Consider the following 57,671-nt stretch of genomic DNA (forward strand, 5'->3'; position numbering starts at 1 on the left):
GTCAACGGAAAAGTAGAAATAGGTTTTGTAGTATATGGTGATGCAGAGGCTCACTGTTGGGTAGACGATGTTTCATTTGTGAATGCTCAAAATTAAACGTAACAATAGAATAAAATAATTTTAAAATATTATATGAGATATTTTTTTCAGGGTTTAACATTATTAATCTTTAGTACAACTGTTATTGCGTGCGGTAGCAATACAAAATATAAGGCAACTACCGCTGGTTTTGAAATTTATAAGGATCAAAATAAAGCAGCAATTTTATACGATTCTAAAGGAGATGATTTAGATTCTATAGTAGCTTATCTTTTGTCTGATGATATTTTTAAGGTGACGGGATATCAACCAAAAGTACATACAGATTATAAAAATGTAGAAGGGAATGTAATTGTTATTGGATCGCTTCAATCAGAACTGATGGCCGCGTTTATCAATAAAAAAACAATCAATACTCCCTTTATAAATCAGTCAGAAAGTTATTTGTATAAAACAGTAGAAAATCCTTCTAAAAAAATAAAAAAAGCTTTTATAATTGCGGGTACCGATGCTAGAGGAACTGCTTTTGGAGTGTTCGATTTATCTAAAAAAATAGGAGTTTCTCCATGGAATTGGTGGGCTGATGTTCCTGCAAAAAAAAGTAACAAATTGGTTTTAAATCAGCCTGAGTTCTATAGTAAAGAGCCTTCTGTATCTTATAGAGGGATTTTTATTAACGATGAAGATTGGGGATTACAACCTTGGGCAAAATACAACTATGAACCAGAAACAGGAGATATAGGACCTAAAACCTATGCCAAAGTTTTTGAACTTTTATTACGTTTAAAAGCCAATACCATTTGGCCAGCCATGCATCCAAGTACCAAGGCATTTTTCCACTATCCTGGGAATAGAAAAATGGCAGAGTTGTATCATATTGCTTTAGGGTCTTCACATGCAGAGCCAATGTTACGTAATAATGTTGATGAATGGGATGAACATAAAAATGGTCGTTTTAACTATAAAACCAATAAAGAAAATGTTTTTAAGTACTGGGAAGATAGGGTAAAAGAAGCCAAAGATATTGATGGTGTTTATACTATTGGAATGCGTGGGGTGCACGATAGTGGTATGGAAGGTGTTAAGTCTAAAGACGAAGCTGTAGCAGTGTTAACAAATGTGATTACAGACCAAAGAGCAATGTTAAAAAAACACATCAATCCAGATGTAACAAAGGTTCCTCAAGCTTTTACTGTGTACAAAGAAGTGTTGGATTTGTACAAAAATGGATTAGAAGTTCCCGAAGATATTACCTTGGTTTGGACGGACGATAATTACGGATATATTAGATCTTTAAGTAATGAAGAAGAACAAAAACGTGTTGGTGGAGGTGGTGTGTATTACCATGCATCTTATTGGGGGAGACCTCATGATTATTTATGGCTAAGTAGTACCAATCCGTATTTAATTCACGAAGAAATGATGAAAGCCTACGAGTTAAATAACAAAGAAATTTGGATTCTAAACGTAGGAGATATCAAGCCAGCGGAATACAATATGCAGCTGTTTATGGATATGGCTTATGATGCTGAAAGTTTTAAAAACCCTTTAGCTGTAAAAAAACATCAAGAATCTTTTTTTAATGAAAATTTTAATGAAGAATTAGGAACTGAAATGGCAGATATCAAACAAAAATATTATCAATTAGCTTTTGAAAGAAAACCTGAGTTTATGGGATGGAGTCAAACAGAAAAAACGACCCCTATTTATAAAACAGACTATAATGCACTAAGCAATGGAGATGAGATTCAACAACGTATTGATGCTTATATTTCTTTAGAAAAACGAGTGGATTTGGTTGAAGAAAAGTTGCCAGAAGAAATGAAAAGTGCTTTTTTTCAATTGGTAGCTTATCCGGTAAAAGGAGCAGTGAATATGAATAAAAAGTTTATGTACAAAGACAAAGCTTTAACGTATGCAGTGCAATCAAGAAAAAGTGCTTATCAATATAAAAAAATGGCAAATCAATCTTATCAAAATATAGTAGTGCTTACCAAAAAATACAATACCATTTCTAATGGAAAATGGAATGGAATGATGGATATGAAGCCAAGGAGATTACCCGTATACGACAATCCTGAAATAGATCTTTCTACAATAAATGATAAAGCCTTGGTGGGGATTTCTGTAGAAGATACCTTAACTGTTAAAGGAGTTGATTATTTACCTACTTTTTATGCAAATGACAAAGCGACTTATTTTGTAGATGTTTTCTTAAAGAATGCTAATCATGCAGATTGGAGTATTAATCAATTACCAAAATGGTTACGTGCAAGTCAGAAAACAGGAGTTTTAAATGATCAAAAAACTGAAGATCGTATTTTGTTTTCAATAAACTGGGGAGCTTGGAAACAAGCAGGAAGTCCAAAGAATGGAGAAATAAAAATAGAGGTAGGAGAATTGAGTAAAAATATTAAGTTACTGGTGTCTGATAGTTATCAAAATATATCATCATCTGGTATTGTAGAGAAAAATAATTTGGCTTTGGTGTATGCAGAAAACTTTGTTGCTAATAATTCATCAAGCGATCAATCATGGAAGGTCTCTAAAGGATTAGGTCATAGTCAAGCTGTAGTACAAGTTTCTCTATTAGAAAAAACATCGAACTCTAAGTTAGAAAATGGAGCTGTTTTAACATATGAATTTTTTACAGAAACGATTACAGATGATGCTACTTTGCAGTTGGTGGCAATTCCAACACATCCTTTAACTACTGATGGAAAAGTACGTATTGGGGTACAATGGAATGATGAACCAGTTAAAATAGTAGATTTTAAAACTTACGGAAGAAGTTCTGAATGGAAACAAAACGTATTGAGAAATAAAGCTAGAAAAAATTTAAACGTCTCTTTAAAAAAGAAAGGAAAACAGACTTTAAAAATTTATGCTATTGATACAGGGGTATTGTTAGATTATATGATGTTAAATACTAAAGAATCTAAATTTCCATATCATTTAGGAGCAGAAACGATTATAAGTCGATAAAAAAATCAAAATAAAAAGCTATATAAGCATTAGCAAATTGTAAATATTCTATCTTGTTTATTAATACTTTCTGATAGTGGTTTTATTAACTATAGGTATAATTTAAAAAATATTAAAAATGATATTTTTCACGAAACTAAAGAAGGAAGACCAATTACGAAAGTAGCATAGGATAATGATTTAAATTACTAGGTAAAACAAGAAAAATAGCACTTGGAAAACCATTACCATTCAAAACATTCCTGTTAAAGGAGGGAAGGTAGAAATTGGTTTTTTAGTTGATGGAAAAGCCAATGCAAACGCTCAAATAGATGATGTGTCTTTGGTGAGAAGTATTCATGATTAATTAAAAATTATTCAAATAAAACACCTTATTCTCAACAATGTGTTTTTTTATATTGCATTGGAGACATGCCCATTTGTTTTTTAAATACTCTAGAGAAATAATAAGGATCTTGAATTCCTACTTCTCTGCAAATTTCTTTAATGTTAAAATTGGTGAAATTTAAGTATTCACAGGATTTTTCAACTTTTAGTCGAATAAAATGCTGAATGGGAGAATGACCTGTTTTTTGTTTAAACAATTCAGTATATCTAGAAACCGAAAGGCTTGATTGTTTTGCTAGTTGTTCTATGTTTAAGGTTTGGTTTAAGTGTTCTTTCATAAAAAGAATAGAACGTTCTATTCGGTCTTGAATATTGTTGTCTAAAGTATTTTTATAACATAGAGAACTTAACAAATCAATCAGTTTAAAATGAGTTAATTCTACTTTTTCATCGGTCAAATCACTTTCTAATAATTTGATTATTTTTTTTAAGGTTTTAATTCTGCTTTCGTCAAAAGCAATATTTATAGCAGTTTCTTTGTTTTCTGCAAAACGATGATAAAACGTTGGAGCATAGGTTCCTGTAAAATGAATCCAATAAATACTCCAAGCTTCTTTTAAATCACTTCCGTATTGATGACCAATATTTTTAGGGATTATAAATCCAGTATTAGAGCTTAATACTATTGTTTTATGATTTATTTTAATCCACCCTTTACCTTCTAAACAATAGATGAAAATATATTCATTTATTCCATTTTTTCTAGCTCTATTATGGTGTTTTGCATAAGGAAAATAACCTATGGCAGTTGGGAAAAGGTTTCGATAAAAAGGACTGTTTTCTATTCTATTCTTTTGATCACGAGGTAAAATCATAAAAGATTGACCTAAAAAACCTTCTTTAATTTTAGGAGTCGTTATATTGTTCATGATAGAGTAGTATTTTTGGACTAAATTAATATATAGTAGTAATATAATCCATTCTTTTGTGATTATCCTCCATTTTTTATGTCTAATACTAAAAGTATATTTGTATTTATCTGTAATAAAGCAGTTTTATTTTTGATAAATATTAAATAAATCAATAATGGTTTTATGAAAAATATAAAATTTAACAAGCGCTATATTTTGTCAATTTCTATGGTCTCGGCTATGGGAGGTTTGCTTTTTGGTTATGATTGGGTGGTGATTGGTGGAGCGAAACCTTTTTATGAGCGTTTTTTTGATATTGCCAACTCAGCCAATTTACAAGCATGGGCCATGAGTTCTGCTTTGATAGGGTGTATTTTAGGAGCTGTTATTTCAGGAGTTATTAGCGATAAACTAGGTAGAAAACGTCCTTTATTATTAGCGGCTTTGTTATTTACCATTTCAGCTTTCGGAACAGGTATATCGGAGACTTATGAAATTTTTATTGTTTATAGAGTGATTGGTGGTTTGGGAATAGGATTGGCATCAGCCTTATCCCCCATGTATATTGCCGAAGTTTCTCCATCAGAGTTTAGAGGAAGATTTGTTTCTTTAAACCAAATGACGATTGTGATTGGAATATTAGCCGCTCAGGTAGTTAATATCCTTATTGCAGAAGAGGTTCCTGTAGCAGCAACGGATGAGTTTATTCGTAATTCTTGGAATGGAACTACAGGGTGGAGATGGATGTTTTGGGCAGAATTAATTCCAGCTATTGCTTTTTTTGTTTTTACCTTTTTTGTCCCTGAAAGTCCACGTTGGTTAATGAAAGTTGGTCAAAAAGAAAAAGCTTATCCAACTTTAAATAAAATTGGAGGAGAGGCTTATGCAAAAATAGAAATGGCAAACATTCAGGCAACTTTAAATGATGTTGCAGAAAAAGTTGATTTTAAAGCGTTGTTTCATCCTAAATACAGAATGGTGTTGGTGGTAGGAATTGTGTTGGCTATTTTTCAACAATGGTGTGGTATTAATATCATTTTTAATTATGCCGATGAAATCTTTACAGCAGCGGGTTATGGAGTAAGTGATACCCTTTTTAATATTGTGATTACAGGAAGTGTAAACTTAGTATTTACTTTGGTAGCGATGTTTACGGTTGATAAATGGGGGCGTAAAAAATTAATGATTTTAGGTTCTTTAGGATTGGCTATCACCTATCTTCTTTTAGGAAGTGCTTTTTATTTTGAGTTAAAAGGAGTTGCTGTATTGTCTTTAGTTGTGATTGGTATTGGTGTTTATGCTATGTCTTTAGCTCCTATTACTTGGGTGATTTTATCAGAAATATTTCCGAATAGAATTAGAGGTGCGGCCATGGCTGTTGCTACTTTTTCTTTATGGATTGCATGCTTTGTGCTTACTTATACTTTCCCGCTTTTAAATAAAGGATTTGGGGCAGCTGGTACTTTTTGGGTGTATGCAATGATCTGTTTGTTTGGATTTTTATTTATCCGTAAAAATCTTCCAGAGACCAAAGGGAAAAGTTTAGAAGAAATAGAAAAAGAATTGGTTAAATAGTTATCGTTAGAATTTAGTTTTTAAATAAATAAAAAGATGAGTGTTAAAGCTTGGCAAGAGGATGTAATTATTCCTACATATGAAATAGGATCGGCAGAAAAGAATCCTATTTTTCTCGAGAAAAGAGTCTATCAAGGAAGTAGTGGTGTGGTGTATCCATATCCTGTGGTAGAAAAGATTGAAGATGAAAAGCAAGACAAAGTTTACAAAGCTGTATATATTGAAAATGAATATATAAAAGTGATGATTTTACCTGAGCTTGGAGGAAGGGTTCAAATGGCTTATGATAAAATAAAAGAACGTCATTTTATTTATTATAATCAAGTCATTAAACCTGCTTTGGTAGGACTTACAGGACCTTGGATTTCTGGAGGAATAGAATTCAACTGGCCACAACACCATCGCCCTAGTACTTTTTTACCTGTAGACCATACCATTGAGAATAATGAAGATGGAAGTATTACGGTTTGGGTAAGTGAAAACGAAAAAATGTTTCATCAAAAAGGGATGGCAGGATTTACGTTACGTCCTGGAAAAGCTTATTTAGAAATTAAAGGAAAGTTATACAATCCAACGCCAGTCCCTCAAACGTTTTTATGGTGGGCAAATCCAGCGGTTGCTGTAAATGAACATTATCAATCTGTATTTCCACCAGATGTACATGCGGTATTTGATCATGGAAAAAGAGATGTTTCAACCTTTCCAATTGCCACAGGAACTTATTATAAAGTAGATTATTCAGAAGGCGTAGATATTTCAAATTATAAAAACATTCCTGTTCCTACTTCTTACATGGCTATCAATTCAGAATTTAATTTTGTAGGAGGTTATGAAAATGATACACAAGCGGGTGTGTTACATGTTGCCAATCATCACATCTCACCAGGAAAAAAACAATGGACTTGGGGAAATGGTGATTTTGGAAAAGCATGGGATAGAAATTTAACAGATGAAGATGGTCCATATATAGAGTTAATGGCGGGTGTTTATACCGACAATCAACCAGACTTTACGTGGATGCAACCTTATGAAGAAAAAACATTTACTCAATATTTCTTACCATACCGTGAATTAGGAGTCGTAAAAAATGCCTCACAAGATGTATTGTTAAACATCCATAAAAAAAATGATAAAGCCATTGTACAGGTATTTGTAACTTCATTACAAAAAAATGCCAAGGTCGTTTTAGAAGGATATTTCGATGAGGTTTTGGATTTAAGTCCTGAACAAGTTTATGAAAGAGAAGTTTCTGTAGGTGATGTTGAGGTCATCAATTTGGTGTTATCTGTTTATGCAGAAAATGGAAGAAAGTTATTAAGCATTAAAGCAGAGGAACAAGAAGGAAAAGAAACGCCTGAAGCAGCCAAAGCAGCTTTTTCTCCAGAAGAAACCGAGACTTGTGAACAATTGTATTTAACAGGGTTGCATTTAGAGCAATATCGCCATGCCACTTATAATGCGACTGATTACTATTTAGAAGCTTTAAAACGCGATCCTTCTGATGTTAGAAATAACAATGCCATGGGGCTTTGGTTGTTGCGTAGAGGAAAGTTTGTAGAAGCTGAAACGTATTTTAAAGAAGCCATTAAAACCCAATTACAACGCAATCCAAATCCATATGATGGAGAACCACATTACAATTTAGGATTGTCTTTACAATACCAAGGAAAACATAAAGAAGCGTATGATGCTTTTTATAAATCTTGTTGGAATGCTGCCATGCAAGATGCGGGTTACTTTGGATGTGCTCAAATTTCATGTGTCCATAACAATTTAACTGAAGCTTTGTACGAAGTAGACAAATCTTTGATTCGTAACTGGCACAACCATAAAGCGAGAACTTTAAAAGCAGCTATTTTAAGAAAATTAGGAAGAGAACAAGAAGCGTTGACTTTAATCAATGATTCTTTAAAAATAGACTTGTTCAACTTTGGATGTAGATTTGAATCTTATTTAATCACAAAAGAGAATAGTGATTTAAAAGAAATGCACCAAGTAATGCGAGGAGAAATCCACAATTATGAAGTGGTTGCCTTAGATTATATTGCTGCAGGAATGTATGATGAAGCTGTTTTGTTATTAGAAGCTGGAACAAAAGTTTGTGCAACCACTCCAATGACTTATTACTACATGGGATGGGCATTAAGTTTGGCAAACAAAGATAGTAAAGCTGTATTTGAATTGGCGGCTGCTCATGCTCCAGAATATTGTTTTCCAAACCGTTTAGAAGCTATTTTAGCTTTAGAAGTCGCTCAAAAAATAAATACAAATGATGCCAAAGCTCCTTATTATTTAGGAAACCTGTGGTATGACAAACGTCAGTACCAAGAAGCCATTGCTTGTTGGGAAAAATCGGTAAGTATTGATGCTACGTTTCCAACGGTGCATAGAAATTTATCATTGGCTTATTTTAATAAATTACAACAAGAGGAAAAAGCTTTGGCTACTTTAGAAAAAGCTTTTGAATTGGATACCACAGATGCACGAATTCTCATGGAATTAGATCAGTTGTATAAGCGTTTGTGCAAACCTTTTTCAGAAAGATTAGCTTTTTTAGAAAAACACATAGACTTGGTATTGCAACGTGATGATGTGTATTTAGAATATGCTACCTTGTGTAATCAATCGAGAAAATATATCAAAGCTATTGAGTTGATTGATCAAAGAATTTTTCATCCATGGGAAGGAGGAGAAGGGAAAGTACCTACACAATATCAAATAGCAAGGGTAGAGTTGGCAAAACAATTTTTAGTTGGTAACAACGAATCTCAGGCAATTGATTTATTGAAACAATGTTTGGTATATCCTCATCATTTAGGAGAGGGTAAATTATCAGGAGCACAAGAAAATGATTTCCATTATTGGTTAGGGTGTGCTTATGAAAAATTAGGAGAATTAGAAAAAGCTCATCATTTTTGGGAATTAGCCAAAGATGGAGATACAGAACCTGCAGCTGCTATTTTTTATAACGATCAAAAACCAGATAAAATATTTTATCAAGGATTGGCTTTGCTTAAATTAAATAGAAAAGAAGAAGCTACAAAACGTTTTAAGGCACTGATTGCTTTTGGAGAAAAGCATATAGATGAAATCATTAAATTAGATTATTTTGCGGTATCCCTGCCAGATTTATTGATTTGGGATGATGATTTAACCTTCCGTAATAAAATCCACTGTCACTACATGTTGGGGCTTGGTTTTTATGGATTGGGAGATATTGATAATGCTAAAAAACATTTAGTAAAAGCTCAGGAAATGGATATCAACCATCAAGGAGTGCAGGTGCATTTAGAGATGATGAATATTTACCAAGACATTAAATAATATTAAAAAAGCTAATTTTATGGAGATCAATAAAAAGCAGTTTGTATCCATTTTAGCCATGTTTTTACTGGTATTTAATCAGATTAAATCACATGCACAAAATCATTATAAGATTGATGTATCAAAAGTAAAAACAGATGTTTTACGAGGTCATTTAGATTTAGGAGGTCATAATTCTAAAGGAGATACTATCAGTGTCAATAGTTTTTATTTAGAACATAATAAAGAACCTTTTATTCCGGTTATTGGAGAATTTCATTACAGTCGTTATCCACATCAATATTGGGAGGAAGAGCTAAAAAAAATGAAAGCCGGTGGAATTACGGTTGTAGCCACTTATGTTTTTTGGAATTTGCACGAGTTTAAAGAAGGTGTTTTTAATTGGAAAGATGATTATGATGTAAGAACTTTTACAGAATTATGTGCTAAAAATGGTTTGCAAGTTATTATGCGCATAGGTCCTTTTGCTCATGGGGAAATGCGTAATGGAGGCCTTCCAGATTGGTTATATGGTCGTCCTATAGATGTAAGAAGTAACGATCAAACGTATTTGTATTATGTCAATCGTTTCTATCAAGAAATTGGAAAACAGTTAAAAGGATTGATGTTTAAAGATGGAGGTCCAATTGTTGGGGTTCAAATTGAAAATGAATATCAACATTCTTCAGCACCATGGGCTTTTACTTATACAAATGCCCCAAAAGAAAGAACGGCTGCCAGACGTGATCGTAAAATTGTACAAGACGGTGTTGGAGTAAATGACAAGGGAAATGAGTTTGCCAATGTAGGTAAAGATCATATGAAAACACTTAAAAAGTTGGCTATAGATGCAGGATTAATCGCTCCTATTTATACCGCTACAGGTTGGGGATATGCTACTATTATAGAAAAAGGTTCCATTCCAGTCATGGCTGGTTACGCCTATCCGTTCTGGACTTCAGGGAACAAACCCTCTTCCTTTTATTTGTTTAAATATTTACAGCAAAAACCCGATTATTCTCCTGTGAGTTATGATGTTAATTTGTATCCTTCTATGGCGGCAGAATTAGGAACAGGGATGGCAGTGACTTACGACCGTAGACCTAGAGTGCCAGGAGAAAGTTTTTTACCCTTAATGGTACGTACCGTAGGAAGTGGAACCAATGGACTTGGATTTTATATGTATCACGGAGGAACTACTCCTTCTGTTGGTAATTATTTTATGTCAGAAGGTTCTGGATTAAACAATAAATCGTACGATTATCAAGCACCTATTGGTGAATTTGGAAAGGTAACAAGTGGTTTTTATTCCTTAAAATTAATCAACTATTTTTTACAATCTTATGGGAATGAATTAGCACCACTATATCCTGTTTTACCTGAAACAAATGATGATATTACCCCTGAAAACACCAAAACTTTACGCTATGTTGTTCGAGGAGATGGAACCAAAGGTTATTTGTTTATGCATAATTTTCAGGATCATTTAGAAACTAATGATTTAGAGGATCTCAATATTACAATTAACACAAAAAAAGGAGCAGTGAAATTTCCAGCAGAAGGAACTTTTACCTTGAAATCTGGAAGTTCCGCGATTTTTCCTTTTCATGTTGATTATGATGGCGTGCCTATTGAAATGGCAACGCTTCAACCTTATTATCATTTTGTAAATAATGACAAGCCTTATCACATGATGGTTGCTGTGGATGGTATTGTTCCAGAAATGCATATCAAAGGAAAAGTAAATGTAAAAGGGAAAGGAATAAAAACGTTGAGGAAAAATGGAAACACGGTTGTTGTTTGTAAAGAAAATAGCATTAGCGAATTTCAAGTAAATGGTGTTTCATTTTTAGTGTTACCCCAAAAAGAAGCGTTAAAAATGTATGTTGTAGGAACGGAAAATCACAAACAAATTATTTTTAGCAACGCTGTGGTTTTAGATGATGATAAACAAATCTCATTCATTAGTAATGATAAAGAAGAAATAGATTTTACGGTGTATCCTGCTGTGGATAAGATAAACTACACAAGGAAAATTAAATGCTATAAAATCTGTCATTCCTCATAGTCGTTCTTGGCGAGTTACGGTTCCTAAAATAACACCAGCTATTCATTTAATAAAAACAGACGATAGTCACTTTGTATTAAAATCATCCCCAATAGATTTATCAAGCATTAATGATGTATTTATCACTTTTGATTATCGTGGAGATAGAGGAATTTGTATGATGAATGGAGAATTGCAAACGGACGATTTGTACACAAGTAAACCTTGGACCATAGGATTGAAAAAATATCAAGAAGCTCTAAAAACAAATGACATGTATTTTTATTTTATGCCGATGTATAAAGATGCTTCTTATTTAAGTTATTTAGACAAAAATGTAATTCCTGATTTTACCAATAAGAAAAGTTTTTTAGAAATTAAAGAACCAAAAATATCAGTAGAATATAAGGTTAAAGTAACCTTACATTAATCATAATTCTAATCATTTATTCCACAAATAATTAGGAGTGAATTAAAACATAAAAACAAAAAGATAACATGATAAAAAAGTACTTGTATTTCTGTTTTTTATTCATCACTATTTTTACGTTAAGTAGTTTTAAAGAAGGAAATGAAATTGACTTAAAAGGAACTTGGCGTTTTGAAATAGATAGAAATGACGAAGGAATTTTAGCCGAGTGGTTTAAAAGAGATTTAAAAGAAATTGTAAAATTACCGGGTTCTATGGCTAAGAACTTAAAAGGTGATGATATTACGTTAAGTACGAATTGGACAGGTACTATTTATGATAGTTCTTTTTATTTTAGAGCAAGTCTAGAAAAATATCGTCAACCCGATAATATTCATATTCCCTTTTGGCTAACACCAGTCAAACATTATGTGGGAGCTGCTTGGTATCAAAAAGAGGTAATTATTCCTGAAAATTGGAAAGGCAAACATGTTATTTTACATTTAGAAAGAACTCATATAGAAACTAGAGTTTGGATTAATGACAAAGAAGTAGGTTTGCAAAATTCTTTGGTAGCCCCTCATGAATATGATTTAAGCACCTTTTTAAAACCAGGAAAACAAAGAATTACCATTAGGGTTGACAACAGAGATAAAGTAAATGTAGGACCAGATTCTCATAGTATTAGCGATCACACACAAGGAAATTGGAATGGGATTATTGGTAAAATTGCTTTGGAATCTTTTGCCCCAGTATATTTAGAAGATTTGCAAGTGTATCCTGATGTTAAAAACAAAAAGGCAAAGATTGTTGTTCATGTTCACAATACATCAGATCAAAATTTTAAAGGGAAAATATGTCTACAGGCCAAAAGTTTTAATTCTGAAAAATCTGATAAAACAAAAGAAATTAGTACAAAAGTAATCTTGTCTAAAAACGAGGATAAAACTGTAAGTATAGAACTTCCTTTTGGAAAAGAAATGTTGACTTGGGATGAGTTTGATCCTGCTTTGTATCGTTTAGAAGTATCATTGATTTCTAAAAAAGTAAAACAAAGTAAAGAGGTAACTTTTGGAATGCGAGAATTTACTATCAAAGGAAATCAGTTTTTAATCAATGGAACTCCTGTTTTTTTAAGAGGAACTTTAAATAATTGTGAGTTTCCATTAACAGGATACCCTGCCACAACGGTTGATGCTTGGAAAAAAATATTTAATCAAGCGAAAAATTTTGGGTTGAACCATGTTCGTTTTCACTCTTGGTGTCCGCCAGAAGCGGCTTTTATAGCAGCAGATTTGGTTGGTATTTATTTACAACCAGAAGGGCCTACTTGGACCAATCACGGGCCTAAGTTAGGAAGAGGTCAGCCTATAGATCAATATATTTATGATGAGACTTTAAGAATGAATAAGTTCTATGGGAATTATGCTTCTTTTGTGATGTTATCAGCTGGAAATGAACCTTCGGGGAATCAGGTTTCTTACTTAAATAAGTTTGTCGATTTTTGGAAAGAAAAAGACAGCAGACATATATATACAGGAATGTCTGTTGGGGGTAGTTGGCCAGTAGTGCCTAATGCAGAATTTCAAGTTCGTGGTGGAGTAAGAGGTGTAAATTGGAAAAGTCACAGACCCGAAACGGTAGAAGATTTTAGCAAAGGAATTGCTCCTTTTACAGTTCCGTTTGTAGCTCATGAAGTTGGTCAGTATTGTGTGTTTCCAAATTTTGATGAAATCAAGAAATATACAGGAGTTTATAAAGCCAAAAATTTTGAAATGTTTCAACAAGATTTGATAGATCATCATATGGGAGATCAGGCAAAAGACTTTTTAAACGCTTCAGGAAAATTACAAGTGTTGAGTTATAAAACTGATATAGAAAAAATGTTAAGAACCCCAGGTTATGCTGGTTTTCAATTGTTAGGTTTGCAAGATTTTCCAGGACAAGGTTCTGCCATTATAGGGGTTTTAGATGCTTTTTGGGATGAAAAAGGATATGTGTCCGCAAAGGAGTATTCAAGATTTTGTAACCAAACCGTTCCTTTGGCAGAAATCCCAAAGTTTGTTTATCAAAATAATGAAACCTTTGAAGCTACTGTTGAGTTGTTCCACTCAGGAAAAGCTCCTTTAGAAAATGCCGTTATTGACTGGACGATTAAAAATGAAACAGGACAAATTTTAAAGTCTAGTCAGTTTGATGCTAAAACTTATGTTAATAGAAACGGAATGTATGTTGGTGCCTTAAAGTTTCCATTAGAAGACATTCAAAAAGCTTCAAAGCTAAATTTAGAAGTCAGTGTTCAAGGAACCAATTTTGTAAATGATTGGGATTTTTGGGTATATCCAACAGCAAAACAAAAGACAGTTTCTACGGTGTATTATACTACAAGCTTAGATGCAAAAGCTAAAGAAATTTTAGCAAAAGGAGGAAACGTATTTTTAAATGCTTCGGGTAAAGTAATAAAAGGAAAAGAAGTACAAATGTACTTTCAACCAGTTTTTTGGAATACTTCATGGTTTAAAATGAGACCGCCACACGTTACAGGAATGTTGATTCAGGAAGATAGTCCTGCTTTTAGAGATTTTCCTACAAGTTATCACAGTGATTTACAATGGTGGGAAATTCAGAATAGAGCTCAGGTGATGAATCTTGAAGATTTTCCATCAGATTTTCGTCCATTAATTCAGCCTATAGATACTTGGTTTATGAACAGAAGATTGGCTTTGGTTTTTGAAGCCAAAGTTGGGAATGGAAAAATAATGGTTTCTAGTGCTGATATTTCTTCAGAAGTAAAAAATAAACCAGCTTCTTTACAGTTGTATCGATCATTAATCAAATACATGGATTCTGATAAATTTCAACCCAAACATGAATTGCCTATAGAAACCATAGAAGAAGTGTTTAAGTCACCATCAAAAGAACTGTTTGATACTTTTACCAAAGACAGTCCCGATGAATTGAAACCGAATTCCAATCAAAATAAATAAAGATTTTTTCAATAATATATTTGATCCGTTTTGTGATAAAGGTTGATATGTATTTAGAAAATATGATAAGTCTTTTATATACTACTATTTATAATATTGTTGCATAAAAAAGATACTATCAAAATATAAATCAGATATAGATTGTCATTTGTTATCAAGCGTTTGGATTACAACATTAAAAAATTACTAAGCCATCATAATTAGTAAAATTTTAATATCGATAAATTGGTTTGTTTAAGAGGTTAGTTTTAAAATTGGTATATCTTTCCTTTATACGGACTTTGTAAAGTCTTGAGTTTTTATAACTCAAGACTTTTGTGTTTAATGATAGTTAAATTATTATGGAAATAAGTTTTGTTATTTTCGTTAAAAAAAATAATATGCATTACCTGTTTTGTCATAGTAGCAAAAAACAACTATTTACTATAGTTGTTTTTATAATGATGCATGTTTTGTTACTTCAAAAAACAACTGCACAAAATTTATTTTTTGAAAAAGTTACAGGACAAGAAATTAGCCCTATTACTGCTATACACGGTATTGCCAAAGATTCTGTAGGATATATTTGGTTTGGAAGTTGGAATGGGGTGTATAGGTATGATGGGAAAACATTTGACCTGTATTATTATAAACCTAATGATAGTACTTCTATTCCAAACAATAGAATTAGAAATATTATTTCTGATAAAAATGACGGGCTTTGGTTTTTAACCTTCGATAGAAAATATGTAAAGTTTAACTATCAATTAAATAATTTTACGACCGTAGAAGATGCATTTGTTCCTAATATAATTAAAACACAATTAAGCTATGGTAATAATAAAATAAATAGAGATAAAGTTGTTAATGGTAAGGTCTACTATTTATCTTCTCATTTATTTACTTCAAAAGAAATCAAATCAGGAAAAGAACATCAATATTTAGCAGATATTCGTCAATCAGGTAGCTTGTTAGATGATTATATTTCTTCTTTTTATATAGATGATGAAAACATCATTTGGTTAGGAGCTAGAAATGGAGATATTTACAAAGCAAATCCTCATAGAAATCCATTTAACCTACATTACACCTATAGACCTAATACAGAAAAATCAAAATTAATAACGGTTAGAACCATTCTTAAAGTAAAAAATAAAACCTGGTTAGGAACTGATGAGGGAATTTTGATTTATGATAAAGAAGGAAATCTAGATTTAAACAATCCTTTTTATCAAGCTAAAAGTCAAACAAAATTTGTTCGTACCCTTTTTAAGGATCAGCAGGATGGAATTTGGATAGGGGGCGTAAATGGTTTAGAATACTATAATAAAACAAGCAATAAAATAGAACCAATATTTAATAGAGCGCTATATCCAGATAAAGAAAAACCTTTTTCTGTGTATGCAATGGTATCTATAGAAAAAAATGCATTGTGGATTGGTTTGTATGATGGAATTGCTCGAGTTGACTTAAAAAGCAAAGAGATTCTATTTTATGATTTTGAAAAAGAAATTAGAAATCACAGTGTTACAGACATTTTATTTTTAGATCAACAGCACTTATTGTTGGCAACAGAAGGGAACGGAATTATTCCCGTTAAATTAAATGAAAAACAAAAGGCTTTTGTTGATGAAGAATTACAGTCAAAAGGAATTAATGTTAGTGTACCTGCTAAAATAATTTACACACTTTATAAAGATAAAAAAGGTTTTTTATGGGCTGGAACCAGTGATGGTTTATATAAGTTAAATTTAAAAGATAAGTCCATTAAAACGGAAGAGATTAAGTTGCAATACGAAACTAAAGGAACCTATATTTCATCTATTACAGATGATGAATTGGGAAATATATGGATTGCTCATAAAGATGGTATTTCAATGATTGATATTTTGACAGATAAAGTGGTAAACTATCAAAAAGAAGATCAGTTTGGTTCTTGGAGTTTTTGGGAAAGAGCCATGTATAAAGACACCTTAGGTCAGCAGATTTATTTTGGAGCTAAAAATGGCTATGTTTCTTTTCAACCCAATAAAATAAAGGCTGTTGTAGATAGTAACAATAAGATCATTTTAAAAAAACTGTTTGTTGGGAATGAAGAGGTTTTTCCTAAGGCTGAAATTGAGGGAAATGCAATTTTATCAAAAGCTCTGTCTCAAACAAAATCTATAGAATTGTCTCATGACAATAAAAGTTTTAGCATAGAATTTACATCCTTAAATTTTAAAAATTCTTCCAAAGAAGTTTTTGATTGTCAGTTAGAAGGATATGATGATGATTGGATTAAAACAACGAGTAATAAAGTTTCTTATAATAAAATTGCTCCAGGAAGATATAAACTGAAAGTAAAATTGGCATCTTCTATTAATGCACCCATCACCCTTTTAAAAATTAATATTTTAGCACCTTGGTATGCTACAGTATGGGCAAAAGTCATATTTATTGTGTTCATAATAATTGTTTTAATGCTAGTTTTTAGAGAGATTTTATACAGAGATCGTTTAAAAAATGAAATTAAATTAGAGCGTTTAAATAGAAAACAGCAAGCTGAATTGAACAAAGAAAAGTTGGCTTTTTTCACTAGTGTGTCTCACGAATTAAAAACTCCTTTGACCTTAATTTCAGGTCCTTTAAAAAAATTACAAGAAGCGGAGTTGAGTAATGAGGATAAAAAAGTGTATTTGTCTATTGTTAATAGAAATGTACAAAATTTGTCTAGACTGATTAATCAAATATTAGATTTTAGAAAATCTGAAAAAGGAAAATTAAAAGTTAATAATACGCTTTGTGATTTCAAAAAATTAATAGAGGATTGTTGTGATTCTTTTAAGTTAATTGCTCATCAAAGAAAAATTAAGTTTCATGTAGAGATTACGGAGCATTTTTTACATTGTTATGTAGATATAGAAAAAGCAGAACAAATTATCATGAATATTTTATCAAACGCTTTTAAATATACTCCCGATGGAGGTAGTGTTTTGTTTACAGTAAAATTAAATGAGGAGCAATCTGCTATAAAAATAAAAATAAAAGATACCGGTATTGGTATTGATGCTTTGTCTATTACAAAAATATTTAAACCTTTTAACAATGTAGGAGCAAGACCTTTTCATGGAAATTCTTCGGGCATAGGACTATCTTTAACCAAGAATCTTCTAGATATTTTAGGGGGAAGCTTAGAATTAGATAGCAAACCTGATCAAGGGACTTTAGTTGCTATTGAATTGCCTTTTGTAAAAGGGGAAGAAGTTGATTCAGAAAATAAAAGGATAGGTTTTAATGTTAAAAAAGAGAGCAAGGAACAAAATAAGGGGGATTATAAACCAACCATTCTTATTGTAGAAGACAATGCCGATGTACAAACTTATATAAGTAAGGAATTAGAAAGTCAATTTACTTTACTGCAAGAATATGATGGGAAAAAGGGATTGACTTCTGCTGTTGAACACATTCCAGATTTAATTGTTTCGGATGTAATGATGCCTATTATGGAAGGTGTAGATATGTGTAAACATCTTAAGTTAAATCAAAACACCTCACATATTCCTGTTATTTTATTAACGGCTAAAGATTCTGATGAAAATCAAATTCAAGGATATCAACATGGGGCAGAAGCTTATATTACTAAGCCATTCAGTATAGATGTTTTAAAAGCACAAATAAAAAGTATTTTAGAGAACAGAAGAATATTACAAAAGCAGTTAGCCAGTATAAAATCAGTAAATGTGTTACAAAAAGATTTACCAGATTTAGATCATGTTTTTATAGAAAAAATTATAGGTTTTGTAACCAAAGAAATTAAGAATCCCGAATTTAATCCCGAAAAGTTAGCTGCATACATGGGGATTAGTCAAAGTCAACTTTACAGAAAATTAAAAGCAGTTAGTGGTAGTACAGTTCACGAATTTATGACACGAGTTAAAATGGATCATGCAGAAAAATTGTTGATAGAAGGAAATTTAAATATATCACAAATTGCTTATGAAACTGGGTTTAGTGAACCTTCAAATTTTTCTCGTACCTTTTCAAAGTATTATGGTGTTAGTCCGTCTAAGTACTTAAAAATGAGGGGTTAGTTTTAGAACTGTGTGTTTGTCAAATCTTGTCATTTTTGTTTTTTGAATGAATATGATAGGTATTGACATTGATTGATATTATAAAAACGAATGGCTTCTATTAGTTTTGAAGAAAGAGCCATCGTGTTCACAACAAAAAATATCAATTAAATTTTTTATACATGAATTTTAAAATTATTTATTTAACTTTTTTAGGATGTATACTAACAGCTAGCAATCTTTTTTCTCAGAAAAGTACTACTGATAAGTATAATTTTAATTACGGTTGGAAACTCTATGTAGGAGAGAATGAAGAGGCTTCAAAAGTTTCTTACAATGATGAAAAGTGGTCAGACATTAACTTGCCATTTGCATGGAATCAAGAGGAGGCTTTTAAAGTAGATATTACTCAATTGTCTACAGGAATTGCTTGGTATAGAAAAACATTTCAATTGCCAGAAAACGCTACAGATAAAAAAGTATTTGTGGAGTTTGAAGGTGTTCGCCACATGGGAGAAGTATATATTAATGGAGTGTTTATTGGTAGGCATGAAAATGGAGTCATGGCTTTTGGTTTTGATTTAACTCCTTTTGTAAAACCATCTCCTCAAGAAAATGTAATTGCTGTAAAAACAGATAACAACTGGAGATACAAAGAAAAATTAACAGGTTCTGGTTACCAATGGAATGATAAAAACTTTAATGCTAATTATGGAGGAATTCCAAAAAATGCATATATACATGTAAAGCCTAAAGTATATCAAACCCTTCCTTTATATTCAACTTTAGGGACTACAGGAACTTATGTATACGCATCAGATTTTAACATTGTTGATAAAAAAGCGGTGATTCATGTTTCTTCACAAGTAAAAAATGAAACCTTAAAACCTATCAATGCACAATTAAGAGTGAAGGTACAAGATATGAAAGGGAACATAGTCGCTACTTTCTTAGGAGATCCATGCATTATGTCACCTAATGGAATGAGAGATTTAGAAGCTTCTAAAATGTTAGAAAATTTAGAGTTTTGGAGTTGGGGATATGGTTATTTGTACAATGTATATAGCGAGGTATTAATTGATGATCAGCCGGTTGATGTTGTTAAAATTCGAACAGGTTTTCGTAAAACAGCATTTAAAAATGGATTGGTTTATTTGAATGACCGAGTAATGATGATGAAAGGATATGCTCAAAGAACCAGTAATGAATGGCCATCTGTAGGAATGTCTGTACCGGCTTGGTTAAGTGATTATAGCAATCAATTGATTGTAGAAGGAAACGGAAATTTAGTAAGATGGATGCACGTAACGCCATGGAAACAAGATGTAGAGTCATGTGATAGAGTCGGATTGTTACAAGCCATGCCAGCTGGGGATGCAGAGTCTGATGTACATGGTCGTAGATGGCAACAACGTTTAGAATTAATGAGAGATGCTATTATTTACAATAGAAACAATCCAAGTATTGTATATTATGAATGTGGAAATGAAGCTATTTCTGAAGATCATATGCAAGAAATGAAAAATATACGAAATCAATATGATGCCTATGGAGGAAGAGCTATTGGAGCTAGAGAAATGTTAGATAGCGAAGTAGCAGAATATGGAGGTGAAATGTTGTACATCAACAAAAGTGCCGACATTCCTTTTTGGGCTACAGAATATAATAGAAATGAAGGTTTACGCAAATATTGGGATGAGTACACAAAACCTTTTCATAAAGAAGGTACAGGAGGTACTTATGCACACAATGTAAATGGTTCAAAAGTAAGAGATGCTAGTGCTTATAACCAAAATCAAGATGCAGCAGCAATCGAAAATGTGGTGCGTTGGTACGACTATTGGGAAATGAGACCAGGAACAGGAGAACGAGTTAGTTCTGGAGGTGTAAATATTATTTTTAGTGACACCAATACACATTACAGGGGAGCAGAAAATTATAGAAGAAGTGGAGAAGTAGATCCTATGCGTATTCCGAAAGATGGCTATTTTGCACATCAAGTAATTTGGGATGGTTGGGTTGATACAGATACTCCTAAGGCACATATTTTAGGGCACTGGAATTATGAACCAGGAGTGGTAAAAGATATGACCGTTGTTTCTACTGCAGATGAGGTTGAATTATTTGTAAACGGTAAGAGTTTAGGTAAAGGAAAACAACATAAACAATTCTTATTTACTTTTAAAAAAGTCGCTTTTAAAGCAGGAAATATAAAAGCAGTAGGGTATGATAGTAAAGGAAAACAAGTTTGTTCTACTCAAATGGCTACAGCAGGAAAACCTGAAGCGTTAAAATTAACAACCATTAAAAGATCAGAAGGAACTTTAGCAAATGGAAACGATTTGATATTGGTTCAAGTAGAGGTTGTAGATAAAGACGGAAACCGTTGTCTTACCGCTTTAAATATGATTGATTTTGATGTAAAAGGAGAAGGAACTTTTGTGGGGGGGATTGCTCAAGGATCAGATAACTACGTAGGTTCATCAACACTTCCAGTAGAATGTGGAGTGAATAGAGTATTTGTGAGAACCACAGAAAAAGCTGGAAAAATAAAAATCAAAGCGAGTTCGGATGATTTAAAAGGTGATGTAATATCAGTAGAAACAGAAAAAGCAAATATTGATAAGTTGTCTAAAGTAATTCCAGCGAATTCTTTACCCTCTTATTTAGGTAAAGGTGCTACACCAAATACTCCTTCATACAATAAAACAAGAGAAGCGCTAAAAATTATTGGGGCAAAAGCAGTTTCTAATCAAGAAGATGTTGAAAAAAGTTTTGATGATAATGAATTAACGGAATGGAGTAATAATAGTAAAGAAGCTTCTACTATTGAATATGAGTTATCAAAAGCATCAGAAATTAATCAAGTAGTTTTAAAACTAGCGGGTTGGAGAACAAGACAATACCCTGTAAGAGTCTCAGTTGATCATAAAATTGTATATGAAGGACTAACTTCACTTAGTCTAGGATATGTTACCCTAGATCTTGTTAAAACGAAAGGGAAATATATAAAAATTGAGCTAGTAGGTGAAACCAGTGATAGTGATGCTATCAACCTTGTAGAAATTACAGGAAAAGTAGATAATGCTGGTTTGGAAAAAAATAGTTCTGTAGAAAAACTTAGAATTGTAGAAGTAGAGTTTTATAAGAATTTGAATTTAACAGATAGAAGATAGTTTTAGTGATGTTTATTATGTAAGAATACCTGTCTTTAATTACTTAGTAGTTTTGGTAATTATGGGTGGATATTGTTTTTTATAATGATGTTAAAATGAACTAACTAATGACTAAATAAAAAGAGATATGATAAATAATATTTTGAGAAAAGAAAAAGTTTTATTCTTGTTTTTGAGCTTATTTGTTTCTACAATATATGCTCAAAGACCTATGGAGTACTTAGATCGTGGGGTGATAGCTTTAGAGACAAATATAGGGGTTTTTGTATCATGGAGAATGGTGGGTACAGATAGTCCAGGTGTTAAGTTTAATATTTATAAAAATGGAGAACAATTAAATGTTGGTCCTATAGATACAAAAACTAATTTTTCAGATTTTAATGGAACTTCATCTGATGAATATCAAATAGAAACCGTTGTAGCAGAGGGGCAAAATGAAATGACTCAAAAAATCAAGCCATGGCCTTACGCACCTTCTTTAGATCCAGGAAGAGATAACTTAGCAAGATTAGAAATTCCAATTCCAGCGGCTCCCGCATCAAACTTAATAGCAGGTGATATGTCTGTTGGAGATTTAGATGGAGATGGAGATTATGAACTTGTATTTCAGTGGGAAGGAGATAGAGAAGACCCTCCATACTTAGATGCCATAGATTTACAAGGAAATCATTTATGGAGAATTAGTTTAGGGGCCAATGTAATTTACAATGGAATATCTTTTTTGGTGTATGATTTTGATGGAGATGGTAAAGCAGAAGTTGCCTGTCAAACAGGTCCAGGAACCAAAGATGGTCAAGGTAATTTCTTGAGCACCGGTCCTGCAGCTACTGATGATGACTCTAAAATCTATCAAAGAATTGCTGGTAGAGTTGTTGAAGACCCTACCTATTTTACGGTATTTAATGGGCAAACTGGCGTAGAGATGGCAACAGAAGAATGGCCAGTTCCAATTGGACCATTAAGTGAGATGGAGAAAACCTGGGAAGACGATTACGGACATAGAGCGAATTCAACCAAAGGAGCTGTTTTATATGATAAGGTTAAAGGTCCAATGATGGTTTTTACACGTGGAATCTATTCAAAAATAGGTATGGGGGCTTATACTTGGAATGGAACCAACCTAAAACAAGAGTGGTTGTTTGATAGTGATGATTATCCAAGTGGTATGTATAGAGGAGAAGGAAATCATGCAGTTACCATAGCCGATGTTGATGGAGATGAATCTGATGAGTTGATGTATGGAGCGTGTGCTATAGATAATGATGGTTTAGGCTTATATGCTACAGGTAGAGGACATGGAGATTCACATGCCTTGGGAGATTTAGATCCAGATAGACCAGGGTTGGAGTATTTTCAACCACATGAAAATGGTACTTACGGACTTTCATTTAGAGATGCTGCTACGGGAGAAATTTTATGGGAGTATTTAAGTCCTTCTGATGTAGGAAGAGCATGGGCTGCAGATATTACAGAGTCAAATAAAGGTTTTGAAATTGTAGCTGTTGGAGATTTTATAGATGATGGACGAGATGATCATAGTTCTGTGTTTGATGTTAAAGGAAATTTGTTAAATCCAGACATTTATTACAATGCTTTTTATCAACCTGTTTATTTCGATGGAGACATCCAACGTGATATTAGAAATAAAACTGGAATAGATGATGCTAACAATGGAGGTAGGATTTTAACTGCTTGGTATTATGGAGCTAGTACGATACACTATACAAAACAAGATGCCAATTTGGTAGCCGATATTTTAGGAGATTGGAGAGAAGAAATCATTTTTGTAAAGTCTGATAACAGTGCTTTTGTGTTGTTTTCTTCTTGGATTCCTACCCAGCATAAAGTTTATACCTTAATGCATGATCCAGCTTATAGAATGCAAGTTGCTGCTCAGAATGTAGGATATAATCAACCAGCAAATGTTAGTTATTACTTACCTGACTATGCCTCTTATCAACCTAATATTACAACCATTAAGGCTGATAGATCTAACGATGATGATGATAAAGATGGAGTAGTGAATGCAGAAGATCAATGTCCAGAAACTCCAGATGGAGATGTAGTTGATGAAAATGGATGTACTATTTTAAATATTCCAAGTAACAATTTTACTATTGAAACAGTAAGTGAAACTTGTTTAGGAAGTAATAACGGAAAAATTGTAATAACCGCAAATGAGGCGAATGATTATGAATTGGATATCAATGGTACTACTTATGAATTTACAGAAACATTTACAGTAGAAGATTTAGTTCCTGCGGATTATGATTTTTGTATTTCTATACTTAATACTTTATTCAAGCAATGTTATTCTGTAACTATCGATGCAGGAGGAACATTAGCCATCAATTCAAAAGTGCAAGAAAATGCAATAAGCATAGATGTTGAAAATGGAACTGCACCTTATAAAATATTTGTAAATAGTAAAAAAACGTTAGAAACTTCTACATCATCATTTACATTAGCTGTAAAACAAGGAGATATAGTTGAGGTATTGACTGATAAAAACTGTGAAGGGACTGTTTCTAAAGTAATCGATTTTTATGAAATGATGACACCAACTCCAAATCCAACTCATGGTGTTTTTGAAATTATAGTACCTACAACAAAAGATGAAGTAATGATTGAGGTTTACAATTCAGTATCAAGAGTTTCGTCAAAATCTTATCCCGTTATTAACGGAAAAGTAAGATTAGATTTAGAAGGAAATACCAATGGTGTTTACTTTTTAAAAGTGTTGTTACAAAAACCAGTAGTGTTAAAAATAATAAAGCAATAAGAATATGAAAAAATACATATATATAACAATTATTAGTTTAGCATTGTTTTCTTGTGGAGGAGCAGGAGGAGATGATATAGGAGAAGAAACAGGAGGTAATAATGCACCTACAAGACCCAATATTAAAGCACCAGCAAATAATTTATTATGTATCGATAATAATATTAGATTTGAATGGAATCGATCTTCTGATCAAGAAGGAGATGCTATTAGTTATACTATTGAAATTTCAAAAGACAATCAATTTAATACGATAGAATATTCCGATAAAGTTGTAACTAGACTTGTAAATGTTACTCTAGAAAAAGGGGTAAGTTATTATTGGAGAGTAAAAGCTACGGATTCTCAAAATAATTCCAGCGAATATTCAACCACATATCAATTTTATACAGAGGGTGATGGTACTAGTAATCATTTGCCTTTTGCAGCAACTTTGGTAGGACCTAGCAATATATCGAATGTTACAGGGGCTTCTGTAACTTTAGAGTGGACAGCTAATGATGTTGATACTGAGGATCAATTAACTTATGATGTGTATTTTGGTACTTCTAGTGATGTTGATACATTGGTTTCTGAGAATCTAGAAACAAATAGTTTTAATGTTTCTCTAACCGCAGGAACTAAATATTATTGGAAAGTTGATGTAAAAGACAATCATGGTGCCAAGACTCAAGGACAAGTATGGACTTTTACAACTAATTAAATTAGACGAGTATTGTTCTAAATTTCATAAAAAATCCCTGAGTGATATTCAATTCAGGGATTTTTGTATGTATAAAGTATCGTAATTTATAGAGATATTACTTTTTAGATTTCTTTCTTTTCTTATTAATTACTCTTTCAAAAGTTAGTAATAAAGAAGGTAAGATTACTAAATTAGAAATCATGGCAAATAAAAGGGTGATTGAAACCAATCCTCCTAGAGCTTTGGTTCCTCCAAAACTAGAAATTACAAAAACTAGAAATCCAAAAAACAACACAATAGAAGTGTAGAACATGCTAATTCCAGACTCTTTAATGGCTTTGTAAACAGATTTTCGAACCTTTCCTTTACTCGCTATTAATTCTTGCCTGTATTTGGCTAAAAAGTGTATGGTGTCATCTACAGAGATTCCAAAAGCAATGCTAAATACTAAAATGGTTGAAGGTTTTAACGGAATACCTAAATAGCCCATCAATCCAGCTGTTAATACCAATGGAAATACATTTGGAATTAAGGAAATTAAGATCATTTTAGAGTTCTTGAATAATCCACCAATAAATAAAGCAATCAATACAATTGCCAAACCTAAAGAAATGATCAGATTATGGATTAAATAATTGGTTCCTTTTACAAAAACCAAAGCTTTTCCTGTCATGGTAACATCATAGCGTTCCTTCGGGAAGTTTTTATCAATAATCACTTGTAGTTCTTCTTGAATTTGTTCCATTCTTTCTGTACCAATATCTTTCATAAAAGTGGTAATACGAGCATAGCGACCTGTTTTGTCAACCATATTGGCCAAGGCATTTGTATTTCCTCCAGAATTTTGAGCATAACTTAAAATAAAGTTTTTCTCTTGTGAGGTTGGAAGTTTATAAAAATCAGGATTTCCGTTGTAAAAAGCTTGTTTGGTAAACTTTACCAGGTTGTTTACCGAAATAGGTTTTGAAAATTCAGGGATTTTAAGAATTTCTGATTCAAGTTTGTCAATACGTTTTAAGGTTGCTAAATTCATCACTCCCTTATCTTTTTTAGTATCTACTAAAATTTCAAGTGGTAAAATACCCCCAAACTCCTTCTCAAAGAATACAATGTCTTTGTAAAACTGAGTCTTTTTAGACATGTCTTCAATTAAACTACCCGATACTTTTATTTGAAAAGCACCAATAATAGCCACTGTTAATAAAATAAAAGAAACAATATATACATAAGGTTTTTTATTTCTTACAATACTCGTCATTCCTTTTACAATGGTATCCACCCACCTTTTTTCTAAATGTTTTAAGTGCTTGGGTTTAGGTAAAGGCATAAAGCTATACAGAATCGGAATTAAACAAAGGGAGATTAAAAAGATTCCCATAATGTTAATAGAAGCAATTACTCCAAACTCTTTTAGAATGGTACTTTTGGTAAATATAAAAGTAGCAAAACCAGCAGAGGTGGTTAAGTTAGTCATTAAGGTAGCATTTCCAACTTTTGTAATGACACGCTGTAAAGACTTTGCCTTGTTTCCGTGTTTATGTATTTCTTGTTGATACTTATGAATTAAAAATATGGCATTAGGAACTCCAATTACAATAATTAAAGGCGGAATTAAAGCGGTTAAAATAGAAATTTGATATCCTAATAATCCTATAAAACCAAAAGACCAAAGTACACCAATAATTACCACTGTTAAAGTAATGGCTGTGGCTCTAAGAGATCTAAAAAACAAAAAGAAAATAAGTCCTGTTACTCCTAAACCAAGTAGCACAAACATTCCCATTTCGGATTTTACACTAGCAGCATTCATACTACGAACGTAAGGCATTCCCGAAACTCTTACTTGTAAGTTATTTTCTTTATTAAATTTTTGAATCAAGGGATTAAAAGTTTCTTTAATAAAGTCAGACCTAACCTTGGTATTTACAATTTGCTTGTCTACATAAACAATGGTTTGAATTGTTCCGGTTTCTTTGTTAAATAAAAGATGATCGTAAAAAGGTAAATCATTAAATATATGTTGACTGATGCTATCTACTTCTTGTTGATTGTATTTTTTTTTGGTAAATATAGAGGTCAGTTCAAACTTTTGTGCTTCAACATTTTTCTTTAGTTCTTTGATATTACTGAAGGAGACTACCCCTTCTATTACTTCTTTATAAGCTGAAATTTTATCTGCTAAAGCAATCCAATTGTTAAATTTGTTAACATCAGTAAAAAGGGTACTGTCTTTAACAGCCAATACAATAATATTTCCTTCTTCTCCAAAAATGTTTAAGAATTTATCATATTCTATGTTTACAGAATTGTCTTCAGGAAGTAAATTGGCTTCGGTATATGAGAACTGTACTTTTTTAAATTGAGATGCCAGTAGACCTGTAACTACAGCAATTATAATAATGGTAGCAACTCTGTGGGTAAGAATGGTTCTAGCAACAGTATTCCAAAATTTCATAAAAAGTAAATAATTGAATGAGGGACGTAAAATTATATAAAAAAAGCCATCTAATTAGGTAACAAAGTACTTTATTAGATGGCTTTATGTTTTTAGGTTGAGAACAGTAGGTTAAACTTTCATGATTTCAGCATCTTTTACAACATAAACTTCATCTACTTTTTTGATAAAACTATCTGTTAAAGTTTGAATTTTATCTTCTGCAACTTTCTTTTCATCATCAGAAATTTCAACTTTTTTAATATCGTTATTAGCATCTCTACGAATGTTACGGATACTAATTTTAGCAAGTTCAGCTTCTGCTTTCGCTTGTTTAGATAATTCTTTACGTCTTTCTTCAGTCAATGCAGGAACACTAATAATGATGTGTTCTCCATTATTCATTGGGTTAAAGCCTAAGTTAGCTACAATAATTCCTTTCTCAATTTCAGGAATCATGTTTTTTTCCCATGGTTGTACGGTAATGGTTTGAGCATCTGGCGTATTGATGTTTGCAACTTGTCCAATAGGAGTAGGAGAACCATAATAGTTAACCATTACACTTCCCAACATAGCAGGACTTGCTTTTCCAGCTCTAATATTTCCAAATTCTTTGATTAAGTGAGCAATGGCAGCATCCATTCCCTCTTTAGTAGTGTCAATAATAAATGTAACTTCCTCGTTCATCTTATGTATTATTTATCTGTAACTATTGTACCAATTTTTTCTCCTGTAATTAATTTTTGAAGATTTCCTTTTGTATTCATATCAAATACTAAAATAGGAAGGCTATTTTCTTCACTTAAAGTAAAAGCTGTTGAGTCCATTACTTTTAAGCCTTTGTCTAATACATCTCTATAAGAAATGGTATCAAATTTTGTAGCTGTGCTATCTTTTTCAGGGTCTGCAGTGTAAATTCCATCTACACGAGTTCCTTTTAAAATCACGTCTGCTTGTATTTCAATGGCTCTTAATACTGAGGCAGTATCTGTAGTAAAATATGGGTTTCCAGTTCCGGCTCCAAAAATAACAACTCTCCCTTTTTCTAAGTGTCTTACAGCTCTTCTTTTGATAAAAGGTTCTGCAATTTCTTCCATTTTAATAGCGGTAAGTAATCTGGTTTTAACCCCTGTAGCTTCTATGGCGCTTTGTAAAGCCATTCCGTTAATACAAGTAGCTAACATTCCCATATAATCTCCTTGCACACGATCCATTCCTTGCGCTGCACCAGAAACTCCTCTAAAGATATTTCCTCCACCTATTACAATTGCAATTTCTAATCCAGTTTCAACAGCCGCTTTGATTTCTTGAGCATATTCGGCTAATCTTTTAGGATCTATACCATATTGCTTATCTCCCATTAAAGCTTCACCACTTAATTTTAATAGTATTCTTTTGTATTGCATGATTGTTATTTAGGTAGTGCAAATATAAAATTTTACACGAATATTTATAGCTTGATAAGTTTGTTTCTTCTTTTTATTACATAAAAAAACCTCTCATGAAAATGAGAGGTTTTTAATATTGTGATTAGAATATTAATTATCCTAAAGTTACTCTTGAGAAAGCAACCACTTCTACGTTAGAAGCAGCAACATATTCAGCAACAGTTATTTTTTCATCTTTGATGAAGTTTTGATCTAAAAGACATTTCTCTTGATCTAAAGTAGTGTTGTCAGAAACAAATCTTTCCATTTTACCTGGTAAAATTCTATCCCAGATTTTTTCTGGTTTTCCTTCAGCAGTTAATTCAGCTTTAGCATCCGCTTCAGCTTTAGCCATTACTTCATCAGTTAATTGAGATTTAGAAATGTATTGAGGAACATTTTTTAATGTTTTTCCTAACCTTCCTAATTCAATATTGTCTTTTTCAATTGCAGCAATTCTTGCTTCAGTTTCAGCAGCTACAAATTCTGGATCAAAATCTTTATAAGATAATGTAGTAGCTCCCATAGAAGCAACTTGCATCGCAATGTCTCTAGACAAAGCTTCAGCACCTTCTACAGCCTCAGATAAACCAACTAAAGTTGCAATTTTGTTACCCACGTGAATATATGAACCAACGAAAGGAGCCTCAACTCTTGCAAAATCGTTAATTTCTAATTTTTCACCTACAACTCCTGTTTGCTCAACTAATTTTTCAGCAACAGAAATACCACCAAAATCAGAAGCTAAAAACTCTTCTTTTGTTTTAAAGTTTAATGCAGCAGCAGCCAATTCTTTAGCCAAAGCAACAAAATCTTCGTTTTTACCAACAAAATCAGTTTCACATCCTAATACAATAGAAACTCCAGCTGTTTTATCAGCGTTTACAACAGAGATAGCAGCACCTTCACTAGACTCACGGTCAGCTCTTTTCTCTGCCATTTTTTGTCCTCTTTTGCGTAATACATCTACTGCTTTGTCAAAATCTCCTTCAGCTTCGATTAAAGCTTTTTTACAGTCCATCATTCCAGCTCCTGATGATTTTCTTAATTTCATCACGTCAGCTGCCTTAATATCTGCCATAGTATTGTGTTTTAAAGTTTTTATAAAAATGAACGGTACAAAATTATATTTTTTTGTACCGTTTCATGTTAAATTTATGTGATTATTCAGCTTTTTCTTCAACAGCTGCAGTTTCAGCAGGAGCATCTTTTCCAGCTTTTCTTTCGCTTAATCCTTGAGCAATTGCTCCAGTAGTTAAGGTTAAGATTTTATCAATAGACTTAGAAGCATCATCGTTAGATGGGATTACATAATCAATATCACTAGGATCTGAGTTTGTATCCACCATTGCAAAAACAGGAATGTTTAATTTATTAGCTTCAGCAACAGCAATGTGTTCTTTTTTAACGTCAATTACAAATAAAGCACCTGGTAAACGAGTCATGTCAGCAATAGAACCTAAGTTCTTTTCCAATTTAGCACGTTGACGTTCGATTTGTAATTTTTCTCTTTTTGATAAAGCGTCGAAAGAACCATCAGTCTTCATTCTATCAATTTGAGACATTTTTTTAACTGCTTTACGAATAGTAACGAAGTTTGTTAACATTCCTCCAGGCCATCTTTCAGTGATGTAAGGCATGTTTACAGCTCCAGCTTTTTCAGCAACGATGTCTTTCGCTTGTTTTTTTGTTGCAACAAATAAGATTTTTCTTCCTGAAGCAGCAATTTTTTCTAATGCAGCAGAAGCGTCATCAATTTTAGCTGAAGTTTTATATAAGTCAATGATGTGTACTCCATTACGTTCTGTGTAGATGTAAGGAGCCATGCTTGGATTCCACTTTCTAGTTAAGTGTCCAAAATGTACACCAGCTTCTAATAATTCTTGAATATTTGCCATAATATGGTTGTTGTTTAGATGTTAGCAATAGTGGAGTAGTTCTGAGTAGAAGTCTCTACTATTTTTGCTAAACAATCGATTAATTTTATTTTTAGTTTGTAAAGTTTAAGGTTGAAAAGTTGTAAGTAAACTTTAAACTTTTTAACCTTAAAAACTTTAATAATATTAACGCTTTGAGAATTGGAATTTCTTTCTTGCTTTCTTTTGACCAAATTTCTTACGCTCAACCATTCTAGGGTCACGAGTTAATAATCCTTCTGGTTTTAAGATTGCTCTGTTCTCAGCATCAATTTCACATAATGCTCTAGCGATAGCTAAACGGATTGCCTCAGCTTGTCCAGTTACACCACCTCCAAATACATTTACTGTAATATCGAAAGACTCTAAGTTATCTGTTAATAATAAAGCTTGTTTAGCTTTGTACTGTAAAGTTCCAGTAGTAAAGTAAGCAGGTAAATCTTTACCATTAATAGTCATGTTTCCTTTTCCTTCAGAAACATATACTCTTGCTACGGCAGTTTTTCTTCTACCAATCTTGTGAATAGTCTCCATGATTATAATAGGTCGTTTAAGTTAATAGCTTTTGGTTGTTGTGCTTCTTGAGCGTGCTCAACACCAGCGTAAACATATAAGTTTCTGTAAAGAGCGCTTCCTAATTTGTTTTTAGGTAACATTCCTTTTACTGCTTTTTCGATTAATCTTGTAGGATCTTTCTCGAACATTTCTGTTGCAGTTAAACTTCTTTGACCACCTGGATAACCTGTGTGACGAATGTAAGATTTGTCAGACCATTTTTTTCCAGTTAAATTGATTTTTTCAGCGTTGATAATAACAACGTTGTCACCACAATCCACGTGAGGAGTGTAGCTTGGCTTGTACTTACCTCTAATTAGTTTTGCAACTTTAGAAGCTAAACGACCCAATGTTTGTCCGTCCGCATCAACTAAAACCCATTGCTTGTCAGCAGTTGCTTTGTTAGCCGATACTGTTTTGTAACTTAATGTGTTCATTTACACCTAGTTTTTGTAATAATTAAACAATAATTCTTCTTGGATTCTCCCAAGGGTGTGCAAAAATAGAACTATTTGTTTAGATTACAATCTTTTTTTTAAGAGAATTTTCATAAAAAAGAATCGTATAAACATCTGATAACTAATTATTAATGTTTATGGGTGGTTTTTAGTTTGTTGTTTTTAAACAATTCGTAAGCTGTTTGGTAGTTTGCAACAGTTTCTTCTAACAGTTTTTCATCACTTTCTGTTAGGCTTAAAGTATTTTCCTCAGCATTCCAATTGTAGGTGTTGCTTCCTTTGTTTTCGTTAAGAATGACCACTTGATTTCCTTTTCTGAATCCTAATTTTCGGTGGTTAGCTATAAAAGCTCTTTCTTCTTCAGGCTTCATTTTAGTAATGTCTTTTCCAAAGATTTTACTTTCATATGACCAGTTTAAATATCCAAATAAAGTGGGTAGTAAATCTATTTGAGAACAAAGTTTGTTTACTTTCTGTGGTTTTGTGTGTGGCAAATTGTAAATCAACGCTGGAATGTGATAGCTATCAATTTCCAATTCTGTTTTACCGGCACTGTATGCACAATGATCTGAGATAATTACAAATACAGTATTTTTGTACCAAGGTTCTTTTTTTGCTTCCGTAAAGAATCGCTTCATCGCCCAATCTGCATAACGGATGGCAGATATCCTACTTCCTGATTTATCAGCAATATGTCCTTCTGGAAAAGAATAAGGTCTATGATTTGTATTGGTCATGATAAAGTTAAAGAAAGGCTTTTTACTTTGATGTTGTAGGTTTATTTGCTGAATGGCTTTGTTATAAATATCACCATCGCAAGCCCCCCAAGCATTTTCAAAAGTAATTTCTTCCTCGGTAAAAATTGTTCGTTTGGTAGGGAATTCTTTTGCTGAATTTACCTCCTTAGGATTGTCAACAATATCAAAACCATTGTTCCCAAAATAACCATTCATATTATCAAAATGTCCATCGCCCCCATAAAAGAAAGTTCTGCTATATCCTTTTTGTTTTAAGATTTCTCCAATGGTAAATAAATGATCGTTGTTAGGTCGTTTTACAATGCTGCGGCCTGGTGTAGGAGGAATGGCAAGTGTAATGGCTTCCATTCCACGAATGGTTCGTGTTCCTGTAGCTTGTAAGTTGGTGTAAAACACACTTTGTTGTGCTAAACTATCTAAAAAAGGAGTTAATAATTTTTGATTTCCAAAAGCTTCCATAAAATTAGCACTCAAACTTTCCATACATATAAAGACTATGTTTGGTTTTAGCTCTTTTCCTCTGCTCTTAATAGTTCTTAAAATATTGTCTTTAGAAAGTAGTTGATCTTCTTTTTCTAAAAGACTTTGTTGTACTATTTTTAAAGATTTTTCTTGAGGTTGTTTGATGTAAAATTCATCGTAATCTAATTCATTAGCATTGTAGGCGGCAAAAAAAGAATAAATTCCTGATTTGGCTAGTTCGTTTTCGTATCTATTCGTAAAAATTTCAGCCTGTTTGTTTTGTACAAATAAATGAAAAGTACCTGCTACTAAAAGCCAAAATCCATAAGGGATAATTTTTCTTATATAGCCATCGTTATTGTTGTAGCAATTGATAAAAGCCTCTTGTTTTTTAGCTACGTAAAATGCCCCAAGTGTTAAGACAATAATAACTCCAATCAATATAGGAAGCGGATAAGATTCGTTAATGTTTTCTATCACTTCATAAGTGTATAGTAAATAATCTACTGCGATGAAATTGTATCTTCTGGCAAATTCTTCCCAGAAAGTAAATTCTCCTAAAAAGGCAAATACAAAAATAAAGACCAATAAAAAGTATGTGAATTTTGTAAGTGTTTTGTCAAGCCAGTTTCCGTAAAACTTGCTAGGGAATAAAAACCAATAAATTCCATAAATAGCTAAAATATAAGAAAGAGTTCCAAAATCAAAAAAAACGCCAATTCCTATTACTTTGATGAAATCAACAATAGAAAATCCGATACTTTTAATAGACCATATATAAAGACTTAGTCTTACCAATGAAGAGACTATTAAAAACAAAGCGCTAAAGCTTTTTAATAAACTAAAACGTTTAGGAAATAGTAAAGAAGTAATGTTAATCATGTATTTTTTAGGTAAAAAATTAATGAGCATCTAACCAATTGTCTCCCATATCAGTATCAACCACTAAAGGAACACTCAGTTTATAAGCGTTTTCCATTTCGGAAACAATTAAAGGTTTTAAGAGGTCAATTTCATCTTTATGCATATCGAAAACCAATTCATCGTGTACTTGTAATAGCATTTGGGTTTTGTAATTGCCTTTTTCTAATGCTCTTTGAATGTTAATCATGGCGATTTTAATGATGTCTGCAGCGGTTCCTTGAATAGGAGCGTTGACAGCGTTTCGTTCATCAGCAGAACGAACAATGGCATTGGCAGAATTGATATTGTTTAAATATCTACGTCTGTCTAGTAAAGTTTTTACATACCCGTGTTCTTTGGCAAAATCTACTTGACTAGCCATGTATTTTTTTAAAGTTGGATACGTTTTGTAATAAGTATCAATTAATTCTTTAGATTCTTTTCTACTTAAATTGGTTTGTTGACTCAATCCAAAGGCAGAAACGCCATAAATAATTCCAAAGTTTACTGTTTTGGCTTGACTACGTTGTTCTCGCGTAACTTCTTTTAAAGGTACTCCAAAAACATTGGCTGCTGTAGAACGGTGAATGTCATCTCCATTCTGAAAAGAAGCTAGCATTTCTGGATCTTGACTCAGTTCGGCAATTAACCTTAACTCTATTTGAGAATAATCGGCAGCAAATAAAGTGTAGTCATCATTCTTTTTGATAAAGGCCTTACGGATTTGTTTTCCTCTTTCCGTTCTAATAGGGATGTTTTGCAAGTTAGGATTGTTAGAACTCAATCTACCGGTTGCAGCGGTTGCTTGACTGTAGGTAGTGTGAACTCTGTGTGTAATTGGATTGACCTCGTTAGGTAAAGCATCTACATATGTATTTTTTAATTTTACCAATCCACGATATTCTAATATTTTGGCTGCAATTTCATGTTCTGCTGCTAACTTGCTTAAAATATCTTCTCCTGTTGCATATTGACCTGTTTTGGTTTTTTTGGCCTTGTCTACTAATTTTAAGTTTTCAAACAAAACAATTCCTAATTGCTTTGGAGAGGCAATGTTAAATTCTTCTCCCGCAAGTGTGTAAATATCTTTTTCTAAAACAGCAATGTCAGTAGTTAAAACGTCAGACAATTCTTTTAAATAAGGAACATCTAGGTTAATTCCTGTTAATTCCATTTTAGCCAATACTCTTAATAAAGGTAATTCAATCTCATCGTATAATTTTTCAAGATTGTTTTCTCCTAATTCTTTTCTAAATTGTGTTTCTAATTGAAAACAGACATCAGATTGTTCACAAGAATATGGAGTAGTAATAGATAAATCAACTTCGGCTAATTTTATTTTGTTTTTACCTTTTCCGATGATATTGTCTTGATGTGTTACTTCATACTTTAAATAAGTTTCAGATAATACTTCTAATTGATGTCTCATATCAGGGTGTAGTAGATAGTGAGCCAAACTAATGTCAAAAATCTTTCCTTTTAAAGTGATGTTATATTGTGCTAAGAATTTAATATTACTTTTTACATCGTAAGCAATCTTTTCAATAATCTCATTTTCAAAGAAAGCTTTTAACTCGGTCATTATTTGATCTGTGTTTTCGGTAACAGGAATATAATATCCTGTATTAGCTTCATAAGAAAAGCTAAATCCAATAATTTGATCGATAAAATTTTCTCTTTCCGTAACAATTTCAAAAGCAACTTTAGGCTGATTTAAAAGTTTGCTAATAAACAATTTTCTAGCAACGTTGGTGTTTAAATATTGATAAATAGGCTTTGTGTTGCTAATGGTGTTAAAACCAAAAGAAGATGTTGTGTTTGTTTGTTCTGGACTAGCAAACAAGTCTAATTGAGGCTCGTTACTATTTGTTTTTTGAATTTCTTGAGTTGGGTTTTCTGTAGTGCTCTCAGGAGTCTCCGTTCCAAAAATCTTATTAACAGTTTCAGCAATTCTTCTAAATTCTAATTCTTGAAAAATTTTAGAAGTTTCTTCAATATTTGGAGCACACATGGTAAAGTTTTCCTCGTGGTATTCCACAGGACAATCCAAAATAATGGTCGCCAATTGTTTGGATAAGATCCCTAATTCTTTATTGGCTTCAATTTTTTCTTTCATTTTTCCTTTTAGCTCATGAGTGTTGGCTAAAAGATTTTCCATAGATCCGTATTCTTTGATGAATTTTTTAGCAGTCTTGTCTCCAACTCCTGGTAAACCAGGAATGTTGTCTACAGCATCCCCCATCATTCCTAAATAATCTATAACTTGTAAAGGATTTTCTACTTCAAACTTTTCTTTTACTTTTTCTACATCCCAAATTTCAATTCCGTTCCCCATTCTGGCGGGTCTGTACATAAAAATGTTTTCAGAAACCAATTGAGCGTAATCTTTATCTGGAGTTACCATGTAAACTTGGCAACCTTCTTTTTCTGCTTGTTTTGCCAAAGTTCCAATCAAATCATCGGCTTCAAAACCTTCCACTTCAATAATGGGAATGTTCATGGCTTTTAAAATTTCATGAATATATGGAACGGCAATTTTAATGGCTTCGGGTGTTTCTTGCCTGTTGGCTTTATAATCTTCAAAAGATTCAGTTCTAGTAGCCGACCCTCCTTTGTCAAAAGCAACGGCTAAAAGTTCTGGTTTTTCTCTTTTGATGACGTCTAATAAAGAATTTGTAAATCCTAGAATTGCAGAAGTATCCATTCCTTTAGAGTTAATTCTTGGATTTTTGATCAAAGCATAATATCCTCTAAAAATTAAAGCATAAGCATCTAGTAAAAACAATCTTTTTTGTGTAGCCATAAATAAAAATTAAGTGTGGTAAATGTAATTAAAAATGTCTTTAAATTTAAGTGTTGATCATTGGTTTTTACCTCTTACTTGTTCTGTAAAAATTTAAATAAGATAAAAACAATGCAAAAAACATCAAAATTCACGTTGTTTTTTTTGTTTAATTTGTAAAAAAGTTATATTAGCATAGTTTTTGTATATGAATTGTACATAACACAATACGTTTGTAGTAATTGTTAAACATTTAGATATGACTAAGTTTGGTGATTTAATCAATGTTGAGATTCCTGTTTTGATTGATTTTTATGCTCAATGGAGTGAGGAAGAGGAGGAGCCAACGGGTGCAGTTTTAAGAGATGTTGTTGCTGCTTTAGGAGATAAGGCTAAAGTGATAAAAATTGACATTCAAAAAAACGAAATTTTAGCAAATGCTTTAAAGGTTAAAGGGAATCCTACTTTTGTGATTTATAAAAACGGAGTCATGAAATGGAGACAATCTGGAGAGCAAGATGCTAATACTTTGATTACTTTGGTTCAACAGTACGTTTAAGGAATCGCTTTAAAAGAGTAGCCTTTTTTAGTTAATTCATTTAGGACTTTGGGAAGTGTTTCTTGAAGTCTAGGGAAAGCCTTTTCACTATCGTGAAAAACAACAATACTTCCATTTTTTACTTTTGATAGTACATTCTTAATACAGTCTTTGGCAGATAGATGTTTGTCAAAATCACCACTTAATACATCCCACATAATAATTTGATACCCTAGTTTTAGCAGTTTTCTAGATTGTTTAGGTGCAATTTTACCATAAGGAGGTCTAAATAATTTTTGTTCTTGTTTTGGAATATATTGCTCCGCTAGTAAAGTATTTTTAATATATTTTTCAGTATCGGTTTGCCAGCCTTTTAAATGGTTAAAAGTATGATTTCCAATTCTATGATTTTCATCAATAATTTGCTGAAAGACTTCGGGGTGTTTTTTAATGTTGTCACCAATACAAAAAAAAGTTGCTTTTGCTTGGTGGTTTTTTAATTGTGATAATACCCATGGAGTGATGTTGGGAATTGGTCCATCATCAAAAGTAAGATAGATTTCTTTTTGAGAAGTGCTAAAACTCCAAGTCCATTTATTAAAAATGGACTTGAAAATTTTAGCAGTTTTTATAGGATATAATCTCATATTGTTATTCAAAGAGATCTTCAAAAAGTTGGATGTGTTGCATAAATTCCTCTTCTACTTTCTTTTTATATTCTTCGTCTTTATCGTATTTATTAACGTCTGCAGCAATGGTTTGGTACATTTTAAATTGCGTTTCTACCTCTGAGAATAAATAGTTTAAGTCGTATTTATTGAATTGAGCAAAGTAAACCAATTGTTCTTGGAATACTTTTATTAATAAATCTGCAGATTTACGAGCTTTCTCAGGTTTGTTGATTAGATAATATTGTTCAGGAAATCCTAAACAAAGTCCATATTGCTGATATTCTTTAATAGGTAATTTGTTGTAGCTAAGATCTAGCATCTCTTCTGCTTTGTCTAGTTTTCCTTCATTGATAAGTGCTTCAACCAACCTCGAAATAGTGTTTCTATAACTGATAGAGTTTTTTCTAGATTCAACATCTAAATAAAAATCTTTACCACGATTTCCAAAGTTCCATTCTTTTACCTTTTCATATAGGTCATCGCTGTCAATTCTTCCCATACCAAAAATACCATATTCGTTTTTGGTTTTTATAGGGACCAATTTGTAAGCCATACCCTCAAGTTGTAAGTAATCCTTTAGCCAAATATATTCTTCATCAGCATTGGCACCACCAGTAAAATAAATAGGATGTTTCCAGTTGTTATTGGCAAGAATATCTAGCATTAAAATCCTGTTTTTTGTCAATCCACGATCGTCAACATCCATGTCCATATACTCCACAATACTATCAGCATCTTTTGGTTTAACGGTTCCATTTGCTAAGACTGTTTCTTTGTTAACGGTTAGTCGTAATTTATTGGTAGGGTAAAATTTTTCAAATTTACCTTCACTAATTTCAATGTAAGTTCTTTTATCTGATGAGCTAATCCACATCATAAAATCATCAATGTTCCATCGGTCTTGTACTTGTCCTGTGTGGTAGGCAACATCCAAACTACCATGTCTGTATTGTTTGTGTGTTAGTTGAGATGGAATTGGGTCTGATTCGTAAGCTTTACGTTTCATTTGATCGATATACCAATCGGTAGCCAATAAACTAGAGTTGATGATTTTAATATCAGTTCTGTATTTTTCAACCTCTTGTAAATACCAAAGCGGGAAGGTGTCATTATCTCCAATGGTAAATAAGATAGCATCTTTATCGCAAGAATCTAAATAAGCTTTTGCGTTAAAATAAGCAGTGTATCTGTTAGATCTATCATGATCGTCCCAGTTTTGAGAAGCCATTAACAGCGGAGAGGTTAATAAGCAGATAGAAGTAACTCCAATAGCAACTGCTTTTGTAGCTTTGTATTCGTTAATTTTTTCAATAATAGCATAGACTCCAAAACCTACCCACATGGCAAAAATGTAAAAAGATCCTACAATGGCGTAATCTCTTTCTCTTGGTTCAAATGGTTTCGGATTGGTGTAAAAAATAATGGCAAAACCTGTAAAAGCAAAGAATAAAAACAAGTTGTAAAAATTACGTTTGTCTTTACTTAGTTGATACATCAAGCCAATAATACCCAATAGAAAAGGAATTCCGTAATAGATGTTTCTTCCTTTGTTGTTTGCTACATCGCTAGGTAAGTTTGTTTGCGGTCCTACAAATATTTTATCAATAAAATTGATTCCAGTAATCCAGTTTCCGTTTAAAGGATCCATGTTTCCTTGGATGTCGTTTTGTTTTCCGATAAAATTCCAAAATAAATATCTAAAATACATGTATCCAAATTGGTATTCAGCCATGTATCTTAAGTTTTGAGCCATGGTTGGTCTGGCTTTGCTTTCTTTCGGAATACCTGCGATCATTTTATAGTTTTGCTCTAAACTAGGTACTACCATTCTAGGAATAAATCCTTTGTGTAAATCACTGGTTTTTTGTTGAGCGTTTTTATAATCGTTTACAATGATGTATTTACCGCTTTTTTCATCTTTCTCATATTTTGGTTTTACATCTTCCATAATGGGATTGCCATTGGCATCCATGGCAGGTTCTTTGTTGTATTTCTCAGAGTAATAAGTGTCATAAAAAATATTAGCATCACCATATTGTTCACGGTTGTAGTAAGCCAAAAGTTCTCTAGCAGATGAAGGATTGTTTTCGTTAATCATCGTATTGGCATTTGCTCTAATAGGTAACATTAACCAACAAGAAAAACCAATCATTACAAACATGATAGATAGTAAAGCTGTGTTTCCTAAATACAGGTTGTTTTTACGAGTGTGTTTTAATCCAAAATAAAATCCAACAATAATAAGGATTCCGGCAATAATAGTTCCTGTGTTGAAAGGAAGTCCTAGGTTGTTGATAAAGAATAGTTCCGAAGCACTGAAGAATAATAAAGTGTATGGAAATAAAAATTTAAAAATAAAAGCAAGAGTTCCAATTGCAATGGCATTTGCAATGATAAATGTTTTGATTGTGTATTTTTCGTAGTAGTGGTTTAAGTAAATAAATACCAAAGATGGAATTACTAATAAAGATAAGATATGTACTCCAAAAGAGAGTCCTATTATTAAGCAGATAAGGATTAACCATCTGTTGTTTCTAGGTTCTCCAAAAGATTTTTCCCATTTTAAACCTAACCAAAAAAGCAAAGCCATTAAGAAAGAAGACATGGCATATACTTCAGCCTCTACCGCGCTAAACCAAAAACTATCAGAAAAGGTATAAGTTAAACTTCCAACGGCAGCACTCCCTATAATTGCAATAATTTTATTGTTGTCAAGTGTGTTGTTTTTAATAGCAACTCTTTTAATAAGGTTGGTTAAAGACCAGAACATAAATAAAATGGTAAATGCACTTGCTAGGCCAGACATAAAGTTAACCATATAAGCTATATTACTTGCAGAAAAACTAAACATCGCAAAAAACGCTCCTAACATTTGAAATAAAGGTGCTCCTGGTGGGTGGCCTACTTCTAGTTTTACAGCTGTTGAGATATATTCTCCACAATCCCAAAAGCTAACAGTAGGTTCAAGAGTAAGTGTGTAAGTAATTAACGAGATAGCAAATACAACCCATCCTGTGATGATGTTCCATTTTTGATATGTTTTTTCTTCCATATTGTTTATTGAGAAACTAAAATTTTAGTCACAAATTTAAATAAATATAAATGCTGAAGACCTTTTAAGCAAAAAATGTTCCAATTAGTGGTGTGGTGTGAAAAATAATGAAACATTAAAATGTTGATTTTCAAACAGAAGATTATCGAGTGAAAAAAAAAGTGATTTTTTTTCAAAAAAAGTTTTGCAGAATTGTAGATGTGCTGTATATTTGCAACCGCTAACGCACTGTCCCATGGTGTAATGGTAACACAGCGGTTTTTGGTACCGTCGTTCAAGGTTCGAGTCCTTGTGGGACAACAAAAAAGTCTTAATCCTTTTGGTTTAAGACTTTTTTATTTAAAACGTATTTATTCCTTTGTATTGTCTAGGTTAACAAGAGATTTGTCTTTCGTATTAAAATCTTGTGAATCAATAAAAAACTCGTATATTTGCGTTGGAAATAATTGAAATCGATGAGTGGGGCTAATTAGCCCCACTTTTTATAGATATATATGGATAAAAAGAAAGTCGAAGGATACATTAACGAAGCACTACAAGAAAACGCTGAATTGTTTTTGGTAGAATTGGTTATTGAAGCTGAAAATAAAATTTCAGTCATCATAGATGGAGACAAAGGGGTGCCGTTAAGCGAATGTATTCGAGTAAGTAGAGCTGTAGAGGCGAATTTAGATAGAGACGAAGAAGATTTTAGTATTGAAGTTGCAACACCAGATATTGCGAAACCAATTGTGTTACAAAGACAATATATTAAAAATATAGGTAGAACTTTAAAAGTAACTACTGAAAACGAAAAACATGAAGGAGTACTTGAAGAAGTTACGGATACTGGTATCGTTTTAAGTTGGGAAACAAGAGAGCCTAAAGAAATTGGAAAAGGTAAAGTAACGGTTCGTAAATCAGTCGCTTTAACTTATGAAGAGATAAAAGAAACAAAAGTAAAAATATTATTTAGTTAAAATATTTAAATGGAGAATATAGATTTAATCAATTCATTTTCAGAATTTAAAGATGATAAGAACATTGACCGTGTAATGTTAATGTCTATTTTAGAAGAAGTTTTTAGAGCTGCATTGAAAAGAAAGTATGGTTCAGATGAAAATTTTGATATTATCGTTAACCCAGACAAAGGGGATTTAGAGATTTGGAGAAACCGTATTGTGGTAGCAGATGAAATGTCTGAAGATGATAATGAAGAAATTGAATTGTCTGAAGCAAGAAAAATTGAACCTGACTTTGAAATTGGAGAAGAAGTGTCAGAAGAAATTAAGTTACATCAATTAGGACGTAGAGCTATTTTAGCATTACGTCAAAATTTAATTTCTAAGTTATACGAGCACGACAGTACAAACTTGTATAAAAAGTTTAAAGAGTTAGAGGGGGATTTATATACTGCGGAAGTTCATCACATTAAGCATAATGCAGTTATCTTATTAGATGATGAAGGTAACGAGTTGGTATTGCCTAAGAGTGAGCAAATTCGTTCAGATTTCTTTAGAAAAGGTGATTCTGTTAGAGGAATTATTAAAACAGTAGAGTTAAGAGGTAATAAACCAGTGATTATATTGTCTAGAACCGCTCCAGAATTTTTAACAAAATTATTTGAACAAGAAATTCCTGAAGTTTTTGATGGTTTAATCACTATTGAAGGGGTAGCACGTATTCCTGGTGAAAAAGCTAAGATAGCTGTTGATTCTTATGATGATAGAATTGATCCAGTTGGAGCATGTGTTGGTATCAAAGGATCTAGAATTCACGGGATTGTTCGTGAGTTAGGAAATGAAAATATAGATGTAATTAATTACACAAAAAATATTCAATTATACATTTCTAGAGCATTAAGTCCTGCTAAAGTTGTAAAAATAGATATCTTTGAAGCCGAAGGAGACAAGAAAGCCAAAGCAGAGGTTTATTTAAAACCAGAAGAAGTATCAAAAGCAATTGGTAGAAATGGTGTAAATATTAGATTAGCCACTCAATTAACAGGTTACGAAATTGACGTGTTAAGAGAAGGAGCAGAAGATGATGAAGATGTAGAATTGACAGAATTTTCTGATGAAATAGAAGCATGGATTATTGACGAATTCAAAAGCATTGGTTTAGACACTGCAAAAAGTGTGATAGACAAAGATGTAGCTGAATTAGTGAGCAGAACCGATTTGGAAGAAGAAACCATTATTGAGGTTCAACGTATATTAAAAGAAGAATTTGATAGATAGGGTAGTCAGTAGCCTTTATTCAAAACATCTTCTTAAACAAAAAAATAGTAAAAATTATATATGTCTGTAAGCAAAACATTAAGGCTTAACAAAGTTTTACGAGAATTAAACATTTCGTTAGATAGGGCGGTAGAGCATCTTTCATCCAAAGGGATAGAAATAGAGGCTCGTCCTACCACAAAAATTTCTAATCAAGAGTATCAAATCTTATTAGACGGTTTTCAAACGGATGCCCAAAAGAAAGCTGATTCTAAAGAAGTAGGAGAAGAGAAAAGAAAAGAAAAAGAAGAGTTACGCATTGCTCAAGAAGAGAAAAAGCGTAGAGAAGAAGAGGAAAGAAACAAAGTTTTAAAGGCTAAGGCTGAGAAATTAGAGTTGAAAACTGTTGGTAAAATAGATTTAGAATCTAAACCAGCTCCTGTTCAAAAAGAAGAGCCACAAGCTCCAAAAGAAGAACCTGCTAAAACAGAAGAAAAACCTAAAGAGCCGGAAGTAATTAAAGCTAGCGCTCCTAAATTAGGAGGTCTTAAAATAGTTAAATCTGCTCCAGAAGTCATTAAAGAAACTCCGAGAGTAGAGGTTAAAGTAGAAAAAGAAGTCAAAAAAGAAGCTCCAAAACCAAAAACGGAAGCTCCAAAACCTACTGTTTCTAAGGAAACACCTTCACCAGCTGTTAACAAACCTGTTGCTAAAGAAAAAGCACCAGAGCCAAAAACAGCAACTCCTACTGCAACAACTAATGATCCTGAAGAAGGAGGAGAGCCAGAGGCTATTAAAACACAATACCAAAAACTTACAGGGCCAAGACTTACTGGGACTACTATTGACTTAAAGCAATTTGAAAGACCTAAAAAGAAAAAGCCAGATCCTAAAGTAGCTGCTAATGCTGCCAACGATGCTAAGAAAAAACGTAAAAGAATTGTAAAACCAGGAGCTCCTAATACGGGAAATCGTACTCAAGGAGGGCCAGGACAAGGAAATAGACCAGGGGGAGGACCAGGACAAAGAAATACTCAAGGTACAGGACCAAATAGAAGACCGGCTGGAGGACCAGGGCAAAGAGGAAGATTTGCTGCACCTGTTTCTAAAGAAGAGCCTACGGATGAAGAAGTACAAAGACAAGTACGTGAGACTTTAGAAAGATTACAAGGAAAGTCTAAAAAGAATAAAGGAGCTAAGTATCGTAGAGAAAAGCGTGACTTACACCGTCAACAAGCCGATGATGCACAAGCACAAGAAGCAGCGGATAGCAAGGTACTTAAAGTAACAGAATTTGTTACGGTAAGTGAGGTTGCAACCATGATGGACGTTCAGGTTACAGAAATTATTTCTGCATGTATGATGTTAGGAATGATGGTAACCATGAACCAACGTTTAGATGCTGAAACCATTAAAATTGTTGCTGAAGAATTTAACTATGATGTTGAGTTTGTAGGTGCTGAAGTTGAAGAAGCAGTTGCAGAAGATGCAGATAGTGAAGAAGATTTAGAAGATAGAGCTCCTATTATTACAATTATGGGACACGTAGATCACGGTAAAACTTCTTTGTTAGATTATATTCGTAAAGCAAATGTAATTGCTGGAGAATCTGGAGGAATTACCCAACATATTGGTGCGTATTCTGTGAAGATTGCTACAGGTCAAAAAATTGCATTTTTAGATACACCAGGTCACGAGGCCTTTACAGCAATGCGTGCTCGTGGTGCTCAAGTAACCGATATTGTTGTTATTGTAATTGCAGCGGATGATGATGTAATGCCTCAAACAAAAGAAGCTATTAGTCATGCACAGGCAGCAGGAGTACCAATTGTATTTGCATTAAACAAAATTGATAAACCAACCGCTAACCCAGATAATGTGAAGCAGCAATTAGCTAGCATGGATATGTTAGTTGAAGATTGGGGAGGAAAGTATCAATGTCAAGAAATTTCTGCTAAAACAGGTTTAGGAGTTGAAGAACTTTTAGAAAAAGTTGTATTAGAAGCTGATATTTTAGAATTAAAAGCAAATCCTAACAAACCAGCTGTAGGTACTGTTGTAGAAGCTCAGTTAGATAAAGGTAGAGGGTATGTTTCTACCATAATGGTTCAAGGAGGTACTTTAAAAATTGGTGACTATATTTTAGCAGGAAAACACTCTGGTAAAGTAAGAGCCATGTTTGATGAGAGAGGAAATACGATAGACGAAGCTCCTCCATCAACTCCAGTATCTATCTTAGGATTAGATGGAGCTCCACAAGCTGGAGATAAATTTAATGTATTTGAAGATGAAAGAGAAGCAAAGCAAATTGCATCAAAACGTTCTCAATTACAACGTGAACAATCTGTAAGAACTCAGAAAACACTTACGTTAGATGAAATTGGTCGTCGTATTGCTTTAGGAGACTTTAAAGAGTTAAATATTATTTTAAAAGGAGATGTAGATGGTTCTGTAGAAGCGTTAACAGATTCTTTCCAAAAACTATCTACTGAAGAAATTCAAGTAAATATTTTACATAAAGGAGTAGGGGCAATTACTGAGTCTGATGTATTATTAGCTTCAGCTTCGGATGCTATTATTGTTGGATTTAACGTAAGACCAGCGGGTAATGCTAGACAGGTTGCAGATACAGAAGAAGTTGACATTAGAACTTATTCTATTATTTATGATGCTATTAATGATCTTAAGGATGCAATGGAAGGTATGTTATCTCCAGACACTAAAGAAGAATTATTAGGTAATGTAGAAATTAGAGAAGTTTACAAAATTTCTAAAGTAGGTAATATTGCAGGATGTATGGTTGTTCAAGGTAAAATTACTAGAAACTCTAAAGTTAGAATTATTAGAGATAGTATAGTTGTTCACGATGGTGAATTGGCAGCTTTAAAACGTTTTAAAGATGATGTTAAGGAAGTAACCAAAGGTTATGATTGTGGTGTTCAGATTAAAAACTACAATGATATTGCCGTTGGAGACGTGATTGAATCTTACCAAATTGTAGAAGTAAAAAAGAAATTAAAATAATTTCTAATTGATATAAATATAAGCCCATCCTAATCAGGATGGGCTTTTTTATTGAATTTCAGTTTGTTAATTATAAATAAATATTAAGATTTGTGGTGTATTTTATTTAAATAATACTATGTTTGTCCTTTATTTAAATATTATTACAAAGTGAAAAAAGGTACAGTAAAGTTCTTTAATGAATCAAAAGGATTTGGATTTATTATTGACGATGAAACAAAACAAGATTATTTCGTGCATATCTCAGGATTGATTGATGAAGTTCGTGAAGGAGATGCAGTAGAGTTCGACTTAAAAGAAGGTAGAAAAGGATTAAACGCAGTAGACGTTAAAGCTTTATAATATACTCTTTTTAAAGAAAATGAAACCCGCTTAAACCATATAAGTGGGTTTTTTTATGCCTATTTTTACGGGGTTGTAAATATTATTTTTTTCTAGATGCTCTCATAACAATCTTTGTAGTTAAAAATAATTTGATTTAGCATCATACATTTAATTTTTTAATGGACTTGTTTTTAATTTTATTTTTTACAAAAAAAATAAAGCCCTGGGCTAGTGCTGAAATGCTAATTCAATGATTAGTATGTAAATGACAGTATATATATCAAAAACATTAATTGTGCAATCCAAAAGCTTATAAATTCTGGAGATCCGTTTATGTTGCTTAGAGTCGTTTTATTCATGACATTGGTGTTTTTAAATTTCAATATCAAAAGTACTTAATGAATGCTGTTTGATTCTTTTTTTTTAGTTGAATGGTTTTTTACTGTAGATGATTCGACATAAAAAAAAGAGCATCTGTACAGATGCTCTTTTATATCATGATAAAATTATTTTTCTATTTGATAATAGATGATAATTTTTCTCTTTCTTCTTCCGCCAATGCAGCATCAACTAAAATACGACCTGAGTATTCATCAATGGTGATTTTTTTGCGACTTGCAATTTCTATTTGAACCTGAGGAGGAATAGTAAAATAAGATCCACCAGCAGCACCTCTTTCAATAGCTACAACTGCTAAACCGTTTACAACACTCTTTCTAATTCTTTTATAAGCAACTAGTAAATGATCGTCTATTTTGTCTGCCATTTGCTCTGAAAGTTTGCTCAACTTATTTTGCTCATTCTCAGTTTCTTTTAAAATTGCATCTAACTCAGATTTTTTATGATCTAAATGCGCTTGTTGAGAGTTTAACTTTTCAGTAGTCTTAGCGATAATTTCTTTTTTATGCTCAATTTTAGCATATGCTTCCTTAATTCTTTTTTCAGCCAATTCAATTTCTAATTCTTGAAATTCAGCTTCTTTGGTTAAAGAATCAAATTCTCTGTTGTTACGAACTGATTTTTGTTGCTCAGTGTATTTTTTTACCAATTCTTTGGATTCAACAATACTTAATTTTCTGTTAGCAATTTCAGTTTCAAAAGCTGCAACGTCTTGGTTTAATTTTTCTATACGAGTTGATAACCCAGTAATTTCACTGTCTAAATCTTCAATCTCTAGTGGTAACTCTCCTTGAACACTTTTGATTTCATCAATTCTAGAGTCGATTAATTGTAAATTGTATAAAGCTCTTAACTTGTCTTCTACAGATACTTCTTGTTTAGTTGCCATAATAACTATGAGTAATATATTGGGTTTGTACTTTTATCCGATAAAATGATTGCAAAATTACGAAATTTTTCTTTAAGATAATCAACTAATAGATTTTTTGTAAACTGCTCACTTTCGTAGTGCCCAATATCGGTAATTAATATTTTTCCTTCTGCTTTATAGAACTCATGATACTTAAAATCTGCAGTAATATAAGCATCTGCTCCTTTACTAATTGCAGCATTAATTCCGAAACTTCCAGAACCACCTAGCACTGCTACTTTTTTTATTTCCTTATTTAAAGGAGCAGAATGTCTAATACACTCTGTATTCATTTTAAGTTTTACATAACGTAAAAAATCGCTAACTTCCATGGCATCTTTTAATTCACCAATCATTCCAATACCTATATGTTGATTGTTGTTTTCTAAAGTAGTAATTTCATAAGCGACCTCTTCGTAAGGATGTGTTTTAAGTAAGGTTTTAATGACTTTACTTTCTAAATGCTTAGGAAATGTCATTCCAATTTGTGTTTCTTTTTCTTTAGAGGTAATTCCTTTGGTTCCTATTACAGGATTAGAATTTTCATTTCCATTAAAAGTTCCTATTCCATTGATGTTAAAACTACATTCCTTATAATTTCCAATGGCTCCAGCACCTACTTCAAAAAGCGCTTCTCTAACACTATCGGCATTGTTTATGGGTACAAAAGTCACTAATTTTTTTATGGTTCCTTTTTGAGGGATTAATACTGACTTATTTTGGAGTTGTAGTACATCGCACATTTTAGCACTAACACCATTAAAACAGTTATCTAAGGCTGTGTGCGTAGCATAAATAGCAATGTCATGCTTAATGGCTTTCATCACTACTCTCTCTACATAATTATTTCCGTTAAATTTTTTAAGTCCACTAAAAATAATAGGATGAAAGCTAACAATCAAATTGCATTTTTTTTCAATGGCTTCGTCAATGGTTTGTTCTAGAGTATCTAAAGTAACCAAGACCCCTTTAACTTCGGTATTGTAATTACCTACTAACAAACCTACATTGTCAAAATCTTCAGCATAGCTTAAAGGAGCTAAGTTTTCTATATAATTCGTAATTTCTTTAATCTTCATATTCAAAAATACAGATTTTGTTCTATTTGTTGTTTCTAGAATGGAATTGTTTTAGTTTTGAAACCACTAGTTAACTTATAGCAAACAAATGAATTTCATTACGATATTAAGAATTTTACTTTTACCATTTTCAATTTTGTATGGAATTATTGTGTCTATAAGAAACTTATTATATGATTGCAGAATTTTAACCTCTACTTCTTTTGATATTCCTATTATTACGGTTGGGAATTTAAGTGTTGGGGGAACAGGAAAAACGCCACAAATAGAATATTTGGTTCGTTTGTTACAAGATGATTCACAAGTAGCGGTGTTGAGTAGAGGCTATAAAAGGAAATCAGAAGGATTTGTATTGGCTAATGAAAATACGACGGTTGAAGCATTAGGAGATGAACCTTTTCAATATCATCAAAAATTTTCTAAGATTGATGTTGCCGTCAATGGTGATAGGGTCGCTGGTGTAAAACAATTAATGATATTAAAACCTAAGACAAATTTAATTTTGTTAGATGATGCTTATCAGCACAGAAGAATAAAAGCAGGATACCAGATATTATTAACTTCTTATTCTGATTTGTATTATAAAGATTTTATGATGCCTACGGGTAATTTACGTGAGTTGTGGTGGGGTAAGAACAGAGCTGATGTGATTGTGGTAACCAAGTGTCCTTCAGATTTATCTAAAGAAGATCAAGAAAAAATTACAGCTAAAATACATCCATCACCTTCACAAAAAGTGTTTTTTAGTAGCATTGCCTATTCCCCAATTTTAAAAGGATATAAAGAAATTAAGCTAAAGGAATTACAGAATCAGAAAATAGTATTGGTTACAGGAATTGCAAAACCATCACCATTACTTTCTTATTTAAAAAATCAGGAAATTCAGTTTGAACATTTAAAGTTTCCAGATCATCATAATTTTACTGTTGATGAAATCAATAAAATTCAACAAAAAGGAAAAGAATCAATAATTTTAACCACGGAAAAAGATTATGTTCGTTTAGAGAAGGATATCAAAAAACTCTTATACATTCCTATTGAAACCGTTTTTCTAAATAATAAAACTGCTTTTGATAAGGAAGTTTTAGCTTTTGTAAAGCGTTAATTTTGAGTTCTATCTTGAGCGGTTGTATTGATAAAATGTGGTGTAATGGTTTTGTTTTCTTCATCAACTTGTAAGAAAGCAGTTCCTAAATCTCCGCTATTCCATTTAGCATATTCCTCAGAATCACCAGCGATGTAACATTTTAAATAATGATCATCTAATAAGTCTTCTATATTTCTAATGCTTAGATTTTTAGTTTTTTTTAGGGCTCTAGATACTTGAAAATAACTTTCTTTGGTAATGGCATTTAAGATGGCTAAAGCGTAATTGTCTCCATTTTGATGTGTAAAAATGGCATCGTTTTCATAGTGCGTTCTATACTCTAATATTTCAACTTGCTCAAAAGCAACATTCGGTTCGTCTAATATGGCAATTTTACTAAGGGTATTATTGATGTAGTTTTCTACTTCTGTTTTCATTGTGTAATTAGATTTATATAAAAAAAGCTATCTAAATACATAGATAGCTTTTTAAATTTATAAGGTGTTTTATTAGTAGTTAAAGATTCCAAATTCACTAGAAATTTCTAAAGATTTGGTTCCTTCTGTTTTAGGATTTTCTACACGACCAATAATTTTTGCATTTACATTAAAGCTTTTAGAAATAGCAATAATATCACTAGCAATTTCAGCAGGTACATAAACTTCCATTCTGTGTCCCATATTAAATACTTGGTACATTTCTTTCCAATCTGTACCAGAATTTTCTTGTATCAATTTAAATAAAGGTGGTACCTCAAACATGTTGTCTTTTACAATGTGTAAGTTTTCTACAAAGTGTAAAATTTTAGTTTGTGCTCCTCCAGAACAGTGCACCATTCCATGAATTTGTTCAGGTGTATATTTTTCCAATATTGCTTTGATAATAGGAGCATAAGTTCTTGTTGGAGATAATACCAATTTACCAGCATCAATAGGAGAATTTTCTACAGCATCTGTCAATTTTGTGTTTCCAGAATACACTAATTCTTCAGGTACTGCAGCATCATAACTTTCAGGATATTTTTCAGCTAAATATTTGTGAAAAACATCATGTCTTGCAGAAGTCAATCCGTTAGATCCCATTCCACCATTGTATCCTTTTTCATAAGAAGCTTGACCAAAAGATTCTAATCCTACAATTACATCCCCTGGTTTTATGTTGGCATTGTTTACAACGTCACTACGTTTCATACGAGCGGTTACAGTAGAATCTACAATAATGGTTCTTACCAAATCACCCACATCAGCAGTTTCTCCACCTGTAGAATGAATTTTAACTCCGAAAGTTGCCAATTCGGCTAACAATTCTTCGGTACCGTTAATAATTTCAGAAATCACTGCTCCAGGAATTAAATTTTTATTTCTTCCAATGGTTGATGATAACATAATATTATCTGTGGCACCTACACATAACAAATCATCAATATTCATGATTAAAGCATCTTGTGCAATTCCTTTCCAAACAGAAGTGTCTCCTGTTTCTTTCCAGTACATATAAGCCAAAGAAGATTTAGTTCCCGCCCCATCAGCATGCATAATCAAACAATAATCTTCATCGTTTGTTAAGTAATCAGGAACAATTTTACAGAATGCCTTAGGGAATAATCCTTTATCTACATTTTTAATTGCGTTGTGTACATCTTCTTTAGAAGCTGATACTCCACGTTGGCTATATCTTTTACTTACTTCAGAACTCATATGATAGTTTGTTGTTTTTAATGGTGGTGCAAATTTAGTTATTTGATTTTTATCTACTGTCAAAAAAAGCAATAAGGTTTAAAACTGCTAAAAATCAGCTTTATTTGTGGTTTAACACAATAGTGATATTTTGATATTGTTAATTTTACACATGATTTTTTACGAATTAGGGAAAAATAAATATTCTACGTAAAAATACGTAGTATTTCAATTGTGCGTTCGAATAATTATTTTATATTTGCTTTCGTTAAGATAAAAAAAGAAACTTTTATTAAATATAATATTTTATTATGGCTAAAATTAAATTAGAGTATATCTGGTTAGATGGTTACTTTCCAACTCAAAACTTAAGAAGTAAAACTAAAGTTGAGGAGCATGAAAACTTCCAAGGAACTTTAGAAGAAATCGGAAATTGGTCTTTTGATGGTTCATCTACTAAACAAGCTGAAGGAGGTTCTTCTGACTGTGTATTAGTACCTGTTGCTATTTATCCAGATCCTGCAAGAATCAACGGATGGTTAGTAATGACTGAAGTTTACAATGCTGATGGAACTCCACACGAGTCTAACGGACGAGCTACGATTGATGATGATAATGATGATTTCTGGTTTGGATTTGAGCAAGAATACTTTATCATGGATACTGAAACTGACTTACCATTAGGATTCCCAAGAGGAGGATACCCTAAGCCACAGGGTATGTATTACTGTTCAGTTGGAGGTAGAAATACTCATGGTCGTGATTTAGTTGAAGAGCATGCTGATTTATGTATTGAAGCTGGATTGAACTTTGAAGGAATTAACCAAGAGGTTGCTTCTGGACAATGGGAATTCCAATTATTTGCAAAAGGAGCTAAGAAAGCCGGTGATGAAATTTGGATTGCAAGATATTTATTAGACCGTTTAACTGAAGGTCGTGGAATGTACATTGAGTACCACCCTAAGCCATTAGGAGATACTGACTGGAACGGGTCTGGAATGCACGCTAACTTCTCTAACTCTGTATTAAGAACTTGTGGTTCTAAAGAAAAGTATGCTGAAATTTGTGAAGCTTTCCGTCCTTTCGTAAAAGAACACATTGAAGTATATGGAGAGTTTAACGAACAACGTTTAACTGGTAAGCACGAAACTGCGTCTATCAACCAATTCTCTTGGGGAGTTTCAGATAGAGGTGCATCTATCCGTATTCCAATTATCGCTGTAGAAAAAGGATACAAAGGATGGTTAGAAGACCGTCGTCCTGCTTCAAACGGAGACCCATATAAAATTGCTGCTCGTATTATCAAAACGGTTAAAACTGTTGCATAATTACCAGCCTTATAATATTTTAAAAGCCCTGCATTTTGCAGGGCTTTTTTTGTGATAAATAGTTATTTTTAAAAAATGATGATTGCAATAATAGTTACTATAATTTTGGTGATGGGTATTTATAGTTACCAAAAAGACAAACCGAATAAGAAAGCAATAATTCCGGTTGATTTAGAGGAAATATTAGAGTCTAATGTTTTGTTTTATCAAAAACTTGAAAAAAAAGAGAAAGAACTTTTTAGAGTAAAGGTTAAAACATTTTTAAAAGAGGTTTATATAGATGCAGTTGGTTTTGAGTTAGAAACTCTAGATATTGTATTGGTAGCAGCAAGTGCAATTATTCCTGTTTTTTATTTTGATACATGGCAATACCGTAATTTGTCTTCGGTAATCATATATCCAGACAACTTTAATTCAGACTTAATGTATCGAGGCGACAATCGTGTAGTAGCAGGGATGATAGGATCTGGTAGGTATGAAAATCAAATGATTTTATCTCGAAAAGCTTTGCATCATGGATTTAAAAATAATACAGACAAAAGTAATACGGCCATACATGAATTTGTTCATTTAATTGATAAATCGGATGGAATTGTAGATGGAGTTCCTAGTGCTTTGTTGACTAATGCTTATGTGATTCCTTGGTTAAAATTAATTCACCAAGAAATGGAAAGCATTAATAATGATACTTCAGATATTAGAGGTTATGGAGGAACCAATCAACAAGAGTTTTTTGCTGTGGCTGCTGAATATTTTTTTGAACGTCCAGATTTATTAAAACGCAAGCATCCTGAACTTTTTAAAATGATGGAAATGTGTTTTTGTAACACCAAAAAATAAACATATTTTTTTATAAGTGACCTTTGTTACCAATAGGTTTGTTGGCTCTAGATATCTTTATTTTATCAAATTAGGTAATATGAGATTTAGAATTATAGTAATAGGAGGTTTGTCAGCAGGTCCTTCTGCAGCAGCCAAAGCGAGAAGACAAAATGAGCATGCAGATATTAAATTATTCGAGAAATGTAAAAACATCAGTTACGCCACTTGTGGAATTCCTTATGCTTTGTCAGGAGTTATAAAAACAAGAGAAAAACTGCTTGTTGTAGAAGCAAATTTATTAAGAGAAAGGTTTAATATTGATGTACATTTAGAAGAAAAAGTTATAGATATTCTTCCTTTAGAACACAAAGTCATCACTACCAAAGGTGAATATTTTTATGATAAACTAATTTATACAGTAGGAGCTAAAACAGTTATTCCTCCTATTAAAAATATTGAAAAAGCCTTCAACTGGTCTGCTTGTAGAACATTAGAAGATTTTGATAAAATCACTCAAAAAGGAGTACTTGATAAAGCAAATCATGTGACTATAATGGGAGCAGGTTTGATAGGTGTCGAGGTTGTTGAAAACTTAGTAGAATTAGGCAAAAAAGTTACCTTAATTGAAGGAGGTGATGGAGTTTTACCCATGTGGGAAAATAAATTTAGAAAGTTTGCTCAAAATACTTTAGAGGCTCATGGCGTAGAAGTCATTACAAATACTTTTGTCAAAGAATTTAATGTAGAACAAAATAAAATAGTTTCTATTCCTACTCCTTTAAAAGAAATCAAAACAGATTTTGTAATTATGAGTGTAGGAATTAAACCCAACACAGAAATGTTAACTAGCAAGGGAGCTACGCACGTAAGAAATGGAGCGTTAAAAGTGAACGAAAAAATGGAAACTTCTTTGCCAGATATATATGCAGCGGGAGATTGTGCTAGTATTAAAAACACTTTAACCAATGAGCATGATTATTTGCCTCTAGGTACCCATTCTAACAAAGGAGGGAGAACTGCAGGAGCTAATGCAGCAGGAGGTAAAGAACTGTTTAAAGGAGGTTATAAAACAGCTATCATTCAAGTTTTTGAAAATACTTTAGGAAGAACTGGATTAAATCCAGAGTTTATGATAAAAAATGACATAGATTTTAAAACCAATCTTGTTATTGCTGGAGCGACTCCTAGTTATTATCCAAATCAAAAAGATATTATTATAGAAACGTATTATGCTCCGCATACAGGTAAAATATTAGGCTGCGAAGCTTTTGGCGAACATGGTGTTGATAAACGAATTGATGTAATGAGTACTGCTATTTATGCAGGATTAAGCATTCAAGATTTGTCAAATTTAGATCTGGCTTATGCACCACCTTTCTCACCGGCTAAAGATCCTATAGTAGTTACTGGTTTTGTAAGTTCAAATGCTTATAAAGGAGGTTATGATGAAATTAGTGTTAATCATTTATATGATTTACTAATAAATGATTTGGAAGATAATTATCAAGTGGTAGATGTAAGAAACAAAGAAGAAATAGAGAAAACTTATATGATTCCAAAAGCAATTCATGTTGAATTAGACTCTATTAGGACTCAAGAATTATTAAATTTAGATAAGAATAAACCAACCATTGTTTATTGTGCCAAGGGAATAAGAGGTTATTTGTCTTATTTATTGTTAAAAGATAAAGGGTTTAATAATGTAAAAAACTTATCAGGAGGTTTTAACGTTTGGGACAAATTATATTAAAGAGAATTTAAAGTTAAATTTTACAAAAAACCACAACATTAATGTTGTGGTTTTTTGTTGTCTTTTTAAAAATATCTTACAGGATAAAAATTTTATTAGATGTTGGAATTATTTTAATACTCTTGAATTTTAAACTTTTAAACCGTTAATTTTTTTCTAGGAGGTAGAAAAAACTTTTATATTGTTAGTTGATTTTAAAATTGGAAGCCATTCAATTTAAAAGATGTTTGTTTAAAATATTGAGAAGCTACATCTTTTTTTGTGGATTCAAAATTACTAAAAATTAAGGCTTCAGTCATGGAGTTTAAATTCAAATAGATAGAGAAATCTATCATCTTTTATATAATAAAAAAACAAAGACTTGATGTGAACTAAATATTGTAGAAACTGTTTAAAAACAGTTGTTTACGATTATGGTTCCATGCTTTTGAAGTCTCAGTCCATTTAAAAGGAAGTTTTCAGAATTAGTTTTACAACAAGCGAATAACAATTTTGGTTATTAAAACCTTAACGAATTGTTATGAAGTAAAACATAATTAATTATTAACTAAACAAATTAAAAATGGAGAAACTTAAACTTTTATTATTAGCCTTAGTGCTATGTTTAACCACAACTTCATGGTCACAGGAAAAAGTGACGGGAGTTATAACAGACGCATATAGCATGCCTATACCTGGAGCCAATGTTATTATCAAAGGTACCTCCAAAGGAACCATTACAGATTTTGATGGTAATTATGAGTTGATGGTTAACAAAGGAGAAATTTTAGAAATATCTTATATAGGTTACAAAACAAAGGAGATTACCTATAATGGAGAGTCTAAATTAAATGCAACTTTAGAAGAAACAAATACCCAGTTAGATGAAGTTGTTGTTGTTGGGTACGGTAAAGTAAAAAGAAAAGACGTTACTGGGGCTGTTGCTTCAATGAACTCTGAAGCTTTAGAAAAAACAAACAAAGTAGATGCTGTTTCAGCATTACAAGGACAAGCACCAGGGGTGGTAATTCAACGTACAGACAACAAGCCTGGTTCAGGAGGATTTAATATTCGTATTCGTGGAGCTAGTACTATTAACTCCAATGATTCCAATGGTTTTAATCCTGGTCAAAACCCATTGTTTATTGTTGATGGAATTTTTGTTGATGACATTTCTTTTTTAAATCCAGCAGATATAGAAAGAATGGATGTTCTTAAAGATGCCTCTGCTACGGCAATTTATGGGTCAAGAGGTAGTAGTGGTGTTGTTCTGATTGAAACTAAAAAAGGGAAATCAGGGAAACTTAAAATTAACTACAGTAATTATGTAGGGTTTAAACAAGCTTATCATTTGCCACCAATGTTTAATGCAAATCAATACGTACAATTTGTAAAAGAAGCAGCTGTAGGAAATGAGTTTTCTAAAACAAATGGAGATCTTAATTACAGAAGTGAAGATGTGGTGTTATCAGATTACTTTGATTCTGAAGAGCTACAAAATATAGCTGATGGAGTTGATACAGATTGGATAGATCTTATTCTTCACAATGGTTTTCAAACCAATCATACTCTTAATTTAACAGGAGGAACAGATCAAACTAATTATGCATTAGGTTTGGCTTATACGTCTGATGAAGGTAATGTTAAAGGAGAAGATTTTGAAAGATATAATATTAGAGGGACTATTAGTAGTGATCTTACTAAATGGTTAAATGTTAGTACCAATAGTTATATAACCGTTGCTACTCAAAACGCGGGTAGTTTTGAGGCTTTAAGAAGCGCTTATCGATTAAAACCTATAGGTTCTGCATACAACGATGATGGATCATTAAAATTCTTTCCCATAGCTAAAGAAACTCAGATTTCTAATCCCCTATTTGAA

The 57,671-nt window shown here is 32.3% G+C and carries 37 protein-coding genes and 1 tRNA gene (2 of these 38 running past the window's edge); 22 read left to right on the top strand and 16 right to left on the bottom strand.

From position 1 onward, the window contains the following. A protein-coding gene (locus tag QVZ41_RS12185) for a family 43 glycosylhydrolase (RefSeq protein ID WP_302884871.1) crosses the window boundary here: on the top strand, nucleotides 1–96 show its 3' end. The gene continues 1,521 nt to the left of window position 1, outside the view; the window shows 96 of its 1,617 coding nt (coding positions 1,522–1,617); its start codon lies off the left edge, out of view; it ends in the stop codon at nucleotides 94–96. Nucleotides 97–132: 36 nt separating this feature from the next. Then, the gene (locus QVZ41_RS12190; protein ID WP_302884872.1) at nucleotides 133–3,024 is read left to right on the top strand and encodes a glycosyl hydrolase 115 family protein; all 2,892 of its coding nucleotides are present in this window, start codon (nucleotides 133–135) and stop codon (nucleotides 3,022–3,024) included. Nucleotides 3,025–3,401: 377 nt separating this feature from the next. On the opposite strand, the gene QVZ41_RS12195 is transcribed toward QVZ41_RS12190, so the two are convergent. Beyond that, nucleotides 3,402–4,280 carry an AraC family transcriptional regulator gene (locus tag QVZ41_RS12195; protein ID WP_302884873.1) on the bottom strand — a complete coding sequence of 293 codons (879 nt, stop codon included), beginning with the start codon at nucleotides 4,278–4,280 and terminating at the stop codon, nucleotides 3,402–3,404. Nucleotides 4,281–4,445: 165 nt separating this feature from the next. Here QVZ41_RS12195 and QVZ41_RS12200 point away from each other — a divergent pair, with 165 nt between their 5' ends. From QVZ41_RS12200 to QVZ41_RS12240, 9 genes are all read left to right on the top strand, one after another. Further along, nucleotides 4,446–5,837: a sugar porter family MFS transporter gene (locus QVZ41_RS12200; RefSeq protein WP_302884874.1), complete on the top strand. Its 1,392-nt coding sequence runs from the start codon at nucleotides 4,446–4,448 to the stop codon at nucleotides 5,835–5,837. A 36-nt stretch (nucleotides 5,838–5,873) separates the two neighbouring features. Beyond that, nucleotides 5,874–9,161 (top strand): DUF5107 domain-containing protein, encoded by a 3,288-nt coding sequence (locus tag QVZ41_RS12205; RefSeq protein ID WP_302884875.1) that lies wholly within the window; start codon nucleotides 5,874–5,876, stop codon nucleotides 9,159–9,161. Between the two features lie 19 nt (nucleotides 9,162–9,180). Next, nucleotides 9,181–11,208: a beta-galactosidase gene (locus QVZ41_RS12210; protein WP_302884876.1), complete on the top strand. Its 2,028-nt coding sequence runs from the start codon at nucleotides 9,181–9,183 to the stop codon at nucleotides 11,206–11,208. Between the two features lie 157 nt (nucleotides 11,209–11,365). Beyond that, nucleotides 11,366–11,617 (top strand): hypothetical protein, encoded by a 252-nt coding sequence (locus QVZ41_RS12215; protein WP_302884877.1) that lies wholly within the window; start codon nucleotides 11,366–11,368, stop codon nucleotides 11,615–11,617. A gap of 68 nt (nucleotides 11,618–11,685) precedes the next feature. Further along, nucleotides 11,686–14,583: an exo-beta-1,4-galactosidase gene (locus QVZ41_RS12220; protein ID WP_302884878.1), complete on the top strand. Its 2,898-nt coding sequence runs from the start codon at nucleotides 11,686–11,688 to the stop codon at nucleotides 14,581–14,583. Between the two features lie 380 nt (nucleotides 14,584–14,963). Beyond that, entirely contained in the window at nucleotides 14,964–18,635 is a 3,672-nt protein-coding gene (locus QVZ41_RS12225; RefSeq protein WP_302884879.1) for a hybrid sensor histidine kinase/response regulator transcription factor, read from the top strand. A 161-nt stretch (nucleotides 18,636–18,796) separates the two neighbouring features. Continuing rightward, nucleotides 18,797–21,790: a glycoside hydrolase family 2 protein gene (locus tag QVZ41_RS12230; RefSeq protein WP_302884880.1), complete on the top strand. Its 2,994-nt coding sequence runs from the start codon at nucleotides 18,797–18,799 to the stop codon at nucleotides 21,788–21,790. Between the two features lie 127 nt (nucleotides 21,791–21,917). Then, on the top strand, nucleotides 21,918–24,572 hold the full coding sequence (locus QVZ41_RS12235; RefSeq protein ID WP_302884881.1) for a rhamnogalacturonan lyase family protein: 2,655 nt from the start codon (nucleotides 21,918–21,920) through the stop codon (nucleotides 24,570–24,572). A 4-nt stretch (nucleotides 24,573–24,576) separates the two neighbouring features. Then, entirely contained in the window at nucleotides 24,577–25,275 is a 699-nt protein-coding gene (locus QVZ41_RS12240; RefSeq protein WP_302884882.1) for a glycoside hydrolase family 78 protein, read from the top strand. Nucleotides 25,276–25,372: 97 nt separating this feature from the next. Here QVZ41_RS12240 and QVZ41_RS12245 read toward each other — a convergent pair whose 3' ends face one another. The 9 genes from QVZ41_RS12245 to polA all read right to left on the bottom strand — a co-directional run bounded on the left by QVZ41_RS12245 (nucleotide 25,373) and on the right by polA (nucleotide 36,973). Next, a complete protein-coding gene (locus tag QVZ41_RS12245; RefSeq protein ID WP_302884883.1) occupies nucleotides 25,373–27,712 on the bottom strand; it encodes an efflux RND transporter permease subunit in 2,340 nt (779 codons plus the stop codon). 111 nt (nucleotides 27,713–27,823) lie between these two features. Next, nucleotides 27,824–28,378 carry a ribosome recycling factor gene (gene frr / locus QVZ41_RS12250; protein WP_302884884.1) on the bottom strand — a complete coding sequence of 185 codons (555 nt, stop codon included), beginning with the start codon at nucleotides 28,376–28,378 and terminating at the stop codon, nucleotides 27,824–27,826. An 8-nt stretch (nucleotides 28,379–28,386) separates the two neighbouring features. Further along, nucleotides 28,387–29,097: a UMP kinase gene (gene pyrH / locus QVZ41_RS12255; RefSeq protein WP_302884885.1), complete on the bottom strand. Its 711-nt coding sequence runs from the start codon at nucleotides 29,095–29,097 to the stop codon at nucleotides 28,387–28,389. A gap of 136 nt (nucleotides 29,098–29,233) precedes the next feature. Beyond that, a complete protein-coding gene (gene tsf, locus QVZ41_RS12260; RefSeq protein ID WP_302884886.1) occupies nucleotides 29,234–30,199 on the bottom strand; it encodes a translation elongation factor Ts in 966 nt (321 codons plus the stop codon). Nucleotides 30,200–30,281: 82 nt separating this feature from the next. Next, on the bottom strand, nucleotides 30,282–31,016 hold the full coding sequence (gene rpsB, locus QVZ41_RS12265; protein ID WP_302884887.1) for a 30S ribosomal protein S2: 735 nt from the start codon (nucleotides 31,014–31,016) through the stop codon (nucleotides 30,282–30,284). Between the two features lie 165 nt (nucleotides 31,017–31,181). Next, nucleotides 31,182–31,568: a 30S ribosomal protein S9 gene (rpsI, locus tag QVZ41_RS12270; RefSeq protein WP_073119444.1), complete on the bottom strand. Its 387-nt coding sequence runs from the start codon at nucleotides 31,566–31,568 to the stop codon at nucleotides 31,182–31,184. Nucleotides 31,569–31,570: 2 nt separating this feature from the next. Next, complete coding sequence (gene rplM, locus QVZ41_RS12275; RefSeq protein WP_302884888.1) at nucleotides 31,571–32,026, bottom strand: 50S ribosomal protein L13; 456 nt, start codon at nucleotides 32,024–32,026, stop codon at nucleotides 31,571–31,573. A gap of 149 nt (nucleotides 32,027–32,175) precedes the next feature. Then, entirely contained in the window at nucleotides 32,176–34,149 is a 1,974-nt protein-coding gene (locus QVZ41_RS12280; protein ID WP_302884889.1) for an LTA synthase family protein, read from the bottom strand. Between the two features lie 19 nt (nucleotides 34,150–34,168). Next, complete coding sequence (polA, locus tag QVZ41_RS12285) at nucleotides 34,169–36,973, bottom strand: DNA polymerase I (protein ID WP_302884890.1); 2,805 nt, start codon at nucleotides 36,971–36,973, stop codon at nucleotides 34,169–34,171. Nucleotides 36,974–37,211: 238 nt separating this feature from the next. Between polA and QVZ41_RS12290 the strand changes: the two genes are divergently transcribed. After that, nucleotides 37,212–37,511 (top strand): thioredoxin family protein, encoded by a 300-nt coding sequence (locus tag QVZ41_RS12290; protein ID WP_302884891.1) that lies wholly within the window; start codon nucleotides 37,212–37,214, stop codon nucleotides 37,509–37,511. On the opposite strand, the gene QVZ41_RS12295 is transcribed toward QVZ41_RS12290, so the two are convergent. Beyond that, the gene (locus QVZ41_RS12295; RefSeq protein ID WP_302884892.1) at nucleotides 37,508–38,137 is read right to left on the bottom strand and encodes a polysaccharide deacetylase family protein; all 630 of its coding nucleotides are present in this window, start codon (nucleotides 38,135–38,137) and stop codon (nucleotides 37,508–37,510) included. The genes QVZ41_RS12290 and QVZ41_RS12295 overlap by 4 nt on opposite strands. A 4-nt stretch (nucleotides 38,138–38,141) precedes the next feature. Then, nucleotides 38,142–41,213: a glycosyltransferase family 117 protein gene (locus QVZ41_RS12300; RefSeq protein ID WP_302884893.1), complete on the bottom strand. Its 3,072-nt coding sequence runs from the start codon at nucleotides 41,211–41,213 to the stop codon at nucleotides 38,142–38,144. 229 nt (nucleotides 41,214–41,442) lie between these two features. Here QVZ41_RS12300 and QVZ41_RS12305 point away from each other — a divergent pair. The 5 genes from QVZ41_RS12305 (at nucleotide 41,443) to QVZ41_RS12325 (ending at nucleotide 46,777) form a co-directional block, all read left to right on the top strand. Next, nucleotides 41,443–41,513 (top strand) — tRNA-Gln (locus QVZ41_RS12305). A 194-nt stretch (nucleotides 41,514–41,707) separates the two neighbouring features. Then, a complete protein-coding gene (rimP, locus tag QVZ41_RS12310) occupies nucleotides 41,708–42,172 on the top strand; it encodes a ribosome assembly cofactor RimP (protein ID WP_302884894.1) in 465 nt (154 codons plus the stop codon). A 9-nt stretch (nucleotides 42,173–42,181) separates the two neighbouring features. Continuing rightward, a complete protein-coding gene (gene nusA, locus QVZ41_RS12315) occupies nucleotides 42,182–43,432 on the top strand; it encodes a transcription termination factor NusA (protein WP_302884895.1) in 1,251 nt (416 codons plus the stop codon). Nucleotides 43,433–43,492: 60 nt separating this feature from the next. After that, nucleotides 43,493–46,435, top strand: coding sequence for a translation initiation factor IF-2 (gene infB / locus QVZ41_RS12320; RefSeq protein WP_302884896.1), 2,943 nt, complete (start codon nucleotides 43,493–43,495; stop codon nucleotides 46,433–46,435). A gap of 150 nt (nucleotides 46,436–46,585) precedes the next feature. After that, nucleotides 46,586–46,777 (top strand): cold-shock protein, encoded by a 192-nt coding sequence (locus QVZ41_RS12325; protein ID WP_073119422.1) that lies wholly within the window; start codon nucleotides 46,586–46,588, stop codon nucleotides 46,775–46,777. Between the two features lie 496 nt (nucleotides 46,778–47,273). Here QVZ41_RS12325 and QVZ41_RS12330 read toward each other — a convergent pair whose 3' ends face one another. Together QVZ41_RS12330 and QVZ41_RS12335 are read right to left on the bottom strand one after the other, a co-directional pair. Beyond that, a complete protein-coding gene (locus QVZ41_RS12330; RefSeq protein ID WP_302884897.1) occupies nucleotides 47,274–48,047 on the bottom strand; it encodes a zinc ribbon domain-containing protein in 774 nt (257 codons plus the stop codon). Nucleotides 48,048–48,052: 5 nt separating this feature from the next. Next, nucleotides 48,053–49,147 carry a Nif3-like dinuclear metal center hexameric protein gene (locus QVZ41_RS12335; RefSeq protein WP_302884898.1) on the bottom strand — a complete coding sequence of 365 codons (1,095 nt, stop codon included), beginning with the start codon at nucleotides 49,145–49,147 and terminating at the stop codon, nucleotides 48,053–48,055. Nucleotides 49,148–49,235: 88 nt separating this feature from the next. Between QVZ41_RS12335 and lpxK the strand changes: the two genes are divergently transcribed. After that, on the top strand, nucleotides 49,236–50,252 hold the full coding sequence (lpxK, locus tag QVZ41_RS12340; protein ID WP_338140804.1) for a tetraacyldisaccharide 4'-kinase: 1,017 nt from the start codon (nucleotides 49,236–49,238) through the stop codon (nucleotides 50,250–50,252). Here lpxK and QVZ41_RS12345 read toward each other — a convergent pair. Both QVZ41_RS12345 and QVZ41_RS12350 read right to left on the bottom strand, forming a co-directional pair. Next, nucleotides 50,249–50,671 carry a hypothetical protein gene (locus QVZ41_RS12345; RefSeq protein WP_302884899.1) on the bottom strand — a complete coding sequence of 141 codons (423 nt, stop codon included), beginning with the start codon at nucleotides 50,669–50,671 and terminating at the stop codon, nucleotides 50,249–50,251. The two genes, lpxK and QVZ41_RS12345, sit on opposite strands and share 4 nt — an antisense overlap. 72 nt (nucleotides 50,672–50,743) lie before the next feature. Then, the gene (locus QVZ41_RS12350; RefSeq protein WP_302884900.1) at nucleotides 50,744–51,931 is read right to left on the bottom strand and encodes an AIR synthase related protein; all 1,188 of its coding nucleotides are present in this window, start codon (nucleotides 51,929–51,931) and stop codon (nucleotides 50,744–50,746) included. Between the two features lie 290 nt (nucleotides 51,932–52,221). Here QVZ41_RS12350 and QVZ41_RS12355 point away from each other — a divergent pair, with 290 nt between their 5' ends. From QVZ41_RS12355 to QVZ41_RS12370, 4 genes are all read left to right on the top strand, one after another. Continuing rightward, nucleotides 52,222–53,238, top strand: a complete 1,017-nt coding sequence (locus tag QVZ41_RS12355) for a glutamine synthetase beta-grasp domain-containing protein (RefSeq protein WP_302884901.1) — start codon at nucleotides 52,222–52,224, stop codon at nucleotides 53,236–53,238. Nucleotides 53,239–53,316: 78 nt separating this feature from the next. Further along, complete coding sequence (locus QVZ41_RS12360; protein ID WP_338140805.1) at nucleotides 53,317–54,078, top strand: M90 family metallopeptidase; 762 nt, start codon at nucleotides 53,317–53,319, stop codon at nucleotides 54,076–54,078. Between the two features lie 79 nt (nucleotides 54,079–54,157). Further along, entirely contained in the window at nucleotides 54,158–55,810 is a 1,653-nt protein-coding gene (locus QVZ41_RS12365) for an FAD-dependent oxidoreductase (RefSeq protein WP_302884903.1), read from the top strand. Between the two features lie 562 nt (nucleotides 55,811–56,372). After that, nucleotides 56,373–57,671, top strand: the beginning of a protein-coding gene (locus QVZ41_RS12370) for a SusC/RagA family TonB-linked outer membrane protein (protein ID WP_302884904.1). It continues 1,746 nt past the right edge of the window; 1,299 of the gene's 3,045 nt are visible here — the first part of the coding sequence; the start codon lies at nucleotides 56,373–56,375; its stop codon lies beyond the right edge, outside the window.

The sequence above is a fragment of the Wenyingzhuangia gilva genome (assembly GCF_030519655.1).
In the GTDB taxonomy this organism is placed as follows: Bacteria; Bacteroidota; Bacteroidia; order Flavobacteriales; family Flavobacteriaceae; genus Wenyingzhuangia; species Wenyingzhuangia gilva.

Excerpts from the sequence above, each read along its gene's own strand:
- QVZ41_RS12190 (WP_302884872.1), top strand. The coding sequence starts at position 133 with ATGAGATATTTTTTTCAGGGTTTAACATTATTAATCTTTAGTACAACT.
- QVZ41_RS12195 (WP_302884873.1), bottom strand. The coding sequence starts at position 4,280 with ATGAACAATATAACGACTCCTAAAATTAAAGAAGGTTTTTTAGGTCAA.
- QVZ41_RS12200 (WP_302884874.1), top strand. The coding sequence starts at position 4,446 with ATGAAAAATATAAAATTTAACAAGCGCTATATTTTGTCAATTTCTATG.
- QVZ41_RS12205 (WP_302884875.1), top strand. The coding sequence starts at position 5,874 with ATGAGTGTTAAAGCTTGGCAAGAGGATGTAATTATTCCTACATATGAA.
- QVZ41_RS12210 (WP_302884876.1), top strand. The coding sequence starts at position 9,181 with ATGGAGATCAATAAAAAGCAGTTTGTATCCATTTTAGCCATGTTTTTA.
- QVZ41_RS12215 (WP_302884877.1), top strand. The coding sequence starts at position 11,366 with ATGATGAATGGAGAATTGCAAACGGACGATTTGTACACAAGTAAACCT.
- QVZ41_RS12220 (WP_302884878.1), top strand. The coding sequence starts at position 11,686 with ATGATAAAAAAGTACTTGTATTTCTGTTTTTTATTCATCACTATTTTT.
- QVZ41_RS12225 (WP_302884879.1), top strand. The coding sequence starts at position 14,964 with ATGCATTACCTGTTTTGTCATAGTAGCAAAAAACAACTATTTACTATA.
- QVZ41_RS12230 (WP_302884880.1), top strand. The coding sequence starts at position 18,797 with ATGAATTTTAAAATTATTTATTTAACTTTTTTAGGATGTATACTAACA.
- QVZ41_RS12235 (WP_302884881.1), top strand. The coding sequence starts at position 21,918 with ATGATAAATAATATTTTGAGAAAAGAAAAAGTTTTATTCTTGTTTTTG.
- QVZ41_RS12240 (WP_302884882.1), top strand. The coding sequence starts at position 24,577 with ATGAAAAAATACATATATATAACAATTATTAGTTTAGCATTGTTTTCT.
- QVZ41_RS12245 (WP_302884883.1), bottom strand. The coding sequence starts at position 27,712 with ATGAAATTTTGGAATACTGTTGCTAGAACCATTCTTACCCACAGAGTT.
- frr (WP_302884884.1), bottom strand. The coding sequence starts at position 28,378 with ATGAACGAGGAAGTTACATTTATTATTGACACTACTAAAGAGGGAATG.
- pyrH (WP_302884885.1), bottom strand. The coding sequence starts at position 29,097 with ATGCAATACAAAAGAATACTATTAAAATTAAGTGGTGAAGCTTTAATG.
- tsf (WP_302884886.1), bottom strand. The coding sequence starts at position 30,199 with ATGGCAGATATTAAGGCAGCTGACGTGATGAAATTAAGAAAATCATCA.
- rpsB (WP_302884887.1), bottom strand. The coding sequence starts at position 31,016 with ATGGCAAATATTCAAGAATTATTAGAAGCTGGTGTACATTTTGGACAC.
- rpsI (WP_073119444.1), bottom strand. The coding sequence starts at position 31,568 with ATGGAGACTATTCACAAGATTGGTAGAAGAAAAACTGCCGTAGCAAGA.
- rplM (WP_302884888.1), bottom strand. The coding sequence starts at position 32,026 with ATGAACACATTAAGTTACAAAACAGTATCGGCTAACAAAGCAACTGCT.
- QVZ41_RS12280 (WP_302884889.1), bottom strand. The coding sequence starts at position 34,149 with ATGATTAACATTACTTCTTTACTATTTCCTAAACGTTTTAGTTTATTA.
- polA (WP_302884890.1), bottom strand. The coding sequence starts at position 36,973 with ATGGCTACACAAAAAAGATTGTTTTTACTAGATGCTTATGCTTTAATT.
- QVZ41_RS12290 (WP_302884891.1), top strand. The coding sequence starts at position 37,212 with ATGACTAAGTTTGGTGATTTAATCAATGTTGAGATTCCTGTTTTGATT.
- QVZ41_RS12295 (WP_302884892.1), bottom strand. The coding sequence starts at position 38,137 with ATGAGATTATATCCTATAAAAACTGCTAAAATTTTCAAGTCCATTTTT.
- QVZ41_RS12300 (WP_302884893.1), bottom strand. The coding sequence starts at position 41,213 with ATGGAAGAAAAAACATATCAAAAATGGAACATCATCACAGGATGGGTT.
- rimP (WP_302884894.1), top strand. The coding sequence starts at position 41,708 with ATGGATAAAAAGAAAGTCGAAGGATACATTAACGAAGCACTACAAGAA.
- nusA (WP_302884895.1), top strand. The coding sequence starts at position 42,182 with ATGGAGAATATAGATTTAATCAATTCATTTTCAGAATTTAAAGATGAT.
- infB (WP_302884896.1), top strand. The coding sequence starts at position 43,493 with ATGTCTGTAAGCAAAACATTAAGGCTTAACAAAGTTTTACGAGAATTA.
- QVZ41_RS12330 (WP_302884897.1), bottom strand. The coding sequence starts at position 48,047 with ATGGCAACTAAACAAGAAGTATCTGTAGAAGACAAGTTAAGAGCTTTA.
- QVZ41_RS12335 (WP_302884898.1), bottom strand. The coding sequence starts at position 49,147 with ATGAAGATTAAAGAAATTACGAATTATATAGAAAACTTAGCTCCTTTA.
- lpxK (WP_338140804.1), top strand. The coding sequence starts at position 49,236 with ATGAATTTCATTACGATATTAAGAATTTTACTTTTACCATTTTCAATT.
- QVZ41_RS12345 (WP_302884899.1), bottom strand. The coding sequence starts at position 50,671 with ATGAAAACAGAAGTAGAAAACTACATCAATAATACCCTTAGTAAAATT.
- QVZ41_RS12350 (WP_302884900.1), bottom strand. The coding sequence starts at position 51,931 with ATGAGTTCTGAAGTAAGTAAAAGATATAGCCAACGTGGAGTATCAGCT.
- QVZ41_RS12355 (WP_302884901.1), top strand. The coding sequence starts at position 52,222 with ATGGCTAAAATTAAATTAGAGTATATCTGGTTAGATGGTTACTTTCCA.
- QVZ41_RS12360 (WP_338140805.1), top strand. The coding sequence starts at position 53,317 with ATGATTGCAATAATAGTTACTATAATTTTGGTGATGGGTATTTATAGT.
- QVZ41_RS12365 (WP_302884903.1), top strand. The coding sequence starts at position 54,158 with ATGAGATTTAGAATTATAGTAATAGGAGGTTTGTCAGCAGGTCCTTCT.